The sequence below is a fragment of the Porphyrobacter sp. TH134 genome (assembly GCF_002855495.1).
Classification (GTDB): Bacteria; Pseudomonadota; Alphaproteobacteria; order Sphingomonadales; family Sphingomonadaceae; genus Erythrobacter.
Genome location: NZ_PKRO01000002.1, coordinates 54722 through 109135, shown reverse-complemented (window position 1 = coordinate 109135; position 54414 = coordinate 54722). Strand labels below are relative to the sequence as shown.

The window sequence follows — 54414 nt, the reverse complement described above, 5'->3', positions numbered from 1 at the left end:
CAATGACAGCATGGGGCAGGCGATCGCGCAGAAGGTCGTGAAGCTGCTGATCGCAAACGACGTCTCCCCCCGCGCAGCGCGGGTTGGCGTCATGGGGCTGACCTTCAAGCAGGACGTGCCGGATATCCGCAACTCCAAGGTGCCCGACATCCTCGCCGAACTGCACGCATACGGGATCGCCGCCTTGGTCAGCGACCCGCTCGCCGATCCCGCAGCGGCGGCCCATGAATATGGCATCACGCTGAGCCCGGCAGAGGATATAGTGCAGCTGGATGCGCTGGTGCTGGCGGTGAACCACGCGGAATACATCGCCAACCCCGCTGCCCTGATCGCCCGCGTGCGCAGCGGCGGCGTGCTGGTGGACGTGAAAAGTGCACTTGCCCGCGAAGGGCTGCCCGAAGAGCTGGTTTACTGGAGTTTATAGAGGAGGGTCAGGCCCTTCCCCGTTCGCCCTGAGTTTGGCGAAGGGCAGCATGTCCTTTTTATCGGGACATCAGGAAGGAAGAACGGTGCTTCGACAAGCTCAGCACAAACGGCACTTCTATCTCCCGCGACTTACAACCTTTCGCTCACCCTGATCGCAATCTTGCACCCCAGGCGGATGGCACCCGCCAGCAGGGGATAGGCCGGGGCGCGCTCCGCCCCGTTGGCGAAAGCCGCATCGCGGTGCTCACGCTCGTCTTCGCGGAACGCGGCGATCATTTCGGCAAGCTCGGGGTCCGCCCCGCTTTCCTCAAGCCGGTCGAGCTGCTCGGAATAGTGCTTGTCGATCTCGGTCTCGACCGCCGCCGTGCAGGCCATGGCCGCTTCCGGGCCGAGCAGCGCGGTAAACGCGCCCAGCCCGTACCCCGCGGCTGACCAGATCGGGTGCAGCGCCGTGGGGCGCACGCCGCGCCGCGCCAGCAGCGCATCGAACTTCGCGCGGTGTTCGGCCTCTTGCGCGGCCATGTGGCGGATTTCGGCCGAATGCGGGCCGCGGTCGCCCATCACAGCCAACTGGCCTTCGTAAATACGGGTCGCGCCGAATTCGCCGGCCTGGTCGACCCGGATCATGCGGTGGAGTTCATCGCGCTGCATTGTCAGCTCCTTCAGGCAGATCGTACCTACCATACGCGGCCAGCGCCACAATGGCCGCACCGCCAAGGCCGGAAATCAGGAAGTTGAACCCGGCGAGCGAAATGCCGAACAGCGTCCACGGGGCCACATCGCAGCGGATCAGCGGGGCGGCGGTGAAGTCCAGCACGTCGATCCCCGATGCCGGCGCGGTGCAGGCCGTGACCCCTTCCCACCAGCCATATTCAACCCCGGCATGAAACCCGCCGATCAGCCCCGAGGTCAGGATCGCCAGCCCCGCCAGCGCGGTCCACACCTGCGGCGGCTTCAGCGCATAGGCGGCCAGGCCCAAGCCCAGCGCGGCGAAATGCGGGTAACGCTGCCACCAGCACATCTCGCACGGCGGCAGGCCGAACCCGTATTGCGACACGTAAGCGCCGCCCAGCAAGGCTGCCGGAACCACCACGGCGAGCGCGCGGGCCTTGCCCAGATTGTCCATTGTTCAGACCCTTACGGCTTGGCCGCGCGCGGCGTCACAGCGCGCCCCGCAGGTCTGAGCGCCACGGTGCTTTTGGTGGTGCGGCGCAGGGTTTCGGTCGCGTAATTCAGCTGGAAGTCCTTGATGCCCTGCTCTTCAAGCTGCGCAGCGGTCAGCTGGAAGCGCGGATCGGCGATCTTGTCATCCTCCATCGCCTCGTCTTTGACCGCCAGTTCATTGATGAGATGGCCGCGCAGGTCGCTTTCGCGGGTCTGGTACTTCTGGCGCAGCGCGTAATCGGGATCGGAAATCTGCGGCACGGTGATGTCGGGGCGGATCCCGCCTTCCTGCACCGATTTGCCCGCCGGGGTGAAATAGCGGGCCGTGGTCAGCTTGAGCGCGGCGTCCGGGCCGAGCGGCAGGAGCGACTGCACGCTGCCCTTGCCAAAGCTGCGTTCGCCCATGATCAGCGCGCGGCGGTGATCCTGCAATGCGCCCGCGACGATCTCGGACGCCGAGGCAGAGCCGGCGTTGATCAGCACGATCATCGGCACGCCTTCGGCCATATCGCCGCGATAGACGGTTTCGGCATCATAGAGCATCGTCTCGCCCCGCGCCCGGCCGCGCTGGCTGACGATGCGGCCATCGGTCAGGAACAGGTCGGACAGCGCCACCGATTCGTCGAGGCTGCCGCCCGGATTGTTGCGCAGGTCGAGCACCAGGCCGGCCACCTTGCCGCCGGGGGCCTTCTGCTTGATCTCCTGCCAGGCGGCAAAGACATCCGCGCCGACATTGGCGGAAAATTCGTTCACGCTGATGATGCCGATATTGCCGGCCGCGATTTCGTGGGTCACCGGCTCCAGCTCGATCACGCCGCGCGTCACGCTGACTTCCAGCGGTTCTTCGCGGCCCGGGCGGAAAATCGTCAGCTTGATGGCGGTGCCCTTGGGCCCGCGCATTTGCGCCACGGCGTCATCCAGCTTGGTATCGACGATCAGCTTGCCATCAAGATGCGTGATGAAATCGCCCGCCTTGATCCCGGCCGTTTCCGCCGGGCTGCCCCGAAACGGCGAGATCACCTTGACCGCGCCGTCCTCCATCACCACCGACAGGCCGAGGCCGGAATATTTGCCGTCGATCATCGTCTCCAGCCGCTGCAAATCGCCGCCGTCCAGATAGGCCGAATGCGGATCGAGCGCGGCGAGCATCCCGTCAATCGCGCCGCGGATCAGCACGTCATCCTCGACCGGCTCGACGTAACTCGCCTTCACCCGCTGAAAGACCGCGAACAGCTTGGCAAATTCCGGCCCGGCGCGGCCATCGACCTGCGCCATGGTGGCGGTGGTGGCGGGGATGAGCGCGATGGCGGTGACCAGCGCGGCACTGCGCAGGAGAGCGGCGATTTTCATGAGACGTTCGGTGCTCCTTTGTGGCGCAAATGTATAGGCTTGCCTGCCTTAACGCCAGATAGATGGGCACGAATGCGCCGCAGGGCGGCAAACGCGGTGCGCAGCGGGCAATTATCTGATGAATTGCAGGGGATTGACCGGCTTGCCATCACGCCGCAGTTCAAACGTCAGCACCCCGCCGCGCGCATCGGTCAGCCCGATCGGACTGCCGCCGATCACCGCGTCGCCCACGGCAACGTCCGCCCGTTCCAGCCCGGTCACCAGGCTCGCCCAGCCATCCTTGTGTTCGATGATGATGATTCGCCCGAACCCGCGATAGGCCCCTGCAAAGGCAACCCGCCCGCGGGCCGGCGCCACCACCTGCGCGCCGGCATCTGGCGCCAGCACCAGCCCGTTCGATGCCAGACCGCTTTCGCGCCGGGCGCCGAAGCCGGTGAGCGTGCGCCCCTGCACAGGCAGCTGAAAATCACGCGGCGGCGGCGCGCTGGGGAGCGGCGCGGGCTCTCCGGCAGGCGCGGCGGGGAGCGCGGCGGCCAAATCGGCAGGGCGCAGCACCGGGCCGGGCAGCGCGGCCAGTTCACGCCGCAGCGCGGCCACCTCGCCCAGCTTGTCCACCAGGCCATCAAGATCGCGGGCCTCTTCGGCCAGCGCCAACGCGCGCTCGGCCTCACGCAGCGCCGCCCCGCGCGCCGTGCGCGATGCCAGCCGCTGCTGCTGCTCCAGCGTGGCAAGCTGGCTACGGCGCTCGCGCAGCGCGCCCTCACCCATGCGCAGCTGGCTGAGCGCCCGCGCCGCCTGCGCCTCCAGCGCACGCCCGCGATCAAGCTCGCTTTTCAGGCTGGCGGTGCGCGCGCGGATTTGCGGCACGGTGCTATCCAGCACCGCCCGGACATGGACCACATCCTTGAGCGAGCCGGGTTGCAGCGCCGATAGCGCCAGCGGACGGCGGGCGGCCGTCTGGAGCGCGGCGGCGAGGCGTGCGGTCGGCTCCTGCTTGGCGGCAAGGCGGGCTGATACGGCCGCCCGCCGGGTCTGGGCGATGGTCAGGCGGGCCCGGGCAATGGTGATATCGGCCTCGGCCTGCTGGATGCGGGCCGCCAGCGCCGCGGCCTCGCTGGCGGTGCGGCTCGCAGCCTCGGTGGCGGCCTGGGCATCGGCGGTCAGGCGGACAGCGCGGCCCTCGGCCAGGCGGCTGTCACGCAGCGCGCGGGCCAGCGCAGCTTCGGCTTCGTCGGGGGCCAGCAAGGCTGCGACAGGCGCGGCCTCGCTGGCGGGCAAGGCCAGCCCCAGGGCCGCAGCCAGCCCGATGACGGTGCACAAGGATAAGGCGATGGGCCGGCGCATCGCACGCTCATGCCCGATGATAGGGATGCCCGGCAAGGATTGTCGTGGCGCGGTAGAGCTGCTCCATCAGCATCGCGCGCGCCAGCATGTGCGGCCAGGTTGCCGGGCCAAAGGCGAGGAGCAGGTCGGCAGCAGCGCGCTCGGCATCGGAATGCCCGTCGGCCGCGCCCAGCATGAACCGCGTCTCGCGCACGCCTTCGTCGCGCCAGCGCTCCAGAAGGTTGGCAAGGGCCTCAGACGGCATCGCCTTGCCGCGTTCATCCAGCAGCACGGTGCGGCACGGCGTCAGCGCGTCGGCGGCCTTGCCTGCACCGGTATCGGGCCATTCGGTGAGCTTGACCGGCCACGTCATGCGCTTGGCATAGCGCTCCACCAGCTCACCCTCAGGCGACCGCCCAATCTTCCCGCGCGCGATAATGTGGAGAAGCACAACGACGTCCTTTGCTCTCGCGGCAAAAGGCTACGCCTTCGCCTGCCGAGGGGGCGGCCTAACGGCCGGCGGGCGTTCGCCCTTGCGACCCCAAAAGGGGGCCGATCATCGCTCAAATCGGCCCGCGCAGCGGGCCGCAAGGCCGACCGGCCGCCCGCAGCGATGCGGCCTTCAGGCCGCGTGAGCGAGGATTTCGCAGCCCGGAGGGGCTGCGGAAAACAAAATCAATTTCTACCCAGCATCGACGTTTCCGACCCGTCGAAACTCCACATGCGTTCAAGGTTGTAGAAGGTGCGCACTTCGGGGCGGAACAGGTGGATGACCACATCGCCCGCATCGATCAGCACCCAGTCCGCCGCCGGCAGGCCTTCGACCCGCGCGTGGCCGAAGCCGGCCTTCTTGATTTCTTCCGCCAGCTTCTGCGCCATCGAGGCGACCTGCCGGGTCGAACGGCCGCTGGCGATCACCATATGATCGGCGATCGAGCTTTTGCCTTCGAGCGGGATCGAGACGATGTCCTGCGCCTGATCATCGTCAAGCTGGGCCATCACCAATTGGTGCAGGGCGTCGGTGCCCATCTCAGGCTTGCCCAGCGATTGGGCGGTGGTGGCAGCAGCCTGCACCGCGCCAAGCGGGAGGGATGCGGCAAGAGCTTCGGTCATCGGCAATCGGGTATCTCCAGAGTTTGAGGCCAAGTCGGCGGACATCGTCCAAACGGGCAAGGTACCGGCCCGAAACGCCGCATTGGCGCCTCATGGCTTGTCCTCTTGCCTGAGTGTGCGGAATGTCAGCCGGTCACGCACCCTTGCCCCTCGATCCTGACTGTCCGATCCCTGACCGGGCCCAGTGTGACCCAGCAAAGCTTCGGCCCACCCGGCATTGGCACGGCGAAGGGCCGTGGCCGAGCGGTGATCCGGATCGAAACGCAATAACACCAGGGCCGGTGCGCTCCATTGCCCCTGCTTCCGAATGCTGGCGGCGGGCACACGATAGCGCCTGAACCAGGCCATGGCGGGGCTCGTCATGGCGTTGGCATCATAGCCCGGACGGGCAATAACCGCAATCGGCATTGTCCGGGCGATCCGGCGCCAGTCCTTCCAGCGGTGCAACTGGGCGAGATTATCGCTCCCCATCAGCCAGACGAACCGGCGTTTGGGATAGCGCCGGACCAGCTTCGCCAGTGTGTCGGCGGTGTAGCGGGTACCGAGTCGCTGCTCGATCGCGGTCGGCACAATCGGCGCACGCCGGGCCTGCTGGCGGGCCGAAAGCAGGCGTGCGGCCAGCGGCGCCATACCCGCCTGCGACTTCAACGGATTGCCGGGGGAAACCAGCCACCACGTCTCGTCCAGCCCCAGCGCGGCGGCGGCGAACAGCGTGATCCGCCGGTGCCCGCCATGCGCGGGGTTGAAGCTGCCCCCCAGCAGCCCGGTCAGGATGGGAGGTGAGCGCAAGGGATCAGGCCCTGATCGTCACGGGCGCGTTTGCCCGCTCCCGCGCACCTGCCATTTGTAGGTCGTCAGCCCCTCCAGCGCGACCGGGCCGCGCGCGTGCAGGCGGCCCGTGGCAATGCCGATCTCCGCGCCCAGCCCGAACTCGCCCCCGTCGGCAAATTGCGAGGAAGCATTGTGCATCACGATCGCGCTGTCGACCTCGCCAAGGAAGCGTTCGGCGGCCGCCGCGTCTGCCGTGACGATCACATCGGTGTGCGCCGAGGAATGGCGCGCGATATGGGCGAGCGCATCATCCAGCCCGTCGACCACCGCGACCGACAGGATCGCATCGAGATATTCGGTGTCCCAATCATTGGCGCTGGCGGGGATCACGCGGCGGTCAAGCGCCTGCGCCCGGCCATCGCCGCGCACCTCGCAGCCCGCATCGATCAGCGCGGTGACAAGTGATGCCGCCTGCGGGAAGGCCGAATCGATCAGCAAGGTCTCCATCGCCCCGCAAATGCCGGTGCGGCGCAGCTTGGCGTTCACTGCGATGGTGCGCGCCATGTCCGGATCAGCGGCGGCATGGATGTAGGTGTGGCAAATGCCGTCGAGATGCGCGAGCACCGGCACCCGCGCATCGGCCTGCACGCGGGCGACGAGGCTTTTGCCCCCGCGCGGCACGATCATGTCGATAAGGCCGCTCGCGGTCAGCATTGCGCCCACACAGGCCCGGTCTTGCGAGGGGATAAGCTGCACCGCCTCTGCCGGAACGCCGCCCTGCGCCAGCCCCTCCACCAGCGCGGCGTGGATCGCGCGGTTGGAATGCACCGCCTCGCTCCCGCCGCGCAGCAGCGCCGCATTGCCCGCCCGCACACACAGCGCAGCGGCATCGGCGGTGACGTTGGGGCGGCTTTCGTAGATGATCCCGATGACCCCGATGGGCACACGGATCCGCTGAAACTTCAGACCGTTGGGCCGCTGGGACTGGTCGATGATCTGTCCGACCGGATCGGGCAGATCGGCCACCGCCGCCACCGCAGCAGCAATCCCTGCAATTCGCACCGCGTCCAGCGCCAGCCGGTCGAGCATCGCGCCTGACAGGCCGTTGGCCTTGCCCGCCGCCAGATCGCGGGCGTTGGCTTCCAGCACCGCCGGGGTTGCCGCCAGCAGCGCCTCGGCCGCCAGATGCAGCGCGGCGGCGCGCGCGGCGCTCGGCATTGCGGCAAGCTGACGCTGGGCAAGGCGCGCATCGCCGGCCAGGGCAGTGACCAGAGCGACCGGATCGGCGGCGAGCGGTTGGGGCGATGGCTGATTCATGGGCAAGCCCTTAGCAGCACCGGGCGCGCGTGTCAGGCCCGCTGCCACAAGAACGAATCGGGACTCTTGCAGCCGTTCCCGCACGGGCCGTGACAGGCTGTGCGCCCCTGCGCTTGGCCGCGATCACTTCACCGCGAATCCGCATCGCTTCGCCCGCGGCTGCCAATTGCGGATTCGACCGGCGCAGCCCGCCCTGATAGCGGCGCAATCCGAGTATAAAAAAATAGTCGGGGCCGCACGTGTCAGAGAAGAGTACCGCACAAGCGTGGGGCGAACGGCTGCGGCAATGGTTCCCCGACCGCGAATTTTTCATGCGCGCTGATGGTCAGGTGCGCTTCATCAAGCTCTCATCAAAACTTCAGATCCGTGTTGTTGCCGGCGTTGCAGGCATGGCGCTGTTGTGGCTGATCGCGCTGGCTGTGATGGCCTGGGGCCAGTACCGGGCCGAAGCCGATCTGGCCGCCTTCGCCGAGGAAAAGGCCCGCGTTGCCACGGCAAGCGAGCGGATCAAGGATTACGGCGGCAATCTCGACAAGGTGGTTGACGATCTTCAGAAGCGTCAGGATTTCCTCGATGAAATGGCGCGGATGCTGCCCGAAGACATGGTTGCAGAAGGCGCGGCCAGCGGCACTGTGACCGATTCGTCCGCCGAAGCGGCCAAGACAGTCGGCAAGGTCAGCGCCCTGATCCCGCAGGCCAAGGGTCTTGCCGAAATCGAAGCCCGCCAGCTCGCCTTTGCCGAACGCCTGACCCGCTTCGCCGACGCCCGCGCGCGCCGGGCGGAAAGCGCGATGCGCAAGCTCAATCTCGATCCCAAATTCCTGAGCCGTGAAACCCGGCAGGCGATGGGCGGCCCGTTCGAAGCCATCACCGGCGGCGATGATTTTGACCCCCGGTTTGAACGCCTCGGTCTGAGCCTTGCCCGCATGGCGGTGCTGGAACGCGCGCTCGACGGCATCCCGCAGGTGGTGCCGGCATCGGTTGAAAACATCACCTCGGGCTTTGGCTATCGCCGCGACCCCTTCAATGGCCACGGCGCCATGCATGCCGGGATTGATTTCAAGGGCGCGGTCGGGTCGCCGATTTTCGCCGCTGCCGATGGCCGCGTCACCTTTGCCGGATGGAAGGCAGGCTACGGGCAGGCGATCGAGATCACGCATGGTAACGGGATGTTGACCCGCTACGCCCACTTGTCGCGGATCGGTGTAACGGTCGGCCAGCCGGTCGAAGCCGGGGCCACCATCGGCGGGCTCGGCAGCACCGGGCGCTCGACGGGACCGCACCTGCATTTCGAAGTCCGCATCAATGACCGCGCGGTCAATCCGCGCCCGTTTCTGGAGGCCGCCCCCGATGTTCTCAAGGAAGTCCGCCGAAGCAGTGCCGGTCGTCCCGCAAGCAAGACCCGCTAACAGGAGCAGCAGCATGGCATCGGGTTCGACCTTTTCCGTCATCGGCGCTGATGTGACCATCACCGGCAACATCAATGCCTCAGCCGACCTGCATATCGACGGCACCATCGAAGGCGACATTACCTGCGCCGCGCTGGTGCAGGGGGAAAAGAGCGCGATCCACGGCGCGGTCACGGCGGAAAGCGCGCGGCTGGCGGGCAAGGTGTCGGGATCGATCACTGCGCGCGAGCTGGTGATCCTCAAGACCGCGCATATTGATGGCGATGTGCATTATGATGCGCTGACCATCGAACAGGGCGCGCAGGTCGATGGCCGCTTTGCCCCCAACGCGCGCACCACGGTGAAGGCTGTGCCAAGCAGCGTTGAGGCGGCGGAGTAGCCAGTTTTCGCCCAATGTTTCACGTGAAACATTGGGCGGACTTCAGAAGGATCAGAGCACCTCGGCCCGCAGCGTCTTGCGGTCCAGTTTGCCGATCATCGTCTTGGGCAGGCTTTCGCGCACCACCACCATATCGACCCGCTCGTGCTTGCCGATGCGCGCGTTGAGCCAGCCGGCAAGCTCTTCGCCCGTGGAAGTTGCCCCTTCGTTGAGCGTGACATAGGCGCGCGGCACCTCGCCGCGGTATTCCTCGGGCACGCCGATCACCAGTGCTTCCTTGACCGCCGGGTGTTCCAGGATCACGTCCTCGACCACGCTGGGGAAGACCTTGAACCCGCCGACCGCGATCATGTCCTTGATCCGGTCGACGATTTCGAGAAACCCGTCCGCGTCCACCCGCGCGACATCGCCGGTGCGCAGGTAACGCTTGCCATCGCGCTCCACAAAGCAGCCGGCATCGGCTTCCGGGTGGTTCCAATAGCCGCGCATCACCTGCGGGCCATGCACCGCCAGCTCGCCCGGCTCGCCTTCGGGGGCGAGGTTTTCGGGGTTCTCCTTGTCGAGCAGGATGATTTCCGTCCCCGGCACCAGCTGGCCGATGGTGCCGCGCTTGCGGGTGCCATCATAGGGATTGGCCGAGACAACGCCTGCGCTTTCGGTGAGACCATAGCCTTCGACCAGCCGCACGCCGGTCGCTTCTTCAAACCGCACATGGACAGGGCCGGGCATCGGCGCGCCGCCGGAGATGCAGACTTTCAGGCTGGAAAGATCGGTCTTCGCCAGATCGGGGTGATCGAGCATCGCCTGAAACATCGTCGGCACGCCGGGAAAGCCGGTGCAGCGGTATTTCTGGATCGTGGCGAGCACTTGCGCGGTCTCAAACCGCGGCACCATCGCGATGGACGCGCCGGTGACGCAGGCATGGTTGAGCAGCGCGGTGTTGGCGAACACGTGGAAGAACGGCAACGCCCCCATGAAGACTTCGCTGCTGGCGTTGCCGAAGGGGTTGAGCGCGGCGACCTGCTGCGCGTTCACGGACAGCTGGTCATGCCCCAGCATCGCGCCCTTGGGCCGCCCGGTGGTGCCGCCGGTATATTGCAGCAACGCGAGGTCGGAGGGGGTGACTTCAGGGAGCGGATAAGCGCGGCCCTCCAACCATTCGGTCCATGCCCAGTCTGCGAGCATATCGTTCCACCGCCGAATTGCCGAGCCTTCGCCGCCATAGGCGACATCGGCGATCTGGCTGCGCTTGAGCAGCTTCAGCGCCACGCCCTTGACCCACGGCAGCTGGTCGGCAAGGCTTCCCACCACCAGCGTTTCCAGCGCCGATCCGTCCAGCACCTTCTTCGCGGTCTTGTAGAGTTCGGGCACATCCACCGTCACCAGCACCCGCGTGCCGCTGTCGCCGACCTGCCAGCTCAATTCCTCGACCGAATAGAGCGGCGAGAAGTTCACCACCACCGCGCCCGCCATCATCGCACCGTAATAGGCGGCGGCGTAGATCGGCACGTTGGGCAGGAACAGGCCAACGCGGTCGCCCTTGACGATGCCCAGTTCGGTGAGGCCAAGCGCAAAGGCCTGCGCCTGCGCAAAGATCTGCTGGTAGCTGTAGGTGCGCCCCAGAAAATGCAGGAACGGCGCATCCGGCGCGGCGCGCACGCTGCGTTCCAGCATGGCCGGCAGGCTCATCGGCGCAAACCGGGTATCGAGCGGTGTGGGGTGGTGATAGGCGGCGTTACTGACAGTCATGTCAATAATACTGGCGGACAATCATCCGGCGCACAAGCGAAACCCGCAGGCGCTGCGCGGCTTTTTCGCAAGCGGCGCGAAGGGGTTGCCGGAGCGGTTGAGGCCCGCCCCGGCACCATCAATCAGTTGGAGATGAACCCGCTTTCCGGGTCGATCTTCTGTTCGGCCGCTTCGGCAGCGCGGCGCGCGGCGAGCCAGGCTTCGGCCTCGGCTTCCTGCGCGGCGGCACCGGCCGCCTTGACGTTGGCGTCGCGTTCGGCGCGCAGTTCCGCGATCAGGTTCTCGCGGTCGTTGCGATCCGATTTGACCGGCGCATCGGCATCTTCGGTGATCCCGGCGCGCTTGGCGGCCTTGGCAACCATCGCGTCGAGTTCACGCTGCGAACACAGGCCCAGCGTCACCGGGTCCTTGGCGGTGATGTTCTGGATATTCCAGTGGCTGCGATCGCGGATCGCGCCGATGGTGTTGCGGGTGGTGCCGATCAGCTTGCCGATCTGCGCGTCCGAAACCTCGGGATAGTTGCGCAGGATCCAGGCGATGCCATCGGGCTTGTCCTGCCGCTTGGACACCGGGGTGTAACGCGGACCCTTGGTGCGGGTCACTTCGACCGGGGCCTTCTGCATCCGCAGCGAATAGGACGGGTCAGCCTGACCCTTTTCGATCTCGGCCTGGGTCAGTTCGCCCGAATGCACCGGATCGCGCCCGGTGTATTTGCTGCCCGCAAGATCATCGGCCATCGCCTGCACTTCGAGGATGTGGAGGCCGCAAAACTCGGCAATCTGTTCGAATGCCAATGCGGTGTTGTCCACCAGCCAGGTTGCGGTGGCATGCGGCATCAGCGGCTTGGGCTGATCCTTGGTCGCCATGGGGAAATCTCCGTTAAAAATAGAAGGGCCGCCCCTTTCGGAGCGGCCGCCTTGGAGCCTTAGATAGGCGAAAGGCTGCGAAACGGCAAGAAATGGATTCGCGGGCAGGCGGTATCGCGCGCCAGCGCTGTCTTCCGTCAGAACGCGGAGATGGCGGCGAGCGATTCGGCCTGATCTTCTGCCAGCGGCACAAGCCCGGTCAGAAACTGCCGTGTCGCAGCCTCCCAGCTGAAGCTCGCCCCGTAGGCAGCGCAAGCGGCGCGGTCGCAATAGCGGGCGGCATCGATCGCGCGGGTCAGATCCTCGGACAGGGCGCCGACGGCATCGGTGACGATGTCGAGCGGTCCCGCCACCGGGAAGGCGGCCACCGGGGTGCCGCAGGCCAGCGCTTCAATCATGACCAGCCCAAAGGTGTCGGTGCGGCTGGGGAACACGAACACATCCGCGCCCGCATAGCAGCCCGCCAGGGCCGCGCCCGATTTCTTGCCGAGGAACAGCGCATCGGGAAACTTCGCCTGCAAGCCTGCGCGGGCCGGGCCGTCGCCGACCACGACCTTGGTGCCGGGGTAGGGGCAGGCGAGGAAGGCTTCGATATTCTTCTCCACCGCGACCCGGCCGACATACAGCAGGATCGGCCCTTGCGCCTGCGCATATTCCGGCGGCGGCGGGGCGCTGGGCGAAAAACAGGCCAGATCGACCCCGCGGCTCCAGTGGGTAAGCTGGGTCAGGCCCTGTTCGCGCAATTGCGTGCGGATCGTCGCAGTGGCCACCATGATTGCCTCGGCCGGGCGGTGGAACCAGCGGATAAAGGGCCAGAACACCCGCGCGGGAAGGCCGGTGCGGCGGGCCAGATAATCGGGAAACTGCGTGTGATAGGCGGTGGTGAACGGCACCTTGCGGCGCAGGCAATAGGCGCGGGCTGCCAGACCCAGCGGGCCTTCCGTGGCGATATGCACCGCATCGGGCGCGATCCGCGCCAATTGCCGCCCGACAGCGCCCGGCAATGTCAGCGCCAGGCGGATCTCGGGATAGGTCGGTGCCGGGAGCGAAGGATAGCCTTCGGGCGAGATCACCGTGACCTGATGCCCCCAGCCGCGCAGCACCGCGCAGGTGGTCGACAGCGTGCGCACCACCCCGTTGGTTTGCGGGTGCCAGGCATCGGTGATGATGGCAATCGACGCAGGAACAGGCCCCGATCCGGCAGATGCCACCGGCTGGGCATGGTCAGGACAGATGGTGGTCAGCCGGTTCACGCCGCCTCACGTTCGGAACCGTTCGGGGCAGGCGCATCCGCCGCCGGCACGGCGTCTTGCAGGCGGCGTTTCATTTCTTCGGGCCAGTGCAGGATTTCCATCCGCCCGTCGTGATGTTCGACCAGCGCATTGCAGCCTTCGACCCAATCGCCATCGTTCCAGTATTCGATCCGCTTGCCATTGTGCTGGAAGGCGCGGAATTCGGCGGTGTGGATATGGCCGCAGACGACCCCGTCCACCCCGCGCTCCCCTGCCGCGCGCGCCACGGCCTCTTCATATTTGCCGATGAATTCAACCGCGTTCTTGACCTTGTGCTTGGCCGCCTTGCTAAGCGACCAATAGGGCTTGCCCAGCCAGCGGCGGACGGCATTCACCGTCACATTCAGCTTCATCATCAGGTGGTAGGCATGGTCGCCCACGAAGGCGAGCCAACGGTGCGACAGCATGACGGCATCGAATTCGTCCCCGTGGAGCACCATCAACCGGCGCCCATCGGCGGTGTCGTGAAAGGCGGCGCGGCGGATTTCGATCCCGCCGAAATTGAGGCCGGTGAACTGGCGGAACATCTCGTCGTGGTTACCGGGGATATAGACCACTCGCGTGCCCCGCCGGGCGCGCTTCATAATGCGCCAGACGATGTCGTTGTGCGCGGCGGGCCAGTAGAACTTCTTCTTCAGGCGCCAGCCATCAATGATGTCCCCGACCAGATAGATCGTCTCGCTGTCGGTATGGTCGAGGAAGTCGATCAGCAGGTCCGCATTGCAGCCCTTGGTGCCGAGGTGGACATCGCTGATCCAGATCGTGCGATAGGAGCGGCGTTCGGCGCTCTCTGGCTCCGGCACCCGCGGGGGGTTGAGCGGAAAGCTGGCAATGTTGTCGTTGATCAGGTCGGCAAGGTCGGCGCTGGTCATGGGCAATCCCGCAAGTCGTGGTTCGCGTACAACCCATTGGCAGGGAATTGTTACAGGCAACCCGCAGACTGGTGACGGTTTCGCGTCACGGCATCGGGATGAACCCGGGCAGCGCCTGCACCCGCGCAATCCAGGCGAGGATGTGCGGGTAATCGCCAAGGCCGAAGCCGCCTTCTTCCGCGACGTGGGTGTAAGGGAACAGCGCGATATCGGCGAGCGTCACAGCCTCGCCGCTGAAGAACGCGGTGGCGGCCAGATGGCGGTTCATCAGATCGAGCGCCGCGCAGCCCGCCACGCGCTTGGCCATCATCTGCCCCCGCTGTTCGGCAGATAGGTTCGCCTCACCCACGAACCGCAGCCAGAACCTGAGCGTCGCGATATTGGGTTCGTGGCTGTATTGTTCGAAGAACATCCAGCGCAGCATGTCGGCCTGGGCAAACCGGTCTTGCGGGATCAGCACAGAACCATGGGCGAGATACCAGCAGGCGGCATTGCTTTCGGGCAGGAAGCGCGCCGCACTCCCCTCGCCGATCTGGAGCACCGGGATGCGGCCATTGGGATTGACGCGCGCAAGGAACTCGGGCGTCCGCGTCTCGCCCCGCATGATGTCATAGGCGCGGGTCGCCAGCGGCAGACCGAGCAGCGCAGCGGTGAGCCTGATCTTGTAGCAATTCCCGCTGCGGGGGTCTTCGTGGAGGGTGAAGGCCTCAACCACCGGCCACTTCCAGCACGATCTTGCCGATATGCTCGCCCTTTTCCATCCGCGCATGGGCGGCGGCGGCTTCGGCGAGGGGGAAGGTCATGTCCATCACCGGGGACAACTCCCCATCGGCGAACAGCGGCCAGGCATTGTCGGCGATCTCGTCCGCCAGCGCGGATTTGAAGCTGTCGGTGCGCGGGCGCAGGGTTGATCCGGTCAGGGTCAGGCGGCGCATCATCACCAGCGCCATATTGATGTCGGCCTTGGCCCCGCCCAGCACCGCGATGGTGACATGGCGGCCATCTTCGGCCAGACATTTGAGATTGCGCGCGACATACTCGCCCGACACCATGTCGAGCACGATGTTCACGCCCTTGCCTTGGGTGTGGTCCAAGACCGCCTCTGCATAGTCGGTCTCGCGGTAATTGATCGCAAGGTCGGCGCCGATGCGGGTGGCGGCGGCGCATTTGGCGGTGTCGCCGCAAGTCACGATCACGTGCAGCCCGAAGGCCTTGCCCAGCATGATCGCCATGGTGCCGATGCCGCTGGTGCCGCCGTGGATCAGCACGGTCTCCCCGTCGCGGGCCAATCCGCGCTCGAACAGGTTGTGCCAGACGGTGAACAGGGTTTCGGGCAGAGCCGCGGCTTCGGACAGCATCATGCCTTCGGGCACCGGCAGGCAGTGCTGCCAATGGGCGGCGCAATATTCGGCGTAGCCTCCGCCCGGCGTGAGGGCTGCGACATACTGCCCGATCATCTCGCGCGGGACTTCGGTGCCGACCGCCACGATCTCGCCCGAGACTTCAAGCCCCAGCAGCGGCGAGGCACCCGGCGGCGGGGGGTAGGCACCGGCCCGTTGCAGGCAATCGGGGCGATTGACCCCGGCATAGGCGACGCGGATCAGCACATCATCTGGCCGCAAACGCGGGACGGGGCTGGCCTGTATCCGCAACACGTCAGGGCCACCCGGGGCATCGAAGCCAATCGATTGCATGGTCTCAGGCACACCTGCCCCGTTGCTTGCGACCATTATCAATGCCCCCCGATTAGCCCGTCATTAACGCTGTTGCATGCGCGAATAACCGTCTCGCCGATTGACAGCAAGCCGCTTCCCCCTGATGCTGCATCGCAATGGATGAACCCGATCGCCCACGGCCCAGCGGAGACGCGGCGAGTCGCCTCGCAGGCGAAGACCTCGGCCCCTACTCGCAGGCCGAGCTGGATGATCGGATCGCGCTGCTGAACGCGGAGATCGCACGGGTGAAAGCCCACCGCGACAAGGCCGCGGCCCACCGCGCTGCTGCTGATGCGCTGTTCGGCCAAAGTGCTGCCGGAAAGGGGGGCGGATGAACCTTTCAGGCATCTCGCGCGTATCAGCTTTAGGGGATTCGCAATTCGCGCAGGCGATCCCATATTGTCGGCAAACGCCACTCTCCGCTCGCTCGCCACGAGCATCCTCCTGCTGAAAGGCCTCTCCCATGCCCAGCTTCGCCCAGAACCTCGAACGCACGCTGCACAACGCGCTCGGCAATGCTTCGGAACGTCGGCACGAATATGCCACGCTCGAACACCTGCTGCTGGCGCTGATCGATGATGAAGATGCAGCCGCCGTGATGGCCGCCTGCGGGGTGGACCTTGCCGAATTGGGCGAGGTGGTGAAGCAGTATCTCGATCAGGAATACCAGAGCCTCAAGACCGAAGACGGCGCCGATCCGCAGCCCACCGCTGGCTTCCAGCGGGTGATCCAGCGCGCGATCCTGCATGTGCAGTCGAGCGGCAAGGACACCGTTACCGGCGCCAACGTGCTGGTCGCGCTGTTTTCCGAACGCGATAGCTACGCGGTCTATTTCCTCCAGCAGCAGGACATGAGCCGGCTGGATGCGGTCAGCTTTATCAGCCACGGCATCGGCAAGGGTGGCCGCCAGATCGAGCCCAAGACCCCGCAGGGCGCAGACAAGGCGGAAGAATCCGCGCAAAGCTCGAAGGAAAACAGCGGCAACAAGAAGGAAACCGCGCTCGACCAGTTTACCGTCAACCTCAACACCAAGGCGGAAAACGGCAAGATCGACCCGCTGATCGGCCGCGGGCCGGAGGTTGACCGGACAATCCAGATCCTGTGCCGCCGTTCCAAGAACAACCCGCTCTATGTGGGCGATCCGGGCGTCGGCAAGACCGCGATTGCCGAAGGTCTGGCGCGCAAGATCGTTGAAGGCGATGTGCCCGAAGTGCTGGCCGAGGCCGTGATCTACTCGCTCGATATGGGCGCGCTGCTGGCTGGCACCCGCTATCGCGGCGATTTCGAAGAACGGCTGAAGCAGGTCGTGACCGAGCTTGAGGCGATGCCCCATGCCGTCCTGTTCATCGACGAGATCCACACCGTGATCGGTGCGGGCGCGACCAGCGGCGGGGCGATGGATGCGTCCAACCTCTTGAAGCCCGCCCTGTCGAGCGGCGCGATCCGCTGTATTGGCAGCACCACCTACAAGGAATTCCGCAACCACTTCGAAAAGGACCGCGCCCTGCTGCGCCGGTTCCAGAAGATCGACGTGAACGAGCCCACGATCGAGGACACGATCAAGATCCTGAAGGGCCTGCGTTCGGCCTTCGAGGATCACCACAAGGTGAAATACACCCCCGATGCGATCAAGACGGCAGTGGAACTCTCGGCGCGCTACATCAATGACCGCAAGCTGCCCGACAAGGCGATCGATGTGATCGACGAAGTCGGCGCGATGCAGATGCTGGTGCCGCCGAGCCGCCGCAAGAAGACCATCACCGCGCGCGAGATCGAAATGGTGATTGCGACGATGGCGCGCATCCCGCCCAAGTCCGTGTCGAAGGACGACAAGAAGGCGCTCGAAAACCTCGAACGCGATCTCAAGCACGTGGTGTTTGGTCAGGACGAGGCGATCACGCGGCTTTCCACCGCAATGAAGCTGAGCCGGGCGGGCCTGCGCGATCCGGACAAGCCGATTGGCTCGTTCCTGTTCAGCGGCCCCACCGGCGTCGGCAAGACCGAAGTGGCGCGCCAGCTGGCGAACATCATGGGGATCGAGCTCAAGCGCTTCGACATGTCCGAGTATATGGAGCGCCACTCGGTCAGCCGGTTGATCGGCGCGCCTCCGGGCTATGTCGGTTACGATCAGGGCGGTTTGCTCACCGATGCCATCGACCAGAACCCGCATTGCGTGCTGCTGCTCGACGAAATCGAGAAGGCCCACCCCGATCTGTTCAACATCCTGTTGCAGGTGATGGATAATGGCCGCCTGACCGATCACCACGGCAAGACGGTCGATTTCCGCAATGTCGTGCTGATCATGACCACCAATGCCGGCGCGTCCGACATGGCGCGCAGCGGGATCGGGTTTGGCGACGTGTCGAAGGCCGATGCCGGGACCGAGGCGGTGAACAAGATGTTCACCCCTGAATTCCGCAACCGGTTGGATGCGATCGTGCCCTTCGCCTATCTGGGCAAGAGCATCGTTGCCCGCGTGGTCGACAAGTTCATCCTCCAGCTGGAATTGCAGCTGGCCGAACAGAACGTCCACATCCAGTTCGACAGCGATGCGCGCGCGTGGCTGGGCGACAAGGGCTATGACAAGCTCTACGGCGCCCGCCCGATGAGCCGCCTGATCCAGGACAAGATCAAGCAGCCGCTCGCCGAGGAACTCTTGTTCGGCAAGCTTGCGGATGGCGGCGAGGTGCATGTCACGGTGAAGGATGGCAAGCCGAGCTTCGAGATGACGCCCGCCGCGCCGAAGGTGAAGCCGGTGAAGAAGAAGCCCGCAGCCAAGAAGGCCCCGGCGAAGAACCCGGCGCCGGAAGCCGACGAGGGCTGATTGCCGCCAGTCCCTCCCCGTCCCGGACGTGATCCGGGGCGGGGAGGTGGCACCGCGAAGCGGTGACGGAGGGGTGAATATCCCGCCTTCGCCCCCCTTACCCCTCCGTCAGCCGCCTTTGGCGTCTGCCACCTCCCCATCCCTGCGGGACAGGGAGGGACGGAACCTCGGGCACCTGAGACCAGTTCCCCTCCCATGACCGCCCCCTTTTCCTGGATCCGGCCCGAACCGTGGGGCATCCATGTCGTCCCCGCCGATGCCTGGGTCGATCCCTCGCGCCCCGTCCCGCGCGCGCTGGTGACGCATGGCCATGCGGATCACGCCCGCGGCGGGCATGGCATCACTATCGCCACCCCGGCCACGCTGGCGATCATGGAACTGCGCTACAACACCCGCGCGGGCGCCTCGCCGGTCGAATATGGCGAGACGGTCGCCATCGGCGGGGGGGTCAGTGCAACATACCTTCCTGCGGGCCACGTGCTCGGCTCGGCGCAGATCCTGCTGGAACTTGGCGGAGAGCGGGTCATCATCACCGGCGACTACAAACGCGCGCCGGATCCGACCTGCGCGCCCTTCGCCGTCACCCCCTGCGACATCTTCATCACCGAGGCGACCTTTGGCCTTCCCGTCTTCACCCACCCGCCCATAGCCGAGGAAATCGCCAAGCTGCTGGATGCCCGCACCGAGAACCCCGACGCCTGCGTGCTGGTGGGCGCCTATGCGCTGGGCAAGGCGCAGCGGGTGATCGCGGAACTGCGCGCAGCGGGCCACAGCGACACGATCTGGCTCCACGGCGCGATGGAGGCGATGTGTCGGCTCTATGAGGAACACGGCGTGATGCTGGGCGATCTGCGCCTCGTCAGCGATGCGCCATCGAAAGACGCGATGCGCGGCGCCATCATCCTCGCCCCGCCGTCAGCCTTGAACGATCGCTGGAGCCGCCGCCTGCCCGATCCCATCACCGCGATGGCGAGCGGCTGGATGCGCGTGCGCGCCCGCGCCCGCCAGCGCGGCGTCGAACTGCCGCTGGTCATTTCCGACCACGCCGACTGGAACGAGCTCACCCGCACCATTACAGAGGTGAACCCGCAAGAAACCTGGATTACCCACGGCCGCGAGGAAGCGCTGCTGCGCTGGTGCGAGCTATCCCAGCGCCGCGCCCGCGCGCTGGCGCTGGTGGGGTATGAGGACGAGGATGACTAGGCCCCTCGCCCCCGTCCCGTTCGGCTTACTTGATTGCGGTCAGATCGGCTTCGATCTTGGCCAGCATGTCATCGGTAATCATGCCTTGCGAAAAGGGTGCCAGCGCCTTGAGGCTCAGCGTCTTGAACTGTTCGAAGGCGGGGTGCTGATCGATGCCCGGCAGGTGCTTCACCAGCACCGCCTTGGCGCGTTCATCAGCAACCAGGGCTTCGATCGGAGTGTCGAGGGTGAAGGCCGCCGCCGCTGTGGCGGTGGCTGCGGTGTCTTCGGCAAGAACCGGCGTCGTCAGGGCGGCCAGCACAAGACCAAGGGCGGCAACAGGCGAGAATTTCATGCAGGCGGTTCCTTGTTGACGACGCGCACCCTTGCGGCGTCAACGCTGCGCTTTAGCCGATTCGCATGGCGCTGCAATGAACCGATGGGCCGCGCCTGATGGAGGCCTTTGCCGCCCTGCTCGACGCGCTGGTCTATACCACCAGCCGCAACCGCAAACTGGCGCTGATCGCAGCGTACCTGCGGCAAGCGCCCGATCCCGATCGCGGCTGGGCGCTGGCCGCGCTGACCGACGGGCTGGACTTTCCGGCGGTGAAGGCCTCCACCATCCGCAACCTGATGACGGAACGGGTCGATCCGCAGCTTTGGGCGCTGAGCCGCGATTTTGTCGGCGATACGGCCGAAACCGCGAGCCTCTTGTGGCCGGAGCCGGACAATCCTGCGGCGCAGGCCGATCTGTCGGTGGCCGAAGTGGTCGAGCGCCTCACCGCCCTCACCCGCACCACCGCGCCCAAGGAACTGCCGGCGCTGTTCGACCGGATGGATGCCAAGGGCCGCTATGCCCTCATCAAGCTGGCGACCGGCGGGATGCGCGTCGGCGTGTCGGCGCGGCTGGCCAAGACGGCCTTCGCGCTCGCCTTTGATGTGGCGGTGGAGGAGGTCGAGGAATATTGGCACGCGCTGACCCCGCCTTACACCGAACTGTTCGCCTGGGGCGCAGACGGCGGCGCCCCGCCTGACCTTGCCGGCGTCCCGCGGTTCCGCCCCTTCATGCTCGCGCACCCGCTGGAAGACAGCGAAGTGGACCTGAAGGACTACGCCGCCGAATGGAAGTGGGACGGGATTCGCGTGCAGCTTGTCAGGGCTGGCGGAGAAACACGGGTCTATTCGCGGTCAGGCGATGATATTTCAGCGAGCTTCCCCGAACTGCTGACCGTGCTGCCGATGGACGCGGTGCTGGATGGCGAATTGCTGGTGCGCGGCTCTGCGCAAGGGGGCGAAGCGGGCGGTGCGGCCAGTTTCAACGCGCTGCAACAGCGGCTCGGGCGCAAGACCGTGTCCGCAAAGATGCTGAAGGAGGCCCCCGCCTTCGTGCGGCTGTACGATGTGCTGCTGCTGGACGGGCAGGATTGGCGCGAGCATCCGTGGAAGTCGCGCCGCGCGACTTTGGAAGGCCTGATGCCGCGCCTGCCCGCCAGCCATTTCGACCTGTCCCAACTGGTCGAGGCCGAAGATTTCGCCGCGCTGGCCGCCATCCGTGACACCGCGCGCGACGAGGCGATCGAAGGCCTGATGCTCAAGCATCGGGAGAGCCCCTATGTCGCGGGCCGCAAGGTTGCCCTGTGGTACAAGTGGAAGCGCGATCCGCTGCTGATCGATTGCGTGGTGATGTATGCCCAGCGCGGCAGCGGCAAGCGGTCGAGCTTCCATTCGGATTTCACCTTCGGCTGCTGGGACGGCGACCCGGATGCCGGCGCCGAGCTGCTGCCCGTCGGCAAGGCCTACACCGGCTTCACCGATGCCGAGCTGAAACAGCTCGACAAGTTCGTGCGGCAGAACACGCTGAACCGCTTCGGCCCGGTGCGCGAGGTGAAGCGCGAACTGGTGTTCGAGGTGGCGTTCGACTCTGTCCACACCTCCAAACGCCACAAGAGCGGGCTCGCGATGCGCTTCCCCCGCATCCACCGCATCCGCTGGGACAAGCCCGCGCATGAGGCGGACCGGCTGGAAAGTCTTCGCGGGCTCATCAAGGACTGAACCTTTCGTCATTGCGAGGAGCCGCAGGCAACGAAGCAATCCATGTCCTGCCCTCGCACCCAACTGGGCACCCGGGTCATGGATTGCCGCGCGGCTGCGCCGCTCGCAATGACGAGGGGGAAGCGTTGATTAAGGGCTGACCGCGGCGTAACCCACCCGCACACCACGGGAGAGAACCATGTCCTACGCCACCGCCGCCCTTGCGACCTATGCCAACATCCTCGGCACGCTCGATCATCTGGTCACCAAAGCGAGCGCGCATGACAAGGGCGACGCGCTGCTTGCAACCCGGCTGGCCGAAGACATGGCCCCGCTGGCGACCCAGATCCGCTTTACCCTCGATCAGGTGGTGACCGCGCTCAAACGGCTGGGAGCGCAGGACTATGCCTTTGACGACAGCGATATCACCACCTTCGCTGACGCCCGGGCGCGGATGGCGGGCGTCAAGGACATGATCGCCGCGACCGATCCGGCCAGCTGGCCCGCCAGCGGCGACACGGTGGAATTCACTCTGCCCAACGGCATGACCTTCGCCATGCAGGCGCACGAATATTGCCGCGACTGGGCGACCCCGCAGGTCTATTTCCACCTGATGGCCGCCTATGCGATCCTGCGGGCCGAGGGGCTGGCGATCGGCAAGGCAGACTATGTCGGCTACATGATGAAATACCTCAAGCAGCCGGCCGCTTAGCCGCACAGGGCCATGCACCGCTACGACCCCGCCCGCCAACGCCTCGCGCTCGGCCTTGCCGGGCTGGCAGGGCTGGTGGATGCGACGGGGTTTGTGGTCGCGGGGGGGTACTTCACCTCCTTCATGTCGGGCAACACCACACGGATGGGGGTGGAACTGGCGGCGCGGCCCGTGCTGGCGTTCGCGCCGCTGGGGCTGATTGCCTGCTTTCTGGCAGGGGTCATCGCCGGGGCGATCATCGGACGGCGCTTTCGCGGGCAGCGCAAACGGGTGCTGCTGGGCCTTGTCGCCGCGCTGCTGGGCGCGGGCGCGGGGCTGCTGGCGGCGGGCTGGCCCGTCCCCTTCCTCGCCCTGTCAGCCGCCGCCATGGGTCTCGCCAACAATGTCTTTGCCCGCGATGGCGAGGTGACGGTGGGTGTCACCTACATGACCGGCGCGCTGGTACGGCTGGGTCAGGGCATCGCCGCGCGATTGGCGGGGGAACATCTGGTGTCGGCCCGCGGTTATGGCCTGCTCTGGAGCGCGCTGGCCCTTGGTGCGGCGGCAGGCGGCAGCTTGTCCCTGCTGTCCCCCCTATGGGCTGCCGGGGCGGCCTTTGGCGCCGCGCTGATCGTGTGGGGATTTGCGCTCCGGATCGAAGTGTCGCCCAGACCGCTGAAAGATTGACCCTGATGAAAACCACAATCCGCAGCCATTGGTCTCATGCCGTGCTGGTGTGCGCGAAATGCTCGAAAAAGCTGGAGAAGAAGGGCCGCGGGTTCGGGCCGGATGGCAAGCGGCTGGCCGCCGCGCTGAAACGCGAACTGGGCGCGGGCAAGGGCCGCAAGGCGCAGGTCGGCGTGATCGAAGTGCCCTGCCTCGACATCTGCCCGAAGGGCGGTGTGGTGGTGATCGACAGCCGCCACCCTCAGGATTGGCGGATCATCACGCCGGATGCTGATTTTGCGGCCGAGGCTGATTTGCTGCGTTAAAGCGCCGCTGCCACGGCTGCCGCGTGGGCCTTGGCGTTTTCGGCATAGTGCATCACGCCCACCCGCATCCCGGCAATCGCAGCGTCGGTCAGGTCTTTCAGCTTGGTCGCCGGACGCCCGGCCCATAGCTCGCGCTCACCCATGACCTTGCGCTCGGTCAGCATGGCGCCCGCTGCCAGCATCGCGTCACTGCCGACCACCGCCTTGTTCATCACGATCGCGCCCAAGCCCACAAAGCCGCGGTCGTGGATCGTGCAGCCGTGGACCATCGCCATGTGGCCGATCAGCACATCATCGCCGATCACCAGCGGGCAGCCATCGGGATCGCCGGGGCGCGGCGGATCGCAGTGGAGGATGCTGCCGTCCTGCACATTGGTGCGTTCCCCGATGCGGATGCTGAACACGTCGGCCCGCAGCACGCAATTGTACCAGATCGAGCTGCCCGCGCCGATCACCACATCCCCGATGATCGTGCAGCCCGGCGCGATAAAGGCGGTATCGTGGATTTGCGGCACCTTGCCGTGGATGGGGATGATGTTGACGCCGGGGCGTTGAGTCATTGTGAGGCCTCCCATGTGTTGCGGGTGATTGCATATTGGATCTGCGTCACGCCCGCTGCCGGATCGGCAAAATCAAGGTCTTCGCGGCGGCTCATGCCAAGCTTTTCCATCAGCCGCCAGCTGCCGATATTGGCCGCGACGGTGATGGCCACGATCTGCGGCGCAGCATGGACGGCAAAGCCCCAATCGACCACCGCCCGCATCGCTTCAAAAGCATAGCCTTGCCGCCAGCGATCCTCGCGCACCACCCAGCCGATCTCGAAGTCGTGGGGATTGGGCGCGAGCGGGTGGGCGACCCGGCGCAGCCCGCAATGGGCGACGATAGCGCCGCTCTCGCGCTCCTCGGCCAGCATGAAGCCGAAGCCGTGCGCGGCAAAGCTGGCGCGCGACGCGGCGTGTTTGCCTGCGATCACCGCGCGCGGTTGCACACCGCCCAGATGCTGCATCACCGCCGGGGTGTTGAGCAGGGCCATGTGCGCATCGAGATCGCCTTCGCCGATCTGGCGCAGCACCAGCCGAGGGGTCGTCAGCACGGCGGCGGTCATGCCGCCTGCCAGCTTTCCCGCAGGATCGCATAGGCGATGATGCGCGGGTTTTCGGGGTCAAAATCCGCGCTGTCGAAATCGAGGTCTTCGCGCCGCTGCATCCCCAGCCTGCGCATCGGGCCCCAGCTGCTGGCGTTGCCCTGAACCGTCAGCGCAATCACCTCTTCCGCGCCGAAATGACCGAACGCCAGATCCAGCGAAGCCGTGGCGGCTTCCCGCGCATAGCCGTGCCCCCAGGCATCTTCGCGCAGACGCCAGCCGACCTCCATCATCCCCTGCGGCCCGCCGGCCTGGTTCGATCGCTTCAGCCCGCAAAAGCCGAGCAGCGCGCCGTCCGATTGGCGCTCGACCACCCAGAAGGTGTGGCCGTGATCGCGCCGGTAACCCTCGATCCGCGCCTCGCCTGCCGCCCGCCCGGTAGCGTCCTGCACCCCGCCCAGCCAGCGCATGACAGCGGGCGTGTTGGTCACGCGCCAGAACTCCGGCCAATCTTCCGCGCGCCAATCGCGCAAGGTCAGGCGGCTGGTGTCGTGGCGGAAGTCAGCCATTGGGAGCATCCAGCGACCACACGGTGGTGGGATTGTCGGCGGGCGGATAGTCGGGATCGACGTAATCAAGCTCAGCCCGGCGGCTAAAGCCGAGGCGCTGCATCATCCGGGTGGAAGCCGCGTTGGAATCGCTGGTCTGGGAATAGAGCATCGGCAGGCCGAGCGTGCCGAATGCATAATCCAGCACTGCCCGCGCGGCCTCGGTCGCATAGCCTTTGCCCCAATGACCCGCCGCAAAGGTCCAGCCGATCTCGCGCTGGCCTTGCAGCACGGGCGGGGCAGCGGCAGCGCGCAGGTGGAACAGGCCCACGCGGCCTATCCGTTCCGCGGCCTGGGTGTCGCCGTCACGCAGCCACACCGTCCAGCGCTGGTGCCCGCCATTATGGAAGGCGGCGATATCGTCAGCGAGGCTTTCGGCCACGGCGTCGGGCGCGCGCACCCCGGCGAGGTGGCGCATCACGGCCTCGGTGTTCATTTCCGCGAGCACCCACGCAAGGTCCTCCCCGGCAGGCGGACGCAAGATCAGCCGCGCCGTCGCAAGCGTGCCGTCAGCCATTCAGCAGACGGGCGACATGCGCGGCGTGGTAGGTCAGCACCCCGCTGCATCCGGCGCGTTTGAAGGCGATCAGCTTTTCGAGCACCAGCGCGTCACGATCCCCGATGCCGGCGGCCTGCGCGGCCTCGATCATCGCGTATTCGCCGCTCACCTGATAGGCGAACACCGGCACGTCGAAGCGCTGGCGCACCCGGTAGATGATGTCGAGATAGGCGAGGCCGGGCTTCACCATCACAGAGTCGGCGCCCTCGGCAATGTCCATCGCCACTTCGCGCATGGCCTCGTCAGCGTTGGCGGGGTCCATCTGGTAGCCCTTCTTGTCGCCTTTCAGCAGGCCGCCGGAACCCACCGCATCGCGGAACGGGCCGTAGAAGGCGCTCGCATACTTCGCCGCGTAGGACATGATCTGCACGTTGTGGTGCCCGTTCATCTCCAGCGCGCGGCGGATCGCGCCGATGCGGCCGTCCATCATGTCGGATGGCGCGATGATGTCCGCGCCCGCATTGGCCTGATTGACCGCCTGATCGACCAGCATCGCCACGGTGTCATCATTAAGGACATAGCCCGCGTCATTCACCAGCCCGTCCTGCCCGTGCGAGGTATAGGGGTCGAGCGCCACGTCGGTCAGCACGCCGATGCTGTTGCCGCAGGCATCCTTGATCGCCTTGATCGCCTGGCACATCAGGTTGTCGGGATTATGCGCCTCGGCTCCGTCATCGCTGCGCAATTCGTGGGGCGTGTTGGGGAACAGCGCGATCACCGGAATGCCGAGGTCCGCTGCTTCCCTGGCGCGGGCCACGATCCCGTCGACCGACCAGCGCGACACGCCGGGCAGGGTTGCGATGGGTTCCTCCACACCCTTGCCCGAAGTCACGAACAGCGGCCAGATCAGGTCGGCGGGGGTCAGCACGGTTTCGCGGTGAAGCGCGCGGCTCCAGCCGGTGGCACGGGTGCGGCGCAGGCGGGTGTTGGGGAAATGTCCGGTCATGCCCGCGGGCTTACGCCCAATCCGCGGCTGCCGACAAGTCCCCGTTAGAGCGTTGCGCCCGGCCGGCGCAGGCTGGCCGTATCGATCTTTTCGATCTCGCGATTGGGCTCCTTGACCTCGCCCGGCGCCGGCGCAAGCTCCTTCAAGGCAGCGCCAACCTCGATCTCCTTGAGCCTGAGCAACTGGCGGCGGAAATCGATCAGCTCGCTGCCCGACAACAGCGCGCGGCTGACAAAGGCGACGCTGGCCGGGTTGATCGCCCGTCCGCCGCGATACATTTCGTAATGGAGATGCGGCCCGGTCGACAGGCCGGTGGATCCGACATAGCCGATCACCTGCCCGCGCCGCACCGACATGCCCGCCCGCACCGCCATCTGGCTCATGTGGCAATAGCGCGTCGAAAGCCCGCCGCCATGCTCCAGCCGCACCGCGATGCCGCAGCCGCCTGATCGGCCCGCCGCGCTCACCCGGCCATCGCTGACCGCGACGATCGGCGTGCCATAGCTGGCCTTGAAGTCCATCCCGGCATGCATCCGCATATAGCCGAGGATCGGATGGCGGCGCATGCCGAAGTTCGATGTGATCGCCCCCGGCACCGGCGCCAGCAGCCCGCGGCGCTGCTCGCCGACGCCCGATGCCTCGTAAAACCGTCCCTCGCCGCCCCAGCGCATCAGCTGCGTTGTCGACAGCCCGCCGCGGTCAATCCCGGCATAGAGCAATTGCCCGGCCTGCCGCTCGCCCGTCGCCGCGCGGCGGTAAGCGATGATGATGTCGAATTCGTCCGACGCGCGCACTTCGCGCTCCATGTCGATCTGCGCGTCGAGCGTTTTGAGATATTCCTGTACCGCGCTCGCCGGAACGCCCGCCTGCCGCATCGAACGGTAGAGGCTGCTACCCACCGGCCCGCGCACCCGCAGCGGGGTTTCATCCACGCGGATGATGTTGCGCTTCAACGCCAGCGGGCCGGACGGGGCGACCGGCGTGCCGTCTGCCGTCACCACGCCCACACCGGGGCGGATCAGCTCAAGTTCCAGATCGAACCGTGCACGAAACGCCAGGCTGTCGAGCGGGCGGGGCTCGCCGGGGGCCGGGCGGCGGCCCAGCAGCACATCCATCTGCGTGCCCGGCGCAATATCGCCCACGGCAACCGCCTGGCCAACCAGCGCGGACGCCCGCTCGATATCGCCCTGCGCCACCCCGGCGCGGCGCAGCATCGAGGCAAAACTGTCGCCGGGCGCCAGCGTGACCACCATCGCGATTTGCGGCCGTTCGGGCGCGCTCTTCAAGGGGATGACCGCAGCGGTGGGCCCCATGCGGCGGCCGCTATCCGCGCCCAGCGCCAGCGGCAGGATCATCTGGCTGCGCAGCTCGCCCTGCACGTCATCGCTCTGCGGCATGGCCGGGCGCGCTTCGAGCGGGGTGAGATCGGGCCAGAACGCCAGCGCCACAAAGCCCAGCCCCACCATCGTGCCCAGCCCGCGCAGCCAGCGGCGGCTGCCGATATCCTCGGCCAGATCAGGGGCAAGATCGATCCGGTCAAACCAGCGCGAGGCGTCAAGACGCCATGCCTCATACCGATGGGCCCACACGCCCAGCTTGGCGGTCAGCGCACGGCGGGCCTGCTGCACGCGGGTCTGCGGCGCCAGCTTGCGGGAATTGCGAAGGTAAGGGACCAGTTCGCGCGCGGTTTCCGGGTCGATGCGTTCGGGGATGATCGCGAGCGCGCGGCCTTCGGACGGCGGATCGCCCGCGAACGACAGGTCGTCCGGATCACCTCCGCCGGTCACTTTGCGCGCGTTTTCCAACATCCATGCCCCGAAAGCGGTGCCAAGCGAGGCCATTGTGGCCCGACCTACGGACCAACCCCCGGGCGCTGCCTTGTCGCATTTTCCTGCCAGAACAAAGTAAATCCCGCGTTAACCAGCGACCAGCCGCATCGCGCGTGCGATAAGGTGTTGTGCGTAGGTGCGGGCCGGCGATGCGCTGGCCCTTGCCCCGGCTGGCCAAGCCTGACAGAACCGTTCCATCGTGCCAGCCCCCCCGCCTGTCCGTCCTGCCGCCCCGCGCGGAAACTTCGCCCGCGGAGCCAGCCGGGACGCCAGCGCGGATGAACGCGTGCGCGCCGTGCTCGGGCCGACCAACACGGGCAAAACCCACCTCGCCATTGAACGGATGTGCGGCCATTCCAGCGGCATGATGGGCTTCCCGCTGCGGCTGCTGGCGCGCGAGGTCTATGACCGGGTGCGCGCGATCAAGGGCGATAAACAGGTGGCCCTCATCACCGGCGAAGAACGGATCGAGCCGCCGGACGCGCGCTATTTCCTCTGCACTGCCGAAGCCATGCCGCGCAGCACCGGCGATGTTGCCTTTGTCGCGTTGGACGAGGCGCAACTGGGCGCAGACCCGGAACGCGGGCATATCTTCACGGACCGCCTGCTGCATGCGCGGGGCCGGGAGGAGACGATGATCCTCGGCAGCGCCACGCTGGAACCAATGATCAAGGCGCTGATCCCGCGGGCGGAAATCACCAGCCGTCCGCGCTTTTCCACCCTGTCCCACGCGGGGGTGTGCAAGCTGTCGCGCCTGCCCAAACGCTCTGCCGTGGTCGCCTTCAGCGTCGAACAGGTCTACGCCATGGCCGAGGCGCTGCGGCGCTTTCGCGGCGGGGCGGCGGTGGTGATGGGGGCGCTCTCGCCCGAAACCCGCAACAAGCAGGTCGCCATGTTCCAATCGGGCGAGGTCGATTACATCGTCGCCACCGACGCCATCGGCATGGGACTGAACCTCGATCTCGATCATGTCGCTTTTGCCGCGCTCAGCAAGTTTGACGGGCGCCGCAAGCGCAGGCTCACCCCTTCGGAAATGGCGCAGATTGCGGGGCGCGCAGGGCGGCATCAGCGTGATGGCACCTTCGGGACGCTGTCGGGCACCGGCAAGGGTCACGGAGAGCCGCTCGCCTTCACCGATGAAGAAGTCTACGCGATCGAGGAACACAAGTTCGCCCCGCTGACCCACCTGTTCTGGCGCGATGCCGATCCCCGGTTTGACAGTCTGCCTGCGCTGATCGCCGATCTGGAAGCCCGGCCTGCCCAAGCCGTGCTGCGCGCTGCGCCCGAAGCCATCGACATGGCGGTACTGCGGCGGCTGGCCGAGGCTGATACGGGCCGCTCGGTGCGCGGGGCCGGATCGGTCCGGCGGTTCTGGGAGGCGTGTTCGCTGCCCGATTTCCGCAATCTCGGGGTGGAACAGCACGCGCGGTTTGTGGCGCGGCTGTGGGATGACTTGCGCGGCGGATACATCGGCGCGGATTTCGTCGCCGCCCGCATCGCCGAGCTTGACCGGATGCAGGGCGACATCGACACGCTGCAAGGCCGGATTGCGGCGATTCGCAGCTGGGCCTATATCTGCCAGCGACCCGATTGGGTGCTGGCGCGTGACGAAATGGCTGCGCGGGCGCGCGCGGTCGAGGCGAAGCTTTCGGATGCGCTGCATGCGCGGCTGACCGAAAGATTCGTGAACCGAAGGACGACACTTTTGATGAAATCGCTGGGGCAGGATGCAAGCGCGCTGCCCGTCACCCTGGAACCCGATGGCCACCTGACCGTGGAAGGGCTGAGCATCGGGCGGCTGGAAGGCTTCCGTTTCCATGTCGATCCGTCAGCCGGCGTCGCTGATCGGCGGATGCTGCTGGCGGCGGGCGAAAAGGCGCTGCCCGCGCTGCTCGCCAACCGCGCCGAATGGTTGCTGACGCAGGGCCTTGGCGAACTCGAGATTTCCGGCGGTGCCATCCGCTGGCAGGGACAGGGCGCGGGCCGGGCCCTGGCCGACATCACCTTCCCCGGCCACCCCTTCGGCGCGCCGCGCCTTGCCCTGACGCGCGATCTGGCGCTGCTGCCCGATACCGCCAAAGCGCGGCTGGAAGCCGGGCTGGCCGCATGGCTCGACAAGCAGCTCGAACCGCTCGAACCCTTGCGCAAGCTGGCAGAGGCTGCGCGCGATCCCGAAGCCGGGTCACAGGCGCGCGCGCTGGTCATCACGCTGATCGAAGCGCGCGGCGTCATCAGCCGCGAGGAAGCTGGGCTGGAGAATCTGCCCAAGGACATGCGCCCCTACCTGCGAAAACTGGGCGTCACCTTCGGCGCGCTCGACATTTTTGCAGCGCCGCTGCTGAAGCCCGCACCGCGCCGCCTGCTGCATGCGCTGGGGCTGGATCTGCGTCCGCTGAATGACGCGATGCTGCCGGTGCTGGCCGAAGGAAGCTGGGCCAAGGGGCGCTTGCCCGCCGGATACCGCTATGCCGGAAGCCAGGCGATCCGGGTCGATCTGGCCGAAAAGATCCTGCGCGCGGCCTTTGATGCGCGCGCGGCAGTGACGGCGGCCAAACCGAAGGAGCGCAATCTGGCCTTCCGGCTTGATCTGGCGCTGGCCGTGTCGGTGGGGCTGGAGGATGGCAATGCCCGCCGCCTGCTCGGCAGTGCCGGTTTCCGCTGCGACCGCGCCCGCCCCTTGCCCGAAGGCGCCCAAGGCGCGCCCGCGCCCGATCGCTGGCACTGGCGCCCGCGCCGTCCGGGCGAAGGCGATGGCCAGCGCAGCGAACGGCGTCCCGATAACCGAGAACGCACGCAGGCGCGCGGCAACCCCCGGCAGGCCAAGGATGGTCGTACGAAGGATGGGCAGGCCAAGGACGGGCAGGCCAATCGCAAGCCCGAGCGTGATGGCAGCCAGCCTCCGCGTGACGGCGCCCAGCGTCGTTCCAGACCGGCGCAGGCTGCTGCCAGACCCCCGGTTGACACCGGCCCGGCCCGTGCTGGCGGTGCCTTCGACAAGCTGGCGGACCTGCTCAAGGGATGAAGCCAGAGGCGGCGGAGAACGGAGCGGCGGCGTCGATTCGAATCGACCGCCTGCTGGTCTACCTCCGCCTCGCCCGCACCCGCTCCGCCGCGCTGGCCCTGATCGAAACCCATGCTTTGCGCTGCAACAGAAAGCATGTGCTGCGCGGCGCCCATCAGGTGCGTATCGGTGATGTGCTGACATTGGCCACAGGCGCAAATGTGCGGGTGATCCAACTCACCGCCCTGCCCGACCGGCGCGGCCCGCCAGCCTTGGCGGCTTCCTATTATCGGGAGGTTGATTCTGAGGGGCTTGACCGTAAGGAGCAAATGACCATAGCAGCGTCGCCTCTCGCTCCGGGCACTCCGCCCGCCGATCTCGAAGACCGCTTTTGAAAGAGCCGCAATGACTTACGTCGTCACCGAAGACTGCATCAAGTGCAAGTACACCGATTGCGTGGAAGTGTGCCCGGTCGACTGCTTCTATGAAGGCGAAAACATGCTGGTCATCAATCCCAGCGAATGCATCGATTGCGGCGTGTGCGAACCGGAATGCCCGGCCGAGGCGATTCTGCCCGATACCGAAGATGGCCTCGAAAAGTGGCTGGAGCTGAACACCCAGTATTCGGCGCAGTGGCCCAACATCACCAGCCAGAAGGCCCCGCCGGAAGATGCCGACGCGCACAAGGGCGAAAAGGGCAAGTTCGAGAAGTATTTCAGCGCCGAGCCGGGCGACGGGGACTGATTTCCCGCCCTTTTCCTTCCTAGCTGCACAGATTGGCAGACCAGCGTAAACCGCGACTCGCAATTTTGTTGCAGGCGTGCTATATAATCACGTGACCGCGCAGGGCACCGCCCGCGCAGGCGTGATAACCAGGAAGGCTCGACACCAGCAACCCCCCAACCGGATGATTGCCACCCGGCGCTCGCTTTGTCTGAGGCCCTCTTCAGTCAAGCCTTTCGCGCCGCCGGGATGATTGTCCGCTCTCTTGTTGCCAGGACGGCCGATTGAAAGGAACTTGCATGGCAAGCACCGCGAACGCATTCACCGTCGGCGATTATGTTGTCTACCCCAAGCACGGCGTTGGCCGGGTGATCGAGCTTCAGCGCGAAGAAATCGCCGGAATGCAGCTCGAACTCTACGTCCTGCGGTTCGAGAAAGAGCGCATGACCCTGCGGGTGCCGACCAACAAGGTTGAAGCGATCGGGATGCGCAAGCTGTCGTCTGACAAGACGCTCAAGCAGGCGATGGAAACCCTGAAGGGCAAGCCCAAGGTCAAGCGCACCATGTGGTCGCGCCGCGCGCAGGAATATGAAGCGAAGATCAACTCGGGCGACCTTGTGTCGATCGCCGAAGTGACCCGCGATCTGTTCCGCCCCGAAGACCAGCCCGAGCAAAGCTATTCGGAACGCCAGATCTTTGAAGCCGCCTCCAGCCGCCTCGCCCGCGAACTGGCAGCGATGGAAGAAACGGACGAGCCGACCGCGCTGAACAAGATCCTCAACGTGCTGCGCGAACACGCGCCGCAATATTACGATTCGGCCGAAGAAGCCTGACAGACGGCCTGATCGGCCCATGACCATCAAGGGCTGCCCTGCGGGGCGGCCCTTTTTGTTTGGCCTGCAACCCATAGCCGGCGCAACCCACAGCCCAGTATGCCGCGCCCGCTTGTCGCGCAGAGCTTGGTGTATTATACAAGCAATACGCTACGGGCTGACGGGAGAGAACCACGCCATGATCCACCTTTGCCGCAATCGCCTCGCACCGCTCGGGCTGTTGGCGCTCCTCAGTGCCGGGCTGGCGGGGTGCGAAGGCGCGAATATGGAAATCAACGGTCAGGAAGGCGTCCCGCTCGCCGATATCGAACTGGCCGGCGCTCCGCCCAGCGAAGTGGTGTTGTCGTCCGGCGATACGGTCATCGTGACCGACGGATCGACCTTCACCATCACCGCCGAAGGGCCGGACGCCGATACGCTGCGTTTTGTGCGCGATGGCGAGGTGATCGGTGTGACCCGGCCCAACGGGTGGGACGGCGATAGCAACGCAACGGTCCGCATCACCATGCCCCCGCCCAAACAGCTGGTGATCGGCGGCGGCGGGACGATCAAGGCGCAGTCCCTCGCCAGCGCATCGGAAATCACTATCGGCGGGGCGGGCACTGTCGAATTCGGACAGATCGCGGCGGAAAAGCTCGGCATCAATATCGGCGGCAGCGGCACGGTGCGCGGTGCGGGGACCGTCAGGTCGCTTGAAGTGCTGATCGGCGGCAGCGGCGATGTGGAACTGGCCGGGCTGAAGGCGGATGCCGCCGAGGTTTCGATCGGCGGCAGCGGCGATGTCGCCTTCGCGTCGGACGGCACGGTGGAAGCCAATATCGGCGGAGCGGGCGATGTGAATGTGGCCGGCAATGCCAAGTGCACGATTAACGCCTTTGGCTCGGGCACGCTGACCTGCACACCGACCGCGAGCGGCGGCGGCGCCAGCGCGGCAATCCCGGCCACAGAGCCGATCAAAGCGCCCGCCGCGCCAAAGGCACCCGCCGCGCCAAAGGCGCCGGTCCCGGCAAAGCCCGCAGAATAGCATTTGCCTTATGGCAAGCGCCGCGCGACATAGGGGGACCATGCAGACCGCCAAACTCATCGCCGTCACCCTTGGTGCATTCGCCTTGCAAGGTTGCCTCGCCAAGGCTGCGGTCAGCGCCGTCACGTTGCCGGTAAAGGTCGCCAGCCGCGGCGTTGATCTGGCCACGGAAAGCCAATCGGAAGCCGACGAAAAGCGCGGCCGCGAAATTCGCAAACGCGAAGAACGGCTGGGCACGCTGGAGCGCGATTATGACCGCCAGATGGACCGCTGCGCGGATGGCGATGACGAGGCCTGCGACAAGGCTCAGGCCATCCGGGCCGAGATGAAGGCGATCATGCCGGGCGTTCCGGTCGAACCGGACCGGGATTAAGCCGCCGCCCGCCGCAGCCGGTCATTGACCGCGCGGCCCACAGCGTCTTCCGGCACCGGGGCGACCGCGATGCGCAGCTGCGGCGCGCGTGCGGCTTCGTGAAGGCAGGCGTAGAGGTTCGCTGCGGCTTCGGTAACGTCACCGCTGGCTGACAGCGTGCAGTCACCTTGCACCATCCCGAAACCGATCAGGAATTCATCAGGCTCGGCCCGGGCCGCGTTCAGCCGCACAGGCTTGCCCGGCGCGTAGTGGCTGGCGAGCTGACCCGGCGCTTCGATCGGCCGCGCACTGCCCTCTTTCCCGGCGACCACACCAAGCGGGATCGGGCCCGGGCGCAGTTCATCAATGCTGCCGTCGGCCCGTACCGCTGCAATCGTGGATTCAACGCCCGCAGCGGTGATCCCGCCATCCAGCACCATCGCGATCCGGCCATCCAGCGAGGTGAGGACATGCGCCGCGCTCGTCGGGCTGATGAAGCCGGAACGGTTCGCGGATGGCGCCGCCAGCGGGAAGTCTACCGCCGCCAGCAGTGCCTGCATCACCGGATGGGCCGGCGCCCGCAGCGCAATCGTCGGCAGGCCAGCGGTCACGGCCTCAGCCAGCCCGGCATCGCTCCGGCGGGGCACAACCAGCGTCAGCGGGCCGGGCCAATGCGCCTGCGCCAAGGCGCGCGCCGCGGGCGAGAACACGCCATACCGCTCCGCCTCGGCCAGCCCGGCCACATGCACGATCAGCGGATTGAAATCGGGCCGGCCCTTCGCGGCATAGATCCGCGCCACCGCCGCGGCGCTGTCGGCCCGCGCGGCGAGGCCGTAAACCGTCTCGGTCGGCACCGCGACCAGCCCGCCCGATTCGAGGATTCGCACGGCTTCCGCGATCCCATCAGGGTCCGCCAGCCGCACTTCCGTAACGTTCTTGCCGCTCATGCCCCGGCGCTATATTCAAACCCCCGCCCTGCCAAGTGCGCGGGGCCTTTTCCAACCGCAAGGACGCCCCCGAAGTGACCCCCTTTACCCCGCCGACCGCCGATCAGCTGCTCGCCATCCGCGTCAATGCCGGGATCGACGAACTCGCCGCGACCGGGCGTTTCGCGCATGCCGAACCTGATCTGGTGGAAGCCATCGTTGGCGGCGTCGGCCAATTCGCGGCCGGAGAATTCGCACCGCTCAACCGCACCGGCGACAAGGAAGGCGCGAAGCTGGAAAACGGCCGGGTCCGTCTGCCGGATGGGTTTGAGGCTGCGTACAAGGCCTATGTCGAACAAGGCTGGAACACCATCGCCAGCCCGCAGGCGCATGGCGGACAAGGGCTGCCCTTCACCCTCGCCTGCAACGTGCTGGAAAACCTCGGCGCAGCGAACATGGCCTTCACCCTGCTGCCGATGCTGAGCGTCGGCGCGATCGAGGCGCTGGAGCATCACGGGTCGAAAGACCAGCAGGCGATGTATCTGCCCAATCTCGTCAGCGGGAAATGGTCGGGCACGATGAACCTCACCGAGCCCGCCGCCGGGAGCGATGTGGGCGCGCTGCGCAGCACCGCCGAACCCATCGAAAGCGGGCCGCACGCAGGCAAGTACCGGATCACCGGGCAAAAGATCTACATCACCTGGGGCGAACATGATCTGGCAGACAATATCATCCACCTCGTCCTCGCCCGTCTGCCCGGTGCGCCCGAAGGCTCGCGCGGGATCAGCCTGTTCGTGGTGCCCAAATATCACGTGAACGCCGATGGCTCGCTCGGCCCGCATAATGACCTGCGCTGCGTCAGCCTTGAACACAAGCTGGGCATCAACGCCTCGCCCACCTGCGTGATGAGCTACGGCGACAATGGCGAATGCATCGGCGAGTTGGTGGGCCGCGAGAACAAGGGCCTGGCCGCGATGTTCACGATGATGAACAATGCGCGCATCAATGTCGGCAATCAGGGCGTGCAGATTGGCGAGCGGGCGACGCAGCAGGCGCTCGCCTATGCCCGCGACCGGGTGCAATCGGCCCGCGCCGGCTCGCCCGACAAGACGCCGGTGGCGATTATCGAACACCCCGATGTGCGCCGCATGATCCTGCGGATGAAGGCCCTGACCGAAGGTGCGCGCGCGCTGCTGTATTACTGCGCGGGGCAGGTTGATCGCGGGAACCTCGGCGATGAGGCGGCCAGGAACCGTGCGGAAATCCTCGTCCCGTTGCTCAAGGCCTGGGGCACGGATATCGGCGTCGAGGTTGCAGGCCTCGGCATCCAGATCCACGGCGGCATGGGCTTTGTCGAGGAAACCGGTGCAGCCCAGCATTGGCGCGATTCGCGCATTGCGCCGATCTATGAAGGCACCAACGGCATTCAGGCCGCCGACCTTGTAACGCGCAAACTGGCGCTGGACGGCGGCGAGGCGATCTTTGCCCTGTTCGATACCATCGCACGCGAGGCTGGCGAAGAACCGGCGCTGGCTGCCCTGGCCCGCGATTGCGCCCGCGTGGCGCTGTGGATGCAGGACGAGGCCAGCCTTGATGATCGTCTGGCGGGAAGCGTTCCGTTCTGCACGATGGCCGCCGTGGCGGTGGCAGGGTGGCAGCTGATGAAGCAGGCCCAGGCGGTGGCCGCAGGCGCATCGCCTGAACTGGCCGCGATCAAGCCGGTGACCGCGCGCTTCTTCCTCGATCGGATTGTCCCCGAAGCGGCCGGGCTGGAATCTTCCGCCACAGCCGGGGCCGACCTGCTTTACGCCCTCCCCGCCGAAGCGCTGCTGGGCTGATATGACCGCCGGGGGTGAGAGCGACGCGCTGGCGCGGATTGCGGCGGCGCTGGAACGGCTCGCGCCCCCGCCGCCCCCGCCGACCGATTGGCTCGCCCATCCCGCCTATGTGTGGGAGGGGCAGCGCGCGCGGGCTGTGCCGGTGCTCGATGCCCTGCCGCTTGCGGCCTTGCGCGGGATCGACGCGCAGAAAGTTGGCTTGCGCAACTTGTGCGCCCGGCTCGCCTCGGGTGCGGCGGCGCATGATGTGCTGCTGTGGGGCGCGCGGGGCATGGGCAAATCGGCGCTGGTGCGGGCCTGCGTGGCCGATGTGCAGCGGGATGATCCGCGCGCCCTCGCCCTCGTCCAGCTGGCCCCCGGCAGCCTGCCCGGCTTCCCCGCGCTGATCGATGCGCTGGCGCAGCAACCCCGCGCCTTTCTGCTGTTCATCGACGATCTCGGCTTTGGCGCGGATGGGCGGGCCGAGATGCTGGCCTTGCGCAGCCTGCTCGACGGCGGTGTGGCCCCGCGCCCCGCCCATATCCGCCTCGCCGTGACCGCCAACCGCCGCGCTATCGTGGAGCGGGAGGATACCTCCGGCGCGATCCATGAACGTGACGAGCGTGACGATGCCCTCGCCCTGGCGGATCGCTTCGGGCTGACGCTGGGCTTCCACCCGGCGGACAAGGAGACCTATCTCGCCATCGTGGCGGGCTATACCGCCCCCCTCGGCCTCGGCTTCGACCCTGAGGAGGCCATGGCCTTCGCTATCCAGCGCGGCAACCGGTCAGGCCGCACCGCGCTGCAATTCGCTACCGAACTGGCCGGACGGGCCGGGAAAGTGCTCTAGTTGACGCGTCGCCCGGCCTGCTGGCGCAGGTAATCCGCTTCAAAGTCGGAGCGCGGATCGGTCAGTTCGCGCGTGGGGAGCTTTTCGCTTTTCAAGCCCGCAATTGCCGGCGCCGGGGCCGCGTCAGGCGCCCGCACCCGCCAGATGATCCCGGCGGTATCATCCGATACCAGCAGCGCCCCGTCACCGGCCCATTCCACCCAGGTCGGGCGGCCGCGCGTGGTGCCTTCGCCGGTCAGGAAGCCTGTCAGCACCGGCTTGGGCTTGCCCACCGGGTTGCCGCGATCATCGAAATCCACGAACACCACATCATAGCCCGACGGCGGCTTGCGGTTCCACGATCCGTGGCGCGCAATAAAGGCGCCGCTGGCGAAGCCTTCGCCCATCCGGTCGCCTTCCTTGCTGAACACCAGCCCCAGCGCCGCCACATGCGGCCCCAGCGCGAATTCGGGCTTGCGGACATACTCCATCAGAAAGCGCGGCATTGGCGCTTCGACGCGGCGATCAATATTGGTGCGGTAATAGACCCAGGGCCAGCCATATTGCGCGCCGATCGGCACATTGGTGAGATAGTCGGGCACCAGGTCTGATCCCAGCATGTCCCGCTCGTTCACGGTGGTCCACAGTTCGCCGGTCCAGGGGCTGAAATCCATGCCATTGGGATTGCGCAAGCCCACACCGAACTGGCGCTGACGCTTGGCGGCAAGATCATATTCCCAGATCATCGCTCGGCCCTCTTCGGCCTTCATCCCCGCCTCACCGATATTGCTGACCGATCCGACCGCGACATACAGCCGCTCACCATCGGGGGAGAGTTCGACATTGCGCATCCAGTGACCCCCGCCGCCGGGCAGGTCCATCAGCTTGCGCGGCGCACCGCTGACAGCGTCGCTGCCCAGCGCATAGGGAAAGGCCAGCAAGGCATTGTGGTTAGCGACAAACAGCGTGCCATCCTTCCATGCCATCCCGGAGGGCGAATCCAGCCCCTCTTCGAGGATCACCCGCTTCACCTCGGCGCTGCCATTGCCGTCGGCATCGCGCAGCAGCACAATCTGGTTGGGCGAGGGGCCGGTCGCCCCGGCGCGGGTCAGCAGTGTGTCCGCGATCCAGCCCATGATCGTATCCATCACCCCGCCGCCGCTGTTATCCTGTTGCGGCGCGCGGGTGAGCGCCACCAGCACATCGCCATTGGGCAGCGCAAACACGGTGCGCGGATGATCGAGCCCATCGGCAAAGCGCACGACCTCCAGCCCCGCTGCCGCGGTGGGCGTCTCGTTCGGCTTCCAGCCCACCGGTTCGGCAATCTGGACGGTGGGAACGGTCTGGGCATCGCCCTCCTGCAACACCGGATCGGTGCCCGCGACCTCCTCGACCGAAAGATCGGCGGTATCGCCGCGGCTGAGAAACCAGAACGCCCCTCCGGCGGCAACGATAATGATCCCAAGGGCGATTGCGATTTTGCGGAAGATGGCCATGTGGGGGGAATAGGGCCGCGGCGAGGCTGCGGCAACACACAAGCTATAAGGGCCGCGTTGCGATGTATGATTTCAAGCCCGCCGATGGTGCCGACCTGGCGGAACGCTACCGCGAACTGGCCGCCGCCGCCGATGCGCTGACAGCCGACGAACCGGATGGCGTTGCCAATATGGCCAATGTCGCAGCGTTGCTGTGGGAGTTTCTGCCCGATCTGAACTGGGCGGGCTTCTACCGCGTCGGACCGGCCAAGACCGGCGGGGCGGCAGAGCTGGTGCTGGGGCCGTTTGTGGGCCGACCGGCCTGCATCCGCATTCCCTTCGGCATCGGGGTCTGCGGCGCCGCCGCGCAAAGCCGCGCCACCCAACTGGTTGCGGATGTTCACGCCTTCCCCGGCCACATCGCCTGTGACGCGGCGAGCGCGAGCGAGCTGGTTGTGCCGGTGCTGCGCGATGGCGCCGTGGTGGCGGTAATCGACCTCGACAGCCCCCGCCCCGCCCGCTTCACTGAGGCCGACGCCGCCGGGATCGAAGCGCTGGCAGCGCTGCTGGCCGACCGGATCTGAGGATTCCGGCCAGCGAGCTTCCCGAAACGGGACAGCGCGCTCAGCACCGCTTGGGCGCATGGCGGACTCGGTGGTAAGCTTTTGCTAACCATCAGCCCAGCCCGGCTGACTCGAGGGGAATTGCCCATGACGAAGCGCCTGCCCACCCTTTCCATCGCCGCTCTCATGCTGACCGCTCCGGCGGCGCTGCAAGCGCAGAATTACGCCGACCTTCCGCCGCTTACGCCGATGACCGAAACCGAAGTGCGCACGCTTCCGCCGGAATACCGCTCGGCGCCTGCTGGCGCGGTGCAGACGGGCGAGACTGTGACGACCGAAAACGGGGTCGAGACAATCACCCGCACGCGGCGGATCGATGCGCCTCGCCCGGCGCAGGCCGCGGTGCCTGCTCCGGCACAGCCGATGGGCTACCCGCAAGGCTATGCGCCGGCCTATGCCCCTGCGATGACCTATGCCGCTGCGCCGGCTGTGTTTGAACGCCAGCAGTGGATCGATGAATGCCGCAATCGCACCAAGGGGCAGAACCGCGACAACACCGGCCTCATCATCGGCGGGTTGCTCGGAGCAATCGCCGGGGGCGTTGCCGGTTACGAAATCGCCGGTGTGGGTGACCGCGTGCTCGGCACCGCACTGGGTGTTGGCGGTGGCGGGCTGATCGGCGGGTTGCTGGGCAGCCTGTTCGGCGGCGACAAGGAGAAGAACCGCTACGACTGCGAAGCCGCGCTCGACAGCTACCTGTCGCAATATGGCGCGCCCACCACGCGCATTGCCAGCCGCGAAATCCCCTACGCCGCCCCGGGCTATGCCTATGCCCCGCCCGCTTACGGCTATGGCTACCCTGCCGCCTATTCCTATGGTTACAGCTATGCCCCGCCGCAGCAGGTGGTGATGGTGCCGGTGCGCAGCGAAGTGCAGCAGCAGGTGGTGGTGCGCGAGACCGAGCGTTACGAGACTTACAACGTCCCCGGCGCCGCCCGCGTGATCCCGGCACAACGCCCCTCACCCAAGATGATCAAGAACCGCTAAGGCGTTCGTTACAAACACAAAAAGCCCCGTGTCGCCCAACCGCGACACGGGGCTTTTGCTATTGTGGCAACCATTGGCGCCGGATCAGAATTCGCCCCCGGTAAGGCGCTGGCACACCAGATCGAGCTGATCGAGCGTGGTATAGCGGATCGTGATTGTGCCCTTGCGGGGATCGACCTCGGGCTTGATCCGCACGCTCAGGCCGAGAAACTCCTCCAGATGCTGCTGCACTGCGAGAATATCTGCGTTTTCAGGCGTTTGGTGCGGCGCAGGCGGCGGCGCTTCCTCGCGCTTGGCGGATTTGCGGGTCAGGGTTTCAACATCGCGCACCGACAGGCCTTCGGCCACTGCGATCTCGGCCAGATGCACCACATCGTCCCGCCCGATCAGCGCGCGGGCGTGACCCATCGACAGCTTGCCCTGATCGATCAGATCGAGCACCGGTTCGGGCAAGGTCATCAGCCGCATCATATTGGCGACATGGCTGCGCGACTTTTCGACCATCTTGGCGATGTCGACCTGGATCATGCCTTCCTGTTCGGACAGGCGATGATAGGCGCGCGCTTCTTCAACCGGGCTCAAGTCTTCGCGCTGCAAGTTCTCGATCAGCGCGAGCGCCATGACCTCGCGTTCCGACAGGTTGCGCACCAGTGCCGGGATCTCGTGCAGCCGCGCCTTTTGCGCCGCGCGCCAACGCCGCTCGCCCGCGACCAGCTGATAGCCCTGCCCTTCGGGATGCGGGCGGACAATGATGGGCTGGATCACACCGCGCGCGGCGATCGAGGCGGCGAGTTCTTCGAGCGCGGCTTCATCGAAATGCTTGCGCGGGTTGCCGGGCAGCGGCTTGATGGCGGCAATCGCGACCATGCGCAGCGCCGTGTTGCCAGCAACCAAGACCTCGTCCGCGCCATCCTCACGCCGCACCAGCGGCTCTTCGCGCCGGGTTTCCCCCATCAGCGCGTTGAGGCCCATGCCCAGCCGCCGCGGCCGATCAATTGCAGCCCGCGCAGCCGAAACAATGGTGACATTATCGGAGTTCTTGCTCATGCTGCCTGTCTTTCTGCGGGAAATCGCCCGATCAATTCGCGTGCCAGGGCCATGTAGGCGCGGCTGCCGGTGCAATGCTGGTCATAGATCAGCGCTGGCAAGCCATGGCTGGGTGCCTCGGACAGGCGGACATTGCGCGGGATCACCGTTTCAAACACCAACTTGCCAAGGCAATCGCGCACGTCATCCGACACCTGATCGGTCAGCCGGTTGCGCCGGTCATACATCGTCAGCGCCACGCCGATGATGCCGAGATCGGGGTTGAAGCGCTGCTGCACCTGATCGACGGTCTGAAGCAGCTGGCTCAGCCCCTCCAACGCGAAGAACTCGCATTGCAGCGGCACCAGCAGCGTATCCGCCGCACACAGGGCATTGAGCGTCAGCAGGCCAAGCGATGGCGGGCAATCGATGAAGCAGATGTCATGGCCGGTGTGATTGGCTAGCGCCGTATCAAGCCGGTGGGTGCGCCCTTCGACCGCCACCAGCTCAATCTCCGCGCCGGACAGATCGACCGTCGCCGGGATCAGGTCGAGCCGCGGGATCGACGTCGGCACGATGGCGCTATCCAGCGCCACCTCGTCCACCAGCAGATCATAGCTGGAGATCTTGCGGGTATGGGCATGGACGCCCAGCCCGGTCGAAGCATTGCCCTGCGGGTCAAGGTCGATCAGCAGGGTGCGCCATCCGGTCGCCGCCATTGCGGTGGCGATATTGATGGCGGTGGTGGTCTTGCCCACCCCGCCCTTCTGATTGGCGATCGCGATTATGAACATGATGGGGTCAACATAGGTGTTCCCGTCCTTCTGCGCGCGCCGATTCCGACGAAACGGCGCGTGTGCCGCGTGTCAGGCCTTCACAATGATTCCCGCGTCGGGATCGGTCAAGGAATGTTTCACGTGAAACATTGCGCGACTCGAAGGCTTGAGCGTCTCCAACTCCTGCGCTGCCGAGCGCCCCTTGGGCAACACATAGGCCGCTTGCCTTGTGGAGAAGGGTGCGGATAGCTCAAGCAGCTTCGCCAGCGGCGCAAAGGCACGGGCTGAAATGGCGCGCGCCGGAAAGGGTGAGACACGTTCCAGGCGCTGGCCCTCGACCCGGCACTTGGGCAGATCGAGCGCCGCCACGCAGCGGGTCAGAAACTCGGCCCGCCGTGCCCGGGATTCGACCAGCACCATCGGCATGTTCGGATACAGCGCCGCGATCACCAGCCCGGGAAAGCCCGGCCCGCTGCCAAGGTCAAGCCACGGCCCGCCCGCGTTGGCCCCGAATGTTTCACGTGAAACATTTTGCACAAGCTGAGCCGAATCGGCGATATGCCGTTGCCACAGCTGCGCCTCGGTTGCCTTGGCGATCAGATTCTGCCGCTGGTTTTCATCCAGCACCAGCGCGGCAAACGCATCAAGCCGGGCCATGCCTTGCGCGTTGGTCAGTCCGGCCACATAGGCGCGGGCTTCGGTTTCATTGGTGATCATGCGGCACGCTGCCCATTGGCGAGCCGTCGCGCATGGACCAGCAAGGCCGAAAGCGCCGCCGGCGTCACACCCGACACGCGCCCGGCTGCGGCCAGCGTGCCTGGCGCAGCCTTGGTCAGGCGTTCAACCATTTCGTTGGATAGCCCCGGCACCTCGCCATAGGGAAAATCATGCGCGAGCGACAAAGCCTCGCTCGCCCGCAAGTCGCGCAATTCGGCATCCTGCCGCGCGAGGTACGGCGCATAGGCGGCGTCCTCGGCCATCTCTTCGGCCAGAACCGGATCGAGCGCTGTCACCTCGCTCAACCAAGGGGCAAGCGCTGCCGGGGTAATCCCGTCGAAACGGAGCCATTCCGACAGCGACTTTTCCCCATGATCCCTCCTGACCGGCAGGCCAAGATCGGCGAGTTCCCGCGCATGGACCCGCTGCGAATGTTTCACGTGAAACATTTCGCGCAGCGCCTCGCGCCGATCCCACCACGCACGGCGCTCTTCCCCGATACATCCCGCCGCAATCCCCAACCCGGTCAAGCGGGTCGCTGCATTGTTGGCGCGTAGCCGCAGCCGGTATTCCGCGCGCGCGGTGAGCATGCGGTAGGGTTCCGACACGCCTTGCAGGGTGAGGTCATCCACCATCACCGCAATATAGGAATTGCCCCGGTCAAGCTGCGGTCCCTGTACACCCAAGGCCGCGGCAGCCGCCTCAAGCCCGGCGACAAGGCCCTGCGCCGCAGCTTCCTCGTACCCGGTGGTGCCGTTGATCTGCCCCGCGCAATACAGCCCCGGAATCGCCCGCACCTGCAAGTCCGGTGTCAGCGCGCGCGGATCGATGTGGTCATATTCCACCGCATAACCCGGCTGCACGATCTCGGCCCGCTCGCAACCGGGCATGGTGCGCACAACGGTGGCCTGCACGTCCACGGGCAGCGATGTGCTGATGCCGTTGGGATAGACCATGTGCGTGTCCAGCCCTTCCGGCTCCAGGAACACTTGATGCCCCTCCCGGTCACCGAAGCGGTGGATCTTGTCTTCGATCGATGGGCAATATCGCGGCCCCGCCGCCGCAATCGCGCCGGAAAAGAGCGGGGAGCGATGAAGGTTGGCGCGGATCGCATCATGCCCGGCTTGGGTGGTGCGGGTGATCGCGCAGAACACCTCAGGGTTGGCGCGCGCTCGCGTCAGCGGGGACATGGTCCAGCCCTCCCCATCGGAGGGCTGCGTTTCGAGCACGGCCCAGTTGATCGTGCGCCCGTCAAGCCGCGGCGGTGTTCCGGTCTTGAGCCGCGCCATCGGCAAATCGGCGCCGCGCAGCTGGTGGGCGAGCCGCTTTGCCGCGTTCTCTCCGATGCGCCCGCCTTCAAAGCGTTCTTCGCCGCGGAACAACACGCCGCCCAGAAAAGTGCCGGTGCACAGGATCACCCGCGGAGCAGACAGGATGGTGCCGTCCGCCAGCTCCAGCCCCACAACCCTCCCGCCTTCCAGCACCAGTGCAGCGGCCTCACCCTGAATCAGCGTGAGGCCGGACTGGGCGCGAATGATCTGCTGCACCGCCGCCTTGAACCGCACCCGGTCAGCCTGCACACGCGGGCCCCATACGGCGCTGCCCTTGGACCGGTTGAGCATCCGGTAGTGGATCGCGCCCGCATCGGCGGCCCGGCCCAGCACGCCATCGAGAGCGTCCACCTCGCGGACCAGATGGCCCTTGCCCAGCCCGCCAATGGCCGGATTGCAGCTCATCGCGCCGATGGCGTCCAGATCAAAACTGATCAACGCCGTGCGCGCACCCATTCGGGCCGAAGCACAAGCAGCTTCCACCCCGGCGTGACCGCCGCCGATAACAAGAACATCATACTGGAGCATGGCGGACCAAATACGGCGCGCGGCCCGCATCGTCACGCAGAATGTTTCACGTGAAACATTTTTACTTCCCGATGCAGAACCGCCCAAACAGCGTGTCGAGCATGTCTTCGGTGGTCGCCCGACCGATCAAACGGTCGAACGCCACCCGTGCCCGGCGCAGCTCCTCTGCGACCAGCAGCGGATCGTGGAGCGTCCGGGCCGCAGCCAGGGAGGCGCCCGCTTCGGCCAATCGGGCGTGTTGCCGGGCGTTTAGTGTGGCCTCCCCCGGCTTGGGCAAAACATCACGCGCCGCAGCCATCAGCGCAGCTCGCAGTGCATCAATCCCGTCACCCGTGGCCGCTGACAGCGTAAAGCGCGCTGTGGGTTTGGCGATAAAGTCGGCGCGGTCGGCCTGGGCGGCAATCTCCCACGCGCCATCGGGCCCTTCGCCTTCCGGCCCCAACCACAGGACCAGATCGGCCCGGGCCAGTTCCGTCCGCGCCCGGTCGATACCGATGGCCTCGATCGGATCGGCATCCGTCTCGCTCCCGGCTACCCGCAAACCGGCGGTATCAACAAAGGTAAAAGGCACGCCTGCCAAGGCGACCGAACGCTCGATCACATCGCGGGTGGTGCCCGCAATGGGCGAGGTAATCGCGGCTTCCTTTTCCACCAGCGCATTGAACAGGGTGGATTTGCCCGCATTGGGCGGGCCGGCCAGCACCACGCGAAAGCCCTCCCCCAAACGCTCCGCCCGCGGGCGCGCCAGCCAGGTGCCGATCTCGTCCGCGAGCGCCGCAATGTTCCACGTGAAACATTCGGGCAGATCGGCGGAGTCTTCCTCGTCCGAAAAGTCCAGCACGCCTTCAACCTCGGCCGAGAAGCCCAGCACCTGCGCGCGCCAGCTTTCCACCTGCCGCGACAGGGCACCGCCGAGATTTGCCAGAGCAGCGGCGCGTTGCAGTTCGGTCTCGGCGGCGAGCAGATCGCCCAGCCCTTCGGCTTCGGCCAGATCGATCCGGCCATTGGCAAAGGCGCGGCGGGTAAACTCCCCCGGTTCGGCGCGGCGGGTGTCCGGCAGCTTGGCGAGCGCGCTTTCCACCGCCGCGATCACCGCCCGCCCGCCGTGGCAATGAAACTCGGCGAGGTCTTCTCCCGTTGCCGTGTTCGGGCCGGGAAACCACAGCACCAGCGCCTCGTCCAGCAATCCGCCTGCGCCATCACGCAGCTTTGCCAGCGAGGCACGGCGCGGCGGCGGCAGCCTGCCCGCCAAGGCCTGCAATGCAGCGCGGGCCTGAGGCCCCGATACACGGATCACGCCCACACCTGCTGGCGGCGCGCCGCTCGACAGCGCGAAGATCGTCGGGCCGCTGGTCATTGGCAATCTATTCGGACGACTTGGAACCGCCAGACCCGCCCTGCGCCGCCTTCATCCCGCCCTCGACAAAGCTCTGGAACAGCTTCAGCCCCACCTGACCCATCGGCGCGAGGGCCTGGGCATATTGCTGCAACTGATCCGGGTTCGACACGCCCTGCATCGCCTTGGTGATGGTGTCGACATAGACCGAATTGGCCCCGCTGACATCGGGCAGACCCATGAAGCTGCGCGCTTCTTCGGGGGTGCAATCGACTTCGATGGTGATCTTCATGGGTCCGCTCTCCTCCCCCCTCATTTGCGCTTGGCAGCCGGGCAAGGCAAGAGATAGACCACTGCGCAACCCCTGCGACCAACCAGAGAGATAGTCATGAGCCTCAATGCAACCATCCCCACGCTGGACGGCGACCACGCCTTTGGCGCCTATGTCGCCAAGCCCGATGGCACGCCGCGCGCCGCGATCATCGTGATTCAGGAGATTTTCGGGGTGAATCCCGGCATCCGCCAGAAATGCGACAAGCTGGCGGCGGAAGGCTATCTTGCGGTGGCACCCGACCTGTTCTGGCGGATTGAGCCGGGCATCCAGCTCGATCCCGATGTCGAACCCGAATTTCAGCGCGCGCTCGGCCTGTTCGGCGAGTTCGATCAGGACACCGGCATCCGCGATATCGAGGCGACCATCCGCCACATCCGCACCGCGCTCGGCGTCAGCAAGGTCGGCTGCGTCGGGTACTGCCTTGGCGGGCGGCTCGCCTATATGACAGCGGCGCGCACCGATATTGATGCGTCGGTGGGCTATTACGCCGTGGGCATCGACGGCCTGCTCGGCGAAAAACACGCCATCGCCCATCCGCTGATGCTGCACATCCCCACCAACGATGGCTTTGTTCCACGTGAAACACAGGCCGCCATGCACGAAGGGCTGGATGATCACCCCAAGGTGACCTTGCACGATTACGACGGGCTCGATCACGGCTTTGCGACCGAACACGGCAAGCGCCGCAACGAGGACGCCGCGAACCTTGCTGACGAGCGGACCGCAGCCTTCTTTGCGCAAGCACTGGGGTGAGGACGATCGTGCCAATCGCAGGGGCGCTGGCTCTGCTCGCGGCTGCCACGCCGGCAGCCGGAAACGCGCTGATCCCGCCGTTCGGCCATCCGGCCACCGATCCGGGGCAGACGGTCGAGACCCAGGTGATGGGTGATTTCAACGGCGATGGCCACGGCGATCTTGCCTATATCGTGCGCGGCGAGGACCAGCGGTTCCTGCGGGTCGTGACGAGCATGGCGGGGGAGTTCGACCTCGACACCCACCCGCCGCAGATGCTCAGCCTCGATCCCTACCCGCTGGCTGACGGCACCTTGACGCTCAGGAAGAATGTCCTGCTGCTGGAGGATCTCACTGGCGGGACCACCGCGGTCGCCAGCACGCACCGGTTCCGGTGGGACCCGAAACTCGGCGCGATGCGGTTGATCGGGCTGGATGCGACCCTCTACAGCCGCACTTTCGCGCATGACGGCAGCGAGGCTAGCTGGAACGTGCTGACCGGCGATCTCGTCACCCGGACGCTCAAGCTGGGCACGGGACCAGGGGACGCGGCCTATACCAAGACCCGCGAGAAGCGTGTCAAACGGCCAAGCAAGCCGCTCAGGCTCGAACAGTCCCCCGGCGGTGACGAGCTGCTCGGGTGGCCCGGCGCACAATGAGGGAGGGATAATGGCACAGGCACAGGCGGGCCTCGGCAAGTGGCACGATTACATGATGGGCGGCAGCGATCCGGCGGTGCTGGATGCGCTGCTGGCCGAAGATGCGGTGTTCCACTCGCCCGTGGTGCACACGCCCCAGTCCGGAAAGGCCGTGGTAATGGCCTATCTTGTCGCGGCCAGCCAGGTGCTGGGCAATGACAGCTTTCGCTATGTGCGCGAGCTGGTGGACGGCGATGAGGTGATGCTGGAATTCACGACCGAGCTGGACGGGATTGCGATCAACGGCGTGGACATCATCCGTTTCAACGCCAGCGGCCACATCGCCGATTTCAAGGTAATGGTGCGGCCGCTGAAGGCGATCAACAAGGTGTGGGAGATGATGGCGGCACAGCTGGCCGCCAGCAAAGCCTAATTCAGCACCGCGAAGTTGACGATCATCTTGCGGACCTCGGGATCCAGCCCGGTCGGCAGATCACGCTCCAGCATATCGCGGCGGCTTTCGATGCTTTCCGCGATCATCACCCGCTTCATTGCCCAGTCAGGGCACGTCCGCGCGGCGATCCCGCGGCGGTCGAGCACCGAGACTCCGGAATGGCGCGGGTCGGCGGTGATGGTCTCCATCAGGCCCGCAACTTCCTGCTCCTCGCCTTCGAGCAGCTGGAGGAAGTTGCGACCGTTGAACAACAGCAATCCCGTAATACCGCGCGCCGGATTGTTGCGCGCGCTGGCATCAAGGATCGCCTCAACGTCCTCGCGCGGCAGGGTCGGCGCGGTGCTGATGTAGAGATATTGACTAAGCACGATTCCCATCCCTTCAGGCCGACTGCGACCTGTTGTTTCCGGGCCGACCCCAAGGCCCGTCTGTACTGCTGACCTACTGGTTCATCGTCGCGAAGAAATCTTCGTTGGTCTTGGAATCCTTCATCTTGTCGAGCAGGAATTCCATCGCATCTACGGTGCCCATCTGCATGAGGATGCGGCGCAGCACCCACATCTTGCTGAGGTTGTCCTTCTGGACCAGCAGTTCTTCCTTGCGGGTGCCGGACTTGCCGACGTCGAGCGCGGGGAAGATGCGCTTGTCCGAGACCTTGCGGTCTAGGACGATTTCGCTGTTACCGGTGCCCTTGAACTCTTCGAAGATCACTTCGTCCATCCGGCTGCCGGTGTCGATCAGCGCGGTGGCGATGATCGAGAGGCTGCCGCCTTCCTCGATATTGCGCGCTGCGCCGAAGAAGCGCTTGGGGCGCTGGAGCGCGTTCGCATCGACACCGCCGGTCAGCACCTTGCCCGAGCTGGGCACCACGGTGTTGTAAGCACGGCCCAGACGGGTGATCGAATCGAGCAGGATCACCACGTCATGCTTGTGCTCGACCAGGCGCTTGGCCTTTTCGATCACCATTTCAGCAACTTGAACGTGGCGGTTGGCGGGTTCATCGAAGGTCGAGGAGATCACCTCGCCCTTCACGCTGCGCTGCATGTCGGTGACTTCTTCCGGGCGTTCATCGACCAGCAGGACGATCAGGAACACTTCGGGGTGATTGTCGGTGATCGCCTTGGCGATGTTCTGGAGCAGCACGGTCTTACCCGTGCGCGGCGGCGCGACGATCAGGGCGCGCTGGCCCTTGCCCTGCGGGGCGATGATGTCGATCACCCGCGCGCTCTTGTCCTTCACCGTCGGATCGAGCGTGTCGAGGCTCAGCTTCTGATCGGGATAAAGCGGCGTCAGGTTATCGAAATTGGTGCGCAGGCGGACCGCGTCGGGATCGTCGAAATTGACCTTCGACAGCGTGGTCAGGGCAAAATAGCGCTCACCATCGCGGGGCGCGCGAATTTCGCCTTCCACGGTGTCGCCAGTGCGCAGGCCCCAGCGGCGGACCTGGTTGGGCGAGATGTAGATATCGTCCGGCCCGGCAAGGTAATTCGCCTCGGGGCTACGCAGAAAGCCGAAGCCGTCCTGCAGCACCTCGATGGTGCCGATGCCCATGATCTTTTCTTCGTATTCCTCGTCCTCGGCCAGTTCGCGCAGGATGCTGAACAGCAGGTCCTGGCGGCGCATGGTCGAAGCGCCTTCAACGCCCAGTTCTTCCGCCATCGCGACCAGTTCGGCCGGGGTCTTTCGCTTGAGGTCTTTGAGATGCATTGTGTATTTCCGAAAGTCTTAGAGTGGCCGGATGGTCAGTGCCTCTTTGAAAAAGAGGTGTCCCGATGCGTGGGACTGGGCTTGGAGAAAGCAGACCTTGGCGGAGCGGACTGGCGCTCCGATACCCGGATAGGTGTTGAGGAAATAGGAGCCAGCGCCCCTCAGGTCAATCAGCGATTATGGTGGGCGCAGCCGAGGCTCAGAACGGCTTGAGGTAAACCAGCACCACGATCAGCACCAGCAGCAGCCCCGGCACTTCGCCGATCATGCGCAGGGTCTTTTCGGTCAGCGGACGCTCACCCCGGGCCATTTTCTTGGTCTGCCCCACCAGCCAGCCGTGATAGCCCGTCAGGGCGAGCACCAGCGTCAGCTTGGCATGGAGCCAGCCGTCGCTGAAGAAACCCATGGTATAGGCCATGGTCAGCCCCAGCACCCAGACAATGATCAGCGCCGGCGTCAGGATGATTTTGCGCAGCTTGCCCATGCGGGTCGCCCACTTGGCCTCCCCCGCCGACCCCGGTTCGTGATCGAGCATGTAGATGCACTGGCGCGGCAGCATGAACAGCCCCGCGAGCCAGAACACCATGAAGATCACATGCCCCGATTTCAGGAACAGGTAGATCGACGAGAGCAGTTCTTGCATCAGATCAACCTCTTAGGGCCGCAAGCAATTCCTCGACATGCGAGATCGGTGTGAACTGGCCGATCCCGTGGCCAAGGTTGAACACATGCGGCCGATCCTCGAAAGCGGCGATGATAGTCTTCACCCGCGCAGCCACCGCCGGGCCGCCTGCTTCGAGCAGCAGCGGATCGAAATTGCCCTGCACCGGCATTCCGGCAGGCAGGCTGGCATGGGCCCAGGCGGGATCGAGCGTCTCGTCAAGGCCAACGGCGTCCACCCCCGTCTCCCGGGCATAGGCGGGCAGTTTCGCGCCCGCACCCTTGGGAAAGCCGATGATCGGGGTATCGGGGTGCGTTTCCTTGAGCTTCGCCGTGATCGCGGCATTCGGCGCAATCACCCACTTTTCGAACTGGTCAGGCGCAAGGCTCCCCGCCCAGCTATCGAACAATTGCACCGCTTCCGCGCCCGCATCGATCTGGCCGCGCAGGTAGGTGACCGACACATCGACGATGGCATCGATGATCGCCTGCATATGCGCCGGATCCCGGTAGGCGAGCAGCCGCGCCGGGCCCTGATCCTTGGAGCCTTCGCCCGCGATCATGTAGGTCGCGACCGTCCAGGGGCTCCCCGCAAAGCCGAGCATGGTCACATCTAGCCCGATCAGTGCGCGGGTGCGGCGGACGGTTTCGTACACCGGCTCGAACCGTTCGAAGGCAGGCGTGAAGGAATCAAGCCCGACCTCCAGCAGCGTCGGCGCCAGATGCGGGCCTTCGCCAGCGGCAAAGGTCAGCCCCTGCCCCATCGCGTGCGGCACGATCAGAATGTCGGAGAACAGGATTGCGCCATCAAACCCGAACCGCCGGATCGGCTGGACGGTGATTTCGGCGGCCGCTTCACTGTCATAAACCAGTTCGAGAAACCCGCCCTTTTCGGCGCGAAGTTCCCGATATTCAGGCAGATAGCGTCCTGCCTGCCGCATCAGCCACACGGGGGCGACGGGTTGGCGAACACCTTTGAGCGTATCGAGAAGCGGACCTGGCATAGGGTTCCTTAGAACAAAACAAATCAAATTATAAAGGATTGATGGAGTCTGTTGGGCCTGTGGATAGTGGGAATTACCGGGCCTTGCCCGATTACCCCCAGCCTGTCCGGCCGCGCCAGTCCCCCCTCGAATCCGCAACGATTGGACGTCAAGCTGGCTTTATCCCCACTATTCCCAGCCTGTCGACAAAACTTGTCCCGTGTGGGCAAATACCCCGAGGAAAACGCCGGAAGCGGGCATGAAAAAGGCTCCCCAGCTTGTTCGCCTCGCCTTCCCGTGGTTTATGCAGCCATCTGTCCACAGGCCCTCTGCGATCGGCGCGATGAACCGACTCAATCTCCACCTTGTATCGGATTCGACCGGCGAGACGCTGGAAATGATCGCCAAGGCGGCGCTGGCCCAGTTCGATAATCCGAGCGTTGCCCGCCATTTCTGGCCGATGGTGCGATCATTGCAGCATCTCGACCGGATCGTCCCCGATCTCGCCGCGCATCCGGGGCTGGTGCTGTATACGCTGGTGAACCCAGAAACCCGCAAGCGGTTGGAGGAGCATTGCCGCCATCTCGGCCTGCCTGCCGTGCCGGTGCTCGATCAGGTCACCGCCGCGCTGGAGGCGCAGCTGGGGCAGGAGGCGCATGGCCGCCCCGGCCGGCAACACATGATGGACGAGACCTATTTCAAGCGGGTCGACGCGATCCAGTACACCATCGCCCATGACGACGGACTGGCGCACGAGGATTGGGAGGAGGCGGACATCATGCTGGTGGGCGTGTCACGCTCGTCCAAGACGCCGACCAGCATCTACCTCGCCAATCGCGGCTTCAAGGTCGCCAATATCCCGCTGGTGGTGGAAAGCCCGCCCCCGCCCGCGCTGTTCGGCCTGCGCCATCCGCTGGTGGTGGGGCTGACGACCAGCCCCGAACGGCTGGTCCAGATCCGGCGCAACCGGCTGCTGTCGCTGAACGAAGCGACCGAAACGGCGTATGTTGATAACGACAAGGTGAAGGCCGAGCTGCAATATGCCCGGCGGATGTTCGGCGATAATGGCTGGCCGGTGATCGACGTGACCCGCCGCTCGATCGAGGAAACGGCGGCGGCGATCATCCGGCTGGCGCAGGAACGTGACCGCCGGCCTTCCAGCGTTGACGGGGTGGGCAAACCGATATGAGCAAGCACCTGATTCTCGCCAGCAAATCCGCCTCGCGCCGGGCGATGCTCGATGCCGCCGGGGTGGTGTATGAAAGCATGCCCGCCGATATTGACGAGCGCGCGGTGGAGGCCAGCCTCGACGGCGCTGCCCCTGCCGAGATCGCGGAAGCACTGAGCGTGGCCAAGGCGGCCGCCATCGCGGCGCTGCGTGACCGGACGCTGGTGCTGGGGTCGGATTCGCTGGTGGTGTGTGACGGCCGCCGGTTCGACAAGCCCCGCACCGCCGAGGATGCCGCTGAGCATCTGCGGTTCTTTTCAGGCAAGGTGGTCGCGCTTCATTCCGCCGCCGCGCTTGTCAGGGACCGGGAGTGCCTGTGGAGCCATGCCAGTATCGCGCGTCTTTATGTCCGCCCCTTGTCGGATGAATTTATCGCGCATTATCTCGCGCTTGAATGGCCCGCGATCAGCCACACCGTGGGCGGGTTCCGGATCGAGGGGCCGGGAGTGCAATTGTTCTCTGAGATAGAGGGCGACCAGTTCACCATACTCGGCATGCCGCTGCTGCCCTTGCTGGAGGCGTTGCGGGAGGAAGGGGTGCTGATCGCATGACGCGGCCTTACGCCGAGGTGATCGGCGATCCGATTGCGCAGTCCAAGTCCCCGGCGATCCACGGCTTCTGGCTCGCCAGGCTGGGGATCGATGCCGAGTACCGCGCGCATCATGTCGCGCCTGACGCCCTTGCCGATTACCTCGCGGCGCGCCGCGACGATCCCGATTGGCGCGGGTGCAATGTCACCATGCCGCACAAGCAGACGGTGATGCCGTTGCTCGCCCGTATCGCGCCGCCGGCTGCCACTATCGGTGCGGTCAATACGGTGCTGCCGGGGGACAAGGCTGGGCCAAGCGGTACCAACACCGATGCAAGCGGGTTTCTGGAGCC

At 66.0% G+C, this 54414-nt stretch carries 59 protein-coding genes (2 of these 59 only partly in view); 26 read left to right on the top strand and 33 right to left on the bottom strand.

Annotated elements, in window-relative coordinates:
• Positions 1–424, top strand: the 3' portion of a protein-coding gene (locus C0V72_RS01625; protein WP_101791466.1) for a nucleotide sugar dehydrogenase. The gene continues 866 nt to the left of window position 1, outside the view; only the last 424 of its 1290 coding nucleotides appear in the window; the start codon falls outside the window, past its left edge; it ends in the stop codon at positions 422–424.
• 131 nt (positions 425–555) lie between these two features.
• Here the strand turns inward: C0V72_RS01625 and C0V72_RS01620 are convergent, their stop codons facing one another.
• The 8 genes from C0V72_RS01620 to C0V72_RS01585 all read right to left on the bottom strand — a co-directional run bounded on the left by C0V72_RS01620 (position 556) and on the right by C0V72_RS01585 (position 7464).
• Complete coding sequence (locus C0V72_RS01620) at positions 556–1077, bottom strand: demethoxyubiquinone hydroxylase family protein (RefSeq protein WP_101791465.1); 522 nt, start codon at positions 1075–1077, stop codon at positions 556–558.
• On the bottom strand, positions 1064–1552 hold the full coding sequence (locus tag C0V72_RS01615) for a disulfide bond formation protein B (protein WP_101791464.1): 489 nt from the start codon (positions 1550–1552) through the stop codon (positions 1064–1066). The genes C0V72_RS01620 and C0V72_RS01615 overlap by 14 nt, the downstream gene beginning before the upstream one ends.
• 11 nt (positions 1553–1563) lie before the next feature.
• Positions 1564–2940, bottom strand: coding sequence for a S41 family peptidase (locus tag C0V72_RS01610; protein WP_101791463.1), 1377 nt, complete (start codon positions 2938–2940; stop codon positions 1564–1566).
• Positions 2941–3051: 111 nt separating this feature from the next.
• The gene (locus C0V72_RS01605; RefSeq protein ID WP_101791462.1) at positions 3052–4284 is read right to left on the bottom strand and encodes a murein hydrolase activator EnvC family protein; all 1233 of its coding nucleotides are present in this window, start codon (positions 4282–4284) and stop codon (positions 3052–3054) included.
• Positions 4285–4291: 7 nt separating this feature from the next.
• Positions 4292–4714, bottom strand: a complete 423-nt coding sequence (locus C0V72_RS01600) for a 23S rRNA (pseudouridine(1915)-N(3))-methyltransferase RlmH (protein ID WP_101791461.1) — start codon at positions 4712–4714, stop codon at positions 4292–4294.
• A 224-nt stretch (positions 4715–4938) separates the two neighbouring features.
• Positions 4939–5292, bottom strand: coding sequence for a ribosome silencing factor (rsfS, locus tag C0V72_RS01595; RefSeq protein WP_233999731.1), 354 nt, complete (start codon positions 5290–5292; stop codon positions 4939–4941).
• A 174-nt stretch (positions 5293–5466) separates the two neighbouring features.
• A complete protein-coding gene (locus tag C0V72_RS01590) occupies positions 5467–6165 on the bottom strand; it encodes a nicotinate-nucleotide adenylyltransferase (protein ID WP_442792540.1) in 699 nt (232 codons plus the stop codon).
• Between the two features lie 18 nt (positions 6166–6183).
• Complete coding sequence (locus C0V72_RS01585; protein ID WP_101791459.1) at positions 6184–7464, bottom strand: glutamate-5-semialdehyde dehydrogenase; 1281 nt, start codon at positions 7462–7464, stop codon at positions 6184–6186.
• Between the two features lie 311 nt (positions 7465–7775).
• Here C0V72_RS01585 and C0V72_RS01580 point away from each other — a divergent pair, with 311 nt between their 5' ends.
• Together C0V72_RS01580 and C0V72_RS01575 are read left to right on the top strand one after the other, a co-directional pair.
• On the top strand, positions 7776–8873 hold the full coding sequence (locus tag C0V72_RS01580) for a M23 family metallopeptidase (RefSeq protein WP_101791549.1): 1098 nt from the start codon (positions 7776–7778) through the stop codon (positions 8871–8873).
• Positions 8874–8886: 13 nt separating this feature from the next.
• On the top strand, positions 8887–9252 hold the full coding sequence (locus tag C0V72_RS01575) for a bactofilin family protein (protein WP_101791458.1): 366 nt from the start codon (positions 8887–8889) through the stop codon (positions 9250–9252).
• Positions 9253–9303: 51 nt separating this feature from the next.
• On the opposite strand, the gene C0V72_RS01570 is transcribed toward C0V72_RS01575, so the two are convergent.
• The 6 genes from C0V72_RS01570 to C0V72_RS01545 all read right to left on the bottom strand — a co-directional run bounded on the left by C0V72_RS01570 (position 9304) and on the right by C0V72_RS01545 (position 15761).
• A complete protein-coding gene (locus C0V72_RS01570; RefSeq protein WP_101791457.1) occupies positions 9304–11001 on the bottom strand; it encodes an AMP-binding protein in 1698 nt (565 codons plus the stop codon).
• A gap of 122 nt (positions 11002–11123) precedes the next feature.
• Positions 11124–11867, bottom strand: coding sequence for a DUF1013 domain-containing protein (locus C0V72_RS01565; protein WP_101791456.1), 744 nt, complete (start codon positions 11865–11867; stop codon positions 11124–11126).
• A 137-nt stretch (positions 11868–12004) separates the two neighbouring features.
• A complete protein-coding gene (locus tag C0V72_RS01560; RefSeq protein ID WP_172438874.1) occupies positions 12005–13078 on the bottom strand; it encodes a glycosyltransferase family 4 protein in 1074 nt (357 codons plus the stop codon).
• A gap of 38 nt (positions 13079–13116) precedes the next feature.
• Positions 13117–14031: a UDP-2,3-diacylglucosamine diphosphatase gene (locus C0V72_RS01555; RefSeq protein WP_101791455.1), complete on the bottom strand. Its 915-nt coding sequence runs from the start codon at positions 14029–14031 to the stop codon at positions 13117–13119.
• A gap of 85 nt (positions 14032–14116) precedes the next feature.
• Positions 14117–14746 (bottom strand): glutathione S-transferase family protein, encoded by a 630-nt coding sequence (locus C0V72_RS01550; RefSeq protein ID WP_233999725.1) that lies wholly within the window; start codon positions 14744–14746, stop codon positions 14117–14119.
• Complete coding sequence (locus C0V72_RS01545) at positions 14739–15761, bottom strand: NAD(P)H-quinone oxidoreductase (protein ID WP_233999724.1); 1023 nt, start codon at positions 15759–15761, stop codon at positions 14739–14741. Before C0V72_RS01545 ends, C0V72_RS01550 begins: the two co-directional genes overlap by 8 nt.
• 101 nt (positions 15762–15862) lie before the next feature.
• Here C0V72_RS01545 and C0V72_RS01540 point away from each other — a divergent pair, with 101 nt between their 5' ends.
• The 3 genes from C0V72_RS01540 (at position 15863) to C0V72_RS01530 (ending at position 19773) form a co-directional block, all read left to right on the top strand.
• Positions 15863–16081 carry a DUF1192 domain-containing protein gene (locus C0V72_RS01540; protein ID WP_101791453.1) on the top strand — a complete coding sequence of 73 codons (219 nt, stop codon included), beginning with the start codon at positions 15863–15865 and terminating at the stop codon, positions 16079–16081.
• Between the two features lie 128 nt (positions 16082–16209).
• On the top strand, positions 16210–18570 hold the full coding sequence (gene clpA / locus C0V72_RS01535; protein WP_101791452.1) for an ATP-dependent Clp protease ATP-binding subunit ClpA: 2361 nt from the start codon (positions 16210–16212) through the stop codon (positions 18568–18570).
• A gap of 195 nt (positions 18571–18765) precedes the next feature.
• Positions 18766–19773, top strand: a complete 1008-nt coding sequence (locus tag C0V72_RS01530; protein ID WP_101791451.1) for a ligase-associated DNA damage response exonuclease — start codon at positions 18766–18768, stop codon at positions 19771–19773.
• Positions 19774–19798: 25 nt separating this feature from the next.
• On the opposite strand, the gene C0V72_RS01525 is transcribed toward C0V72_RS01530, so the two are convergent.
• The gene (locus C0V72_RS01525; protein ID WP_101791450.1) at positions 19799–20107 is read right to left on the bottom strand and encodes a hypothetical protein; all 309 of its coding nucleotides are present in this window, start codon (positions 20105–20107) and stop codon (positions 19799–19801) included.
• A 98-nt stretch (positions 20108–20205) separates the two neighbouring features.
• Here C0V72_RS01525 and C0V72_RS01520 point away from each other — a divergent pair, with 98 nt between their 5' ends.
• From C0V72_RS01520 to C0V72_RS01505, 4 genes are all read left to right on the top strand, one after another.
• Positions 20206–21804 (top strand): cisplatin damage response ATP-dependent DNA ligase, encoded by a 1599-nt coding sequence (locus C0V72_RS01520; protein ID WP_101791449.1) that lies wholly within the window; start codon positions 20206–20208, stop codon positions 21802–21804.
• A 178-nt stretch (positions 21805–21982) separates the two neighbouring features.
• Positions 21983–22495 (top strand): DUF1993 domain-containing protein, encoded by a 513-nt coding sequence (locus C0V72_RS01515; protein ID WP_101791448.1) that lies wholly within the window; start codon positions 21983–21985, stop codon positions 22493–22495.
• A gap of 12 nt (positions 22496–22507) precedes the next feature.
• The gene (locus C0V72_RS01510; RefSeq protein ID WP_101791447.1) at positions 22508–23161 is read left to right on the top strand and encodes a YoaK family protein; all 654 of its coding nucleotides are present in this window, start codon (positions 22508–22510) and stop codon (positions 23159–23161) included.
• Positions 23162–23166: 5 nt separating this feature from the next.
• Positions 23167–23466 (top strand): (2Fe-2S) ferredoxin domain-containing protein, encoded by a 300-nt coding sequence (locus C0V72_RS01505; protein ID WP_101791446.1) that lies wholly within the window; start codon positions 23167–23169, stop codon positions 23464–23466.
• On the opposite strand, the gene C0V72_RS01500 is transcribed toward C0V72_RS01505, so the two are convergent.
• From C0V72_RS01500 to C0V72_RS01475, 6 genes are read right to left on the bottom strand one after another with little or no spacing between them, the layout of a single operon-like run.
• A complete protein-coding gene (locus C0V72_RS01500; RefSeq protein WP_101791445.1) occupies positions 23463–24026 on the bottom strand; it encodes a gamma carbonic anhydrase family protein in 564 nt (187 codons plus the stop codon). The two genes, C0V72_RS01505 and C0V72_RS01500, sit on opposite strands and share 4 nt — an antisense overlap.
• A complete protein-coding gene (locus tag C0V72_RS01495) occupies positions 24023–24571 on the bottom strand; it encodes a GNAT family N-acetyltransferase (protein WP_101791444.1) in 549 nt (182 codons plus the stop codon). The genes C0V72_RS01500 and C0V72_RS01495 overlap by 4 nt, the downstream gene beginning before the upstream one ends.
• Positions 24568–25119 carry a GNAT family N-acetyltransferase gene (locus C0V72_RS01490; RefSeq protein WP_101791443.1) on the bottom strand — a complete coding sequence of 184 codons (552 nt, stop codon included), beginning with the start codon at positions 25117–25119 and terminating at the stop codon, positions 24568–24570. Before C0V72_RS01490 ends, C0V72_RS01495 begins: the two co-directional genes overlap by 4 nt.
• Positions 25112–25675 carry a GNAT family N-acetyltransferase gene (locus C0V72_RS01485; protein ID WP_101791442.1) on the bottom strand — a complete coding sequence of 188 codons (564 nt, stop codon included), beginning with the start codon at positions 25673–25675 and terminating at the stop codon, positions 25112–25114. Before C0V72_RS01485 ends, C0V72_RS01490 begins: the two co-directional genes overlap by 8 nt.
• On the bottom strand, positions 25668–26663 hold the full coding sequence (gene hemB / locus C0V72_RS01480) for a porphobilinogen synthase (RefSeq protein ID WP_101791441.1): 996 nt from the start codon (positions 26661–26663) through the stop codon (positions 25668–25670). The genes C0V72_RS01485 and hemB overlap by 8 nt, the downstream gene beginning before the upstream one ends.
• Before the next feature lie 44 nt (positions 26664–26707).
• Positions 26708–28450 carry a M23 family metallopeptidase gene (locus C0V72_RS01475; RefSeq protein ID WP_324761509.1) on the bottom strand — a complete coding sequence of 581 codons (1743 nt, stop codon included), beginning with the start codon at positions 28448–28450 and terminating at the stop codon, positions 26708–26710.
• Positions 28451–28835: 385 nt separating this feature from the next.
• Between C0V72_RS01475 and C0V72_RS01470 the strand changes: the two genes are divergently transcribed.
• The 6 genes from C0V72_RS01470 (at position 28836) to C0V72_RS01445 (ending at position 34446) form a co-directional block, all read left to right on the top strand.
• Positions 28836–31514 carry a helicase-related protein gene (locus tag C0V72_RS01470; protein WP_101791545.1) on the top strand — a complete coding sequence of 893 codons (2679 nt, stop codon included), beginning with the start codon at positions 28836–28838 and terminating at the stop codon, positions 31512–31514.
• Positions 31511–31888, top strand: coding sequence for a S4 domain-containing protein (locus tag C0V72_RS01465; protein ID WP_199797762.1), 378 nt, complete (start codon positions 31511–31513; stop codon positions 31886–31888). The genes C0V72_RS01470 and C0V72_RS01465 overlap by 4 nt, the downstream gene beginning before the upstream one ends.
• 10 nt (positions 31889–31898) lie before the next feature.
• Positions 31899–32237: a ferredoxin FdxA gene (gene fdxA, locus C0V72_RS01460; RefSeq protein ID WP_101791440.1), complete on the top strand. Its 339-nt coding sequence runs from the start codon at positions 31899–31901 to the stop codon at positions 32235–32237.
• Positions 32238–32515: 278 nt separating this feature from the next.
• Positions 32516–33049: a CarD family transcriptional regulator gene (locus C0V72_RS01455; protein WP_101791439.1), complete on the top strand. Its 534-nt coding sequence runs from the start codon at positions 32516–32518 to the stop codon at positions 33047–33049.
• Between the two features lie 178 nt (positions 33050–33227).
• Entirely contained in the window at positions 33228–34073 is an 846-nt protein-coding gene (locus C0V72_RS01450) for a head GIN domain-containing protein (RefSeq protein WP_172438865.1), read from the top strand.
• A gap of 40 nt (positions 34074–34113) precedes the next feature.
• Positions 34114–34446: a hypothetical protein gene (locus tag C0V72_RS01445; protein WP_101791437.1), complete on the top strand. Its 333-nt coding sequence runs from the start codon at positions 34114–34116 to the stop codon at positions 34444–34446.
• Here C0V72_RS01445 and C0V72_RS01440 read toward each other — a convergent pair.
• A complete protein-coding gene (locus C0V72_RS01440) occupies positions 34443–35372 on the bottom strand; it encodes an L-threonylcarbamoyladenylate synthase (RefSeq protein ID WP_101791436.1) in 930 nt (309 codons plus the stop codon). The genes C0V72_RS01445 and C0V72_RS01440 overlap by 4 nt on opposite strands.
• A gap of 74 nt (positions 35373–35446) precedes the next feature.
• On the opposite strand from C0V72_RS01440, the gene C0V72_RS01435 reads away from it, so the two are divergent.
• The gene (locus C0V72_RS01435; protein WP_101791544.1) at positions 35447–37189 is read left to right on the top strand and encodes an acyl-CoA dehydrogenase; all 1743 of its coding nucleotides are present in this window, start codon (positions 35447–35449) and stop codon (positions 37187–37189) included.
• A 1-nt stretch (position 37190) separates the two neighbouring features.
• Positions 37191–38018, top strand: coding sequence for a DUF815 domain-containing protein (locus C0V72_RS01430; protein WP_101791435.1), 828 nt, complete (start codon positions 37191–37193; stop codon positions 38016–38018).
• Here the strand turns inward: C0V72_RS01430 and C0V72_RS01425 are convergent.
• Positions 38015–39493, bottom strand: a complete 1479-nt coding sequence (locus C0V72_RS01425) for a PQQ-dependent sugar dehydrogenase (RefSeq protein WP_101791434.1) — start codon at positions 39491–39493, stop codon at positions 38015–38017. The genes C0V72_RS01430 and C0V72_RS01425 overlap by 4 nt on opposite strands.
• Positions 39494–39555: 62 nt before the next feature.
• On the opposite strand from C0V72_RS01425, the gene C0V72_RS01420 reads away from it, so the two are divergent.
• On the top strand, positions 39556–40056 hold the full coding sequence (locus C0V72_RS01420; protein ID WP_101791433.1) for a GAF domain-containing protein: 501 nt from the start codon (positions 39556–39558) through the stop codon (positions 40054–40056).
• A gap of 126 nt (positions 40057–40182) precedes the next feature.
• Entirely contained in the window at positions 40183–41082 is a 900-nt protein-coding gene (locus C0V72_RS01415; protein WP_101791432.1) for a hypothetical protein, read from the top strand.
• Between the two features lie 84 nt (positions 41083–41166).
• Here C0V72_RS01415 and C0V72_RS01410 read toward each other — a convergent pair whose 3' ends face one another.
• The 6 genes from C0V72_RS01410 to C0V72_RS01385 all read right to left on the bottom strand — a co-directional run bounded on the left by C0V72_RS01410 (position 41167) and on the right by C0V72_RS01385 (position 47088).
• Positions 41167–42129 (bottom strand): ParB/RepB/Spo0J family partition protein, encoded by a 963-nt coding sequence (locus C0V72_RS01410; protein ID WP_101791431.1) that lies wholly within the window; start codon positions 42127–42129, stop codon positions 41167–41169.
• Positions 42126–42902 (bottom strand): ParA family protein, encoded by a 777-nt coding sequence (locus C0V72_RS01405; RefSeq protein WP_101791430.1) that lies wholly within the window; start codon positions 42900–42902, stop codon positions 42126–42128. The genes C0V72_RS01410 and C0V72_RS01405 overlap by 4 nt, the downstream gene beginning before the upstream one ends.
• A 72-nt stretch (positions 42903–42974) precedes the next feature.
• Complete coding sequence (gene rsmG / locus C0V72_RS01400) at positions 42975–43601, bottom strand: 16S rRNA (guanine(527)-N(7))-methyltransferase RsmG (RefSeq protein ID WP_101791429.1); 627 nt, start codon at positions 43599–43601, stop codon at positions 42975–42977.
• Positions 43598–45460 carry a tRNA uridine-5-carboxymethylaminomethyl(34) synthesis enzyme MnmG gene (gene mnmG, locus C0V72_RS01395; RefSeq protein WP_101791428.1) on the bottom strand — a complete coding sequence of 621 codons (1863 nt, stop codon included), beginning with the start codon at positions 45458–45460 and terminating at the stop codon, positions 43598–43600. The genes rsmG and mnmG overlap by 4 nt, the downstream gene beginning before the upstream one ends.
• A 61-nt stretch (positions 45461–45521) precedes the next feature.
• Positions 45522–46817: a tRNA uridine-5-carboxymethylaminomethyl(34) synthesis GTPase MnmE gene (mnmE, locus tag C0V72_RS01390; protein ID WP_101791427.1), complete on the bottom strand. Its 1296-nt coding sequence runs from the start codon at positions 46815–46817 to the stop codon at positions 45522–45524.
• Positions 46818–46824: 7 nt separating this feature from the next.
• Entirely contained in the window at positions 46825–47088 is a 264-nt protein-coding gene (locus C0V72_RS01385; protein WP_101791426.1) for a DUF6489 family protein, read from the bottom strand.
• Between the two features lie 96 nt (positions 47089–47184).
• On the opposite strand from C0V72_RS01385, the gene C0V72_RS01380 reads away from it, so the two are divergent.
• The 3 genes from C0V72_RS01380 to C0V72_RS01370 are packed head-to-tail and all read left to right on the top strand — an operon-like array spanning position 47185 to position 48933.
• Positions 47185–47883, top strand: coding sequence for a dienelactone hydrolase family protein (locus tag C0V72_RS01380; RefSeq protein WP_101791425.1), 699 nt, complete (start codon positions 47185–47187; stop codon positions 47881–47883).
• The gene (locus C0V72_RS01375) at positions 47880–48521 is read left to right on the top strand and encodes a hypothetical protein (protein WP_101791424.1); all 642 of its coding nucleotides are present in this window, start codon (positions 47880–47882) and stop codon (positions 48519–48521) included. The genes C0V72_RS01380 and C0V72_RS01375 overlap by 4 nt, the downstream gene beginning before the upstream one ends.
• Before the next feature lie 10 nt (positions 48522–48531).
• The gene (locus tag C0V72_RS01370) at positions 48532–48933 is read left to right on the top strand and encodes a nuclear transport factor 2 family protein (protein WP_101791423.1); all 402 of its coding nucleotides are present in this window, start codon (positions 48532–48534) and stop codon (positions 48931–48933) included.
• Here the strand turns inward: C0V72_RS01370 and C0V72_RS01365 are convergent.
• The 4 genes from C0V72_RS01365 to hemE form a co-directional block, all read right to left on the bottom strand.
• Complete coding sequence (locus C0V72_RS01365) at positions 48930–49322, bottom strand: BLUF domain-containing protein (RefSeq protein WP_172438864.1); 393 nt, start codon at positions 49320–49322, stop codon at positions 48930–48932. The genes C0V72_RS01370 and C0V72_RS01365 overlap by 4 nt on opposite strands.
• A 73-nt stretch (positions 49323–49395) precedes the next feature.
• On the bottom strand, positions 49396–50661 hold the full coding sequence (gene rho / locus C0V72_RS01360; RefSeq protein WP_101791421.1) for a transcription termination factor Rho: 1266 nt from the start codon (positions 50659–50661) through the stop codon (positions 49396–49398).
• A gap of 199 nt (positions 50662–50860) precedes the next feature.
• Complete coding sequence (locus tag C0V72_RS01355; protein WP_101791420.1) at positions 50861–51304, bottom strand: CopD family protein; 444 nt, start codon at positions 51302–51304, stop codon at positions 50861–50863.
• Between the two features lie 4 nt (positions 51305–51308).
• Positions 51309–52325 (bottom strand): uroporphyrinogen decarboxylase, encoded by a 1017-nt coding sequence (hemE, locus tag C0V72_RS01350; RefSeq protein WP_101791419.1) that lies wholly within the window; start codon positions 52323–52325, stop codon positions 51309–51311.
• Between the two features lie 322 nt (positions 52326–52647).
• Between hemE and C0V72_RS01345 the strand changes: the two genes are divergently transcribed.
• The 3 genes in view from C0V72_RS01345 to C0V72_RS01335 are tightly spaced (each overlapping or abutting the next) and all read left to right on the top strand, a layout consistent with a single transcriptional unit that may run on beyond the window.
• Complete coding sequence (locus tag C0V72_RS01345; RefSeq protein WP_101791543.1) at positions 52648–53493, top strand: pyruvate, water dikinase regulatory protein; 846 nt, start codon at positions 52648–52650, stop codon at positions 53491–53493.
• Positions 53490–54083, top strand: coding sequence for a Maf family protein (locus tag C0V72_RS01340; RefSeq protein ID WP_101791418.1), 594 nt, complete (start codon positions 53490–53492; stop codon positions 54081–54083). The genes C0V72_RS01345 and C0V72_RS01340 overlap by 4 nt, the downstream gene beginning before the upstream one ends.
• A protein-coding gene (locus tag C0V72_RS01335; RefSeq protein ID WP_101791417.1) for a shikimate dehydrogenase family protein crosses the window boundary here: on the top strand, positions 54080–54414 show its beginning. The gene runs 523 nt beyond the window's last position; 335 of the gene's 858 nt are visible here — the first part of the coding sequence; its start codon is at positions 54080–54082; its stop codon lies beyond the right edge, outside the window. The genes C0V72_RS01340 and C0V72_RS01335 overlap by 4 nt, the downstream gene beginning before the upstream one ends.

Excerpts from the sequence above, each read along its gene's own strand:
- C0V72_RS01440 (WP_101791436.1), bottom strand. The coding sequence starts at position 35,372 with ATGAGCGGCAAGAACGTTACGGAAGTGCGGCTGGCGGACCCTGATGGG.
- C0V72_RS01345 (WP_101791543.1), top strand. The coding sequence starts at position 52,648 with ATGAACCGACTCAATCTCCACCTTGTATCGGATTCGACCGGCGAGACG.
- C0V72_RS01455 (WP_101791439.1), top strand. The coding sequence starts at position 32,516 with ATGGCAAGCACCGCGAACGCATTCACCGTCGGCGATTATGTTGTCTAC.
- C0V72_RS01540 (WP_101791453.1), top strand. The coding sequence starts at position 15,863 with ATGGATGAACCCGATCGCCCACGGCCCAGCGGAGACGCGGCGAGTCGC.
- C0V72_RS01405 (WP_101791430.1), bottom strand. The coding sequence starts at position 42,902 with ATGTTCATAATCGCGATCGCCAATCAGAAGGGCGGGGTGGGCAAGACC.
- C0V72_RS01610 (WP_101791463.1), bottom strand. The coding sequence starts at position 2,940 with ATGAAAATCGCCGCTCTCCTGCGCAGTGCCGCGCTGGTCACCGCCATC.
- fdxA (WP_101791440.1), top strand. The coding sequence starts at position 31,899 with ATGACTTACGTCGTCACCGAAGACTGCATCAAGTGCAAGTACACCGAT.
- C0V72_RS01500 (WP_101791445.1), bottom strand. The coding sequence starts at position 24,026 with ATGACTCAACGCCCCGGCGTCAACATCATCCCCATCCACGGCAAGGTG.
- rho (WP_101791421.1), bottom strand. The coding sequence starts at position 50,661 with ATGCATCTCAAAGACCTCAAGCGAAAGACCCCGGCCGAACTGGTCGCG.
- rsmG (WP_101791429.1), bottom strand. The coding sequence starts at position 43,601 with ATGATCACCAATGAAACCGAAGCCCGCGCCTATGTGGCCGGACTGACC.
- C0V72_RS01605 (WP_101791462.1), bottom strand. The coding sequence starts at position 4,284 with ATGCGCCGGCCCATCGCCTTATCCTTGTGCACCGTCATCGGGCTGGCT.
- mnmE (WP_101791427.1), bottom strand. The coding sequence starts at position 46,817 with ATGACCAGCGGCCCGACGATCTTCGCGCTGTCGAGCGGCGCGCCGCCA.
- C0V72_RS01410 (WP_101791431.1), bottom strand. The coding sequence starts at position 42,129 with ATGAGCAAGAACTCCGATAATGTCACCATTGTTTCGGCTGCGCGGGCT.
- C0V72_RS01495 (WP_101791444.1), bottom strand. The coding sequence starts at position 24,571 with ATGACCGCCGCCGTGCTGACGACCCCTCGGCTGGTGCTGCGCCAGATC.
- C0V72_RS01465 (WP_199797762.1), top strand. The coding sequence starts at position 31,511 with ATGAAGCCAGAGGCGGCGGAGAACGGAGCGGCGGCGTCGATTCGAATC.
- C0V72_RS01415 (WP_101791432.1), top strand. The coding sequence starts at position 40,183 with ATGACGAAGCGCCTGCCCACCCTTTCCATCGCCGCTCTCATGCTGACC.
- C0V72_RS01355 (WP_101791420.1), bottom strand. The coding sequence starts at position 51,304 with ATGCAAGAACTGCTCTCGTCGATCTACCTGTTCCTGAAATCGGGGCAT.
- C0V72_RS01620 (WP_101791465.1), bottom strand. The coding sequence starts at position 1,077 with ATGCAGCGCGATGAACTCCACCGCATGATCCGGGTCGACCAGGCCGGC.
- C0V72_RS01515 (WP_101791448.1), top strand. The coding sequence starts at position 21,983 with ATGTCCTACGCCACCGCCGCCCTTGCGACCTATGCCAACATCCTCGGC.
- clpA (WP_101791452.1), top strand. The coding sequence starts at position 16,210 with ATGCCCAGCTTCGCCCAGAACCTCGAACGCACGCTGCACAACGCGCTC.
- C0V72_RS01430 (WP_101791435.1), top strand. The coding sequence starts at position 37,191 with ATGACCGCCGGGGGTGAGAGCGACGCGCTGGCGCGGATTGCGGCGGCG.
- hemE (WP_101791419.1), bottom strand. The coding sequence starts at position 52,325 with ATGCCAGGTCCGCTTCTCGATACGCTCAAAGGTGTTCGCCAACCCGTC.
- C0V72_RS01530 (WP_101791451.1), top strand. The coding sequence starts at position 18,766 with ATGACCGCCCCCTTTTCCTGGATCCGGCCCGAACCGTGGGGCATCCAT.
- C0V72_RS01570 (WP_101791457.1), bottom strand. The coding sequence starts at position 11,001 with ATGACTGTCAGTAACGCCGCCTATCACCACCCCACACCGCTCGATACC.
- C0V72_RS01615 (WP_101791464.1), bottom strand. The coding sequence starts at position 1,552 with ATGGACAATCTGGGCAAGGCCCGCGCGCTCGCCGTGGTGGTTCCGGCA.
- C0V72_RS01340 (WP_101791418.1), top strand. The coding sequence starts at position 53,490 with ATGAGCAAGCACCTGATTCTCGCCAGCAAATCCGCCTCGCGCCGGGCG.
- C0V72_RS01380 (WP_101791425.1), top strand. The coding sequence starts at position 47,185 with ATGAGCCTCAATGCAACCATCCCCACGCTGGACGGCGACCACGCCTTT.
- C0V72_RS01520 (WP_101791449.1), top strand. The coding sequence starts at position 20,206 with ATGGAGGCCTTTGCCGCCCTGCTCGACGCGCTGGTCTATACCACCAGC.
- rsfS (WP_233999731.1), bottom strand. The coding sequence starts at position 5,292 with ATGGGCACCGACGCCCTGCACCAATTGGTGATGGCCCAGCTTGACGAT.
- C0V72_RS01385 (WP_101791426.1), bottom strand. The coding sequence starts at position 47,088 with ATGAAGATCACCATCGAAGTCGATTGCACCCCCGAAGAAGCGCGCAGC.
- C0V72_RS01525 (WP_101791450.1), bottom strand. The coding sequence starts at position 20,107 with ATGAAATTCTCGCCTGTTGCCGCCCTTGGTCTTGTGCTGGCCGCCCTG.
- C0V72_RS01505 (WP_101791446.1), top strand. The coding sequence starts at position 23,167 with ATGAAAACCACAATCCGCAGCCATTGGTCTCATGCCGTGCTGGTGTGC.
- C0V72_RS01370 (WP_101791423.1), top strand. The coding sequence starts at position 48,532 with ATGGCACAGGCACAGGCGGGCCTCGGCAAGTGGCACGATTACATGATG.
- C0V72_RS01585 (WP_101791459.1), bottom strand. The coding sequence starts at position 7,464 with ATGAATCAGCCATCGCCCCAACCGCTCGCCGCCGATCCGGTCGCTCTG.
- C0V72_RS01580 (WP_101791549.1), top strand. The coding sequence starts at position 7,776 with ATGCGCGCTGATGGTCAGGTGCGCTTCATCAAGCTCTCATCAAAACTT.
- mnmG (WP_101791428.1), bottom strand. The coding sequence starts at position 45,460 with ATGCTCCAGTATGATGTTCTTGTTATCGGCGGCGGTCACGCCGGGGTG.
- C0V72_RS01575 (WP_101791458.1), top strand. The coding sequence starts at position 8,887 with ATGGCATCGGGTTCGACCTTTTCCGTCATCGGCGCTGATGTGACCATC.
- C0V72_RS01445 (WP_101791437.1), top strand. The coding sequence starts at position 34,114 with ATGCAGACCGCCAAACTCATCGCCGTCACCCTTGGTGCATTCGCCTTG.
- C0V72_RS01425 (WP_101791434.1), bottom strand. The coding sequence starts at position 39,493 with ATGGCCATCTTCCGCAAAATCGCAATCGCCCTTGGGATCATTATCGTT.
- C0V72_RS01565 (WP_101791456.1), bottom strand. The coding sequence starts at position 11,867 with ATGGCGACCAAGGATCAGCCCAAGCCGCTGATGCCGCATGCCACCGCA.
- C0V72_RS01485 (WP_101791442.1), bottom strand. The coding sequence starts at position 25,675 with ATGGCTGACGGCACGCTTGCGACGGCGCGGCTGATCTTGCGTCCGCCT.
- C0V72_RS01420 (WP_101791433.1), top strand. The coding sequence starts at position 39,556 with ATGTATGATTTCAAGCCCGCCGATGGTGCCGACCTGGCGGAACGCTAC.
- C0V72_RS01450 (WP_172438865.1), top strand. The coding sequence starts at position 33,228 with ATGATCCACCTTTGCCGCAATCGCCTCGCACCGCTCGGGCTGTTGGCG.
- hemB (WP_101791441.1), bottom strand. The coding sequence starts at position 26,663 with ATGACCGGACATTTCCCCAACACCCGCCTGCGCCGCACCCGTGCCACC.
- C0V72_RS01470 (WP_101791545.1), top strand. The coding sequence starts at position 28,836 with ATGTGCGGCCATTCCAGCGGCATGATGGGCTTCCCGCTGCGGCTGCTG.
- C0V72_RS01490 (WP_101791443.1), bottom strand. The coding sequence starts at position 25,119 with ATGGCTGACTTCCGCCACGACACCAGCCGCCTGACCTTGCGCGATTGG.
- C0V72_RS01510 (WP_101791447.1), top strand. The coding sequence starts at position 22,508 with ATGCACCGCTACGACCCCGCCCGCCAACGCCTCGCGCTCGGCCTTGCC.
- C0V72_RS01555 (WP_101791455.1), bottom strand. The coding sequence starts at position 14,031 with ATGACCAGCGCCGACCTTGCCGACCTGATCAACGACAACATTGCCAGC.
- C0V72_RS01545 (WP_233999724.1), bottom strand. The coding sequence starts at position 15,761 with ATGGTCGCAAGCAACGGGGCAGGTGTGCCTGAGACCATGCAATCGATT.